Consider the following 57,671-nt stretch of genomic DNA (forward strand, 5'->3'; position numbering starts at 1 on the left):
CTGCGCGGTACTGGGGGAGACCCTCACACTCACCGTCGGCGTAGACGTGACGCTCCCGTTCCTCCCCGGCGGCAGCCTAGAGATCCCAGTGGAATCGAGCGCAACCTTCCCGCGCGGACGCTTCGAGGGCGTGCAATGAACAAGCTCAGGGCACTGCAGCGACTGGTTGCACGTTCCGAACGCGGATCGATCACCCCGCTCGCCATCATCTACGCCGTGATCGCCCTCGCGGCAGCACTCCTACTCTTCGCCGCGGCCGATCTCTACCTCGAACGCAAACAGCTCTACACCCACGCGGATGCCGCGGCGCTCGCGGCAGCCAATACTTTCGAACTCAGCGAGGTAGCTGCCGAAGACGGGACTCCGCGCATCCAACTCGATCAGGCCGAAGCAACCGAGGCCGCCGAAGCCTATCTCGCGGCTCACGGCTCGAGCGAACTTATGCTTGTCAATGTAACTGTGGACGAAGATCGAGTGACCATATATGTTGAAGGGCGGTGGCAAGCCCAAATTGGTGGAATGTTCTTCCCGGTGAGCGTGCCACTCGGGGTCGAAGTTTCGGCCCAAGCGTTGTTCCAGTGAGGTGCGCTGCACCTATCGGTGCGGCGTGACGACTTCCCAAGCTGGAAGTCCCGAACAATGGGGTTCGGGGTTTCCATACCCTTTTGGAGGTCAGCCCGAGACCCCTCGTTTTTCCGTGCGTAGCGACTCCCCGCCCGCATAGCGTCGAAGCATGAACTCGACACATACATCACCGACAGACATTGCACCGACAGATCTTGCGCTGAAGCAAGACGCACCGAAGCAAGACACACCGAAGCAAGACGCACAGCAGCGGGTCGCAACGAAGCGGGCCGCCGCCACGTTCGTGATCACCGTGCTGGGCGTGATCACGCTCGTGTGCGGAAGCTTCCTTCTCAGCAACCAAGAAATTCCCGACTGGTTCCTCATCGCCGGGCGCTGGATACCCGCGATCATTGCCATCATCGTGATCCTCACCTTCCGGCTACGCGGTGGCATCATTCACTGGACCAAGATCCGCCCCGCAGGATTCTGGCGAACAGTACTCGCAACACTCGCGAGCACGGCTGCCCTGGTCGCCACCTATCTGGGGATGGCCGCAGTCTTTGGTGCGGTCAGCGGGATTGAACTGCTCCCGTGGCCCGCAATCGGCCAGGCACTGCTGCTCACCGTCCCGATGGCGCTGGTATTTGTCCTGAGCACTATCGGTGAAGAAGCGGCCTGGCGCGGATTCCTGCAGACGGCACTTGAGCGCTGGGGATTCTGGCGAATGGCGTGCACGATCTCCGGAGTGTGGGTGCTCTTCCACGTGCCAATCCACGGCACCATGGCGCTGCAGGGCGTAATGAGCCCAGATATCGCGATCAGCAGCACCCTGGGGCTCTTTGGGTTTGGCATCTTCCTCAGCGCCATCACCGTCCGTTTCGAAAGCGTTTGGCCCGCAGCCTTCGCACACGCCGTGCCGTTCTCGGTGCTGAACCTGCTTGAGAGTCCAGATTCCCTGACACCGGTCCTCCTCTACGGCATCACCTTTGCCACGGTGATTGCGTTGGCAGCGGTGGGCGCAGCATTCACACTGCGCCGTCGCAAGCCGGGTACCCTAGAACGATCATGATCAACCTCGATATCGCCGATGCCATCGCTAATCTGCGGTCCACCTTTCACGACATCAGCCAGGTGCTCGACCCCGACGGGCTGGAAGCATCCATCGCCGAGCTCGAACAGCAGGCCTCCCAGCCTGACCTGTGGGACGACCCCGAGAGCGCGCAAAAGGTGACCAGCGCCCTCTCGCACGCCCAAGCCGATCTCAAGCGCATCCGCGAAATCGAACAGCGACTCGACGATCTCGAAGTGCTCGTGGAACTCGCCAAGGAAGCCGACGACGAGGATACGGCGGCAGAGGCACACCGGGAGCTCGAGGCGATCGACAAGGTAGTGAGCGACCTCGAGGTGCAGACCCTGCTGGATGGCGAATTCGATCCGCGTCCGGCGGTCATGACCATCCGCGCCGGAGCCGGCGGGGTGGATGCGGCCGACTTCGCCGAAATGCTGCTGCGCATGTACGTGCGCTGGGCCGAAGCCCACGAGTATAAGACCACGGTGCTTGACACCTCCTACGCCGAGCAGGCGGGAATCAAATCGGCCACGATCGAGATCGACTCGCCCTATGCCTTCGGCACCCTCTCGGTTGAGGCAGGTACGCACCGACTGGTGCGCATGAGCCCCTTCAACTCGGCTGGATCGCGCGAAACCAGCTTCGCGGCGGTGGAAGTTGTGCCGCTCTTTGAACAGACCGAGCACATCGACATCCCCGAGAACGACATTCGCGTGGATGTCTACCGCTCATCGGGCCCCGGCGGACAGTCGGTGAACACCACCGACTCGGCCGTGCGCATCACCCACCTGCCGACCGGCATTGTGGTTTCCTGCCAGAACGAAAAGTCGCAGATCCAAAACCGCGCCGCGGCGATGCGCGTGCTGCAGTCGCGACTACTGCTCCTCCAGAAGGAACAAGAAGAGGCGCAGAAGAAGGAACTCGCCGGCAACATCACCGCATCCTGGGGCGACCAGATGCGCTCGTATGTGCTCGCACCGTACAAGATGGTCAAGGACCTCCGTTCGGGATTCGAAAGCGGAAACCCCGACAAGGTATTCGACGGCGGAATTGACGAATTTATTGCAGCCGGTATCCGCTGGCGCAAAACTGAACAGCAGAGCGGTTAGAGAATATCCACATTGTTACCCCGCCAAAGGTGGGGTAACTGCTAACATCCGGGGCATATAACCCCGGCGTTGCGATCCTGTTCGCCGGGCCGTAAAGCGAGTTCTTCAGGAGTTAAGCCAATGACGGCGAAAACGAGAACTGCGGCCAAGAAGGAAACCTTCGGGTCGCGTAACGCATTTATTCTCGCGGCGATCGGTTCTGCGGTCGGCCTCGGAAATATTTGGCGATTCCCCTATGTGGCCTATGAAAACGGCGGGGGAGCGTTCATCATCCCGTACCTGGTCGCACTGCTGTGCGCCGGTATCCCGCTGCTCTTCCTCGACTATGTAATCGGTCAGCGCTACGGCGGCTCCTCGCCACTGTCCCTGGCGCGAATTCAACGATGGATGGAATCCCTCGGTTGGTGGCAGGTGCTGGTCTGTGTGATCATCGGCATCTACTACGCGGTGATCGTCGCGTGGTCGGCGATGTTCCTCATCTTCTCGTTCACGAAATCCTGGGGCGACGACGCGAACGCGTTCTTCTTCGGCGACTTCCTGCAGCTCTCCGACACCGTCGCGGTGGGCTTCGACTTTGTGCCGAACGTGTTCTGGCCGCAGCTGCTCGTGTGGGTAGGCGTGCTCGTCGTGATGCTGCTCGGTGTTCGCAAGGGTATCGCCGGCGCCAACTTCATCTTCATGCCGCTTTTGGTCGTAATGTTCCTCGCGATGGTCGTGGTCTCGCTCTTCCTTCCCGGTTCGCTTGACGGCCTGAACGCCTTCTTCACCCCGGACTGGGGAGCACTGCTGGTCCCAAGCGTGTGGGCTGCGGCAGTCGGACAGATCTTCTTCTCGCTGTCAGTGGGCTTCGGCATCATGATTACCTACGCTTCCTACCTGCGGAAGAAGACCGACCTCACCGGTTCGGGTCTCGTGGTTGCCTTCTCAAACTCGAGCTTCGAAATCCTCGCCGGTATCGGTGTCTTCGCGGCGCTCGGGTTCATGGCAAACGCGGCTGGCACCGGCATCAACGATGTGGTGGATGCAGGGATCGGCCTCGCTTTCGTGGCATTCCCGACCATTATTTCCCAGGCCCCGCTGGGCGAAGTGATTGGAGTGCTCTTCTTTGGCTCACTGCTCTTCGCGGGCTTTACCTCGATGATTTCGATCATCGAGGTAGTTATCGCGGGTGTCCGGGACAAGCTCGGCATCAAGCGTTGGGTTGCGGTGACCGTGGTCGTGGTGCCGATGGCAATCATTTCGCTGCTGCTTTTCCCAACCAGCTCCGGCCTGTATGTCCTCGACGTGTTGGATGCCTTCGTCAACCAGTTCGGTATCCTCGCCGGCGCGCTGGTGATGGTGATTGCGGTGTCGTGGATCGCGCGCAAACTGCCGATGTTCTCGCGGCACCTCACACGACTTTCTTCCTTCCCGGCTCGCAAGATCTGGATGGTGCTCATCGGCGGGATCGTGCCTCTCGCACTGATCGGGATGCTCGCATCCGAACTGATTGCGAAAACGCAAGAGGTCTACGGTGGCTACCCGCCGGAGTTCGTGCTGCTCTACGGCTGGGGAATGTCGGGCCTGCTGATCGTGGGCGCCATTCTGCTGAGTCTGCTGCCGTGGACCGCTCGTGTGCAGCCGGTGTTTGACGACGCTAAGTACGACCGCGAAATCGACGGCATCCTCGCCGGGGACCTCACCGAAACCGAGGACGGATCGGTCGAAATCATCTCCGCATCGAACGCAAAGGAGCAGAACCGATGACCCCCATTGCAATCACCATGATGGCGATTTCGCTCGTGACGGTCTGGGGCGGCCTTGTAGTCGTGACCATCAACCTCATGAAGCGAGGCACGGACCGCGACTAATCGCATCCTGTGAATCTTGGCGGGCGGCACGCACTGGGCGTGGCGCCCGCCAATTTCGTGCGCCGGGACGTACCGTTGGCGTGCCATGATCAGATTTGACCACGTCTCCAAGGTATTCCGCGGGCAAACCGACCCCGCGCTGGACAGCGTGACCTTCGAAATTCTCCGCGGGGAGTTCGTGTTCTTGGTCGGCCCATCCGGGTCGGGTAAGTCGACAGTGCTGCGGCACATCCTGCTCGAGGATTCCCCGACGAAGGGGCAAGTGCACGTGCTTGGCCAGGATCTCGCCAAGATTTCCAACCGTAAGGTCCCGTACTACCGACGCAATGTGGGCATGGTGTTTCAAGACTTCCGTCTGCTGGCAAATAAGACCGTGTATGAGAACGTCGCCTACGCGCAGAAGGTGCTTGGGAAGTCCCGCGGACACATTCGCCAGGCGGTGCCTGATGTGCTGAAGACCGTGGGGCTGCAGGGCAAAGAGGACCGCTTACCGCACGAACTCTCCGGTGGTGAGCAGCAGCGCGTGGCGATTGCCCGCGCCGTGGTGAACAAACCCGCGATTCTGCTCGCCGATGAGCCGACCGGTAACCTCGACCCTTCGACATCGCGCGAAATCATGCGGGTGCTGCGCCGGATTAATAAGAACGGCACCGCCGTGGTGATGGCCACGCACGATGTTTCGATCGTGGATGAGGCCCGCCAGCGAGTCATCGAACTCAAGGACGGCGAACTGATCCGTGATGAGGCCGGGGGCGTCTACACGCCCGAGGTGGTCAAGTACGAGGAACCGGAAGCTCCCGAAATCGCATCCGAAGCTCCGCGCGGGAAGACCATTGCGGCTGCCATGGCGGAACGTGTCGCCGCGCCGGATCGTCGCCCGAGCGGCCGTAATGAGGACATCGATAGTCCTACGACGAGATTGCCCGACGCTGAGGAAGACGATGGCGCCGACTTTGCAGACGGCGCGGATCTCCAGGACGGGGGTGCTCGCTAATGTTCGGTTTTGTTCTCGGTGAAATGTGGCAGGGCCTGCGCCGCAACACCTCGATGGTGATTTCCGTGATCCTGGTCACCTTCGTGTCGCTCACCTTCGTGGGTGCGGCGCTGCTGTTGCAGTTCCAGATTCAATCGATGAAGACGTACTGGTACGACCGTGCGCAGGTTGCGGTTGATTTCTGTACCGATATTTCGACCTCGCCAGACTGTTCGGCAGGCGTTGCCACGCAGGACCAGATTGACGCGGTGGAGGCCGAACTCACCGGCCCCGCGCTGACGCCCTACATCAACGACTATTACTTCGAGTCGCAAGAGGATGCGTACGACCGCTTCGTCGAGCAGTTCAAGGATGACCCGATGGTCTCCTTCGTGAAGCCCGAGCAGCTCAACCAGGCCTTCTGGGTGAACCTCGTAGACCCTGCAGATTCTGAGATTGTGGTGCAGACGGTATCGGGCATGGCCGGCGTTGAGTCGGTGACTGACCAGCGCCAGTACCTCGATTCGATTTTTGCGGTGCTCAACGGGGCCAGCCTTGCGGCATTCACGATCGCCTTGGTCATGCTCGTGGCCGCGGTGCTGCTGGTGGCCACGACGATTCGCCTCTCGGCGTTCTCGCGTCGTCGCGAACTGCGAATTATGCGTCTCGTCGGTGCCTCAAACGGATTCATTCAAGCGCCATTCATCCTTGAGGGTGTGTTCGCGGGCTTGATCGGTTCGCTGCTCGCCTCGGGTGCGGTGATCGGCGGTACCCACTGGTTCGTGCAGGGCTATCTCGCCCCGCGGATGCCCGGAGTGCAGATGGTCGGGATCTGGCCGGAGGCGGTGATCACCGCGGGGGTCTTGCTGGTGCTCGGTGTCTTGCTCGCGGCAATCTCCTCGGGCATCTCGATTCGCCGCTACTTGCGCGTCTAGCAATCGCAGGTTTGGATGCGGTGGGCGGCCGAGTCGCCAACCGCACGGGATGCGCGGCTCGCGTCGAGCGCGCTAAGCTAGAACGCTGACCTGTATCTGCGGGTCGGCAGGCACGGTTGCCGGAAGGAGGAAGCCCATGCCGAAGGAAAAAGGCCAGAAGGTCATTGCCCGAAACAAGAAGGCGTACCACGATTACACGATCGAGGACACCTACGAGGCCGGGATGGTGCTTCACGGCACCGAGGTAAAAGCGCTGCGCGAGGGACGCGCATCCCTCATCGACGGCTACGCCTATGTGGACCGCGGCGAGATGTGGGTGGACAACATCTACATCCCCGAATACTTCCAGGGCACCTGGAATAACCACACGCCGCGCCGGAAGCGCAAGCTCCTGCTGCACAAGGAGCAGATTCGCAAGATCGCCTCGAAGACACGCGAAGGCGGCTACACGATCGTGCCGCTGTCGCTGTACTTCTCGGATGGTCGCGCGAAGCTCGAAATTGGCGTCGCCAAGGGTAAACGCGAGTACGACAAGCGCCAGGCCCTGCGTGAGCGCCAAGACAAGCGTGAAGCCGATCGCGCCATCGCCGCCCGCAAATACGTCGGCGAATAGCATCCGTCGCTCGCTGAGTAGGCGTAGCCGTATCGAAGCGCCCCACGCACACCCGGTCATTGAGTGCGCCGCGTAGCGGCGTGTAGCGAAATGACCCCGCGTTCACGCTCCCCGCAAAGATCCGAACCCGCTACGCAACTCTCCGCGCAGCACGATCCGCAAACCGGTCCAGCTCATCCAAAATCCCCGGTGACAGGTAGACCCGCCCGCGCCCGCGGTGAACACTCGCGGAAGCAATCAGCACTTCGGCGTCAACGAGCAAATCCAGATTCCGTTGCACGTTCGAGGTGGTGATCACGAGTGCTTCGGCAACCATATTCGCGGTAAACACCGGCTGTCGGATCGAGTAATCGTGCAACTCCCAAATCCTGGAGTCGCTTCGTGCGGTGATGGCTGCACGCTGCTGGTCGCGGATGTCATTGATATTGGTGACCAGTAGTCGCGCGTTTGCGACGGCCGAGTCGGTCGCGAGCACGGTTGCCTGAAGTAATGGCAGTGGGTTGCCGTGTTCGTACTCAATGAGTGCCGAAAAGTAGTGATCGGTATCCATCAGGAAACCCGAGGAGATCGGCACGGCAACGTGTCGCGTGGCACCTCGGGCGCGCAGCATCGCTTGGATGAGGGCGCGGCCGGTGCGCCCGTTACCGTCTCGGAAGGGGTGAATGGCCTCAAACTGCCCGTGCGCGAGGATCGTGTGTGCCAGCACCGGTATGTCCGTCCTGGCAACGAATTCGCTCCAGTCATTGAGGAGTTGCGGGAGCATTGCTGCGGGTGGGGCGACATACTCCGCACCGTGCGGAGAGACACTGCTCGAACCGATCCAGATTGGCTCTTGCCGCAGTTCGCCCGGGGAGAGATCGGGGGAATCCGCGAGTAGCCCCGCCTGGATGCGTTTGGCCAGGTCGACATCGATTTGTCCGGGATTGCGAATTGCGTCGAGAATCACCGTGCCGCCGGCCGCGATGAGTTTCGCATTCCGATTCTCGGATTCGCCGATTTCAGCGGAAACAACCTGCCGGGCCTTAGCGCTCACGTTTTCGATTTGGGAGCTGGAGAGCGACTCGGAGCGGATGAGCAGCGCGGTGACGGGGGAGAGTTGGGCTCCAAATTCGGCGTCGAAGTCGCGCAGCAGCATGGTTGATCGCTCGAGGTCTGCAGCGATCGCCCCCGGGAGCTGGACATCCAAGGTCGCGATCGACGGCGGTATGGATGCGGAATACGGCTCCCCGAAATGAGGCACCTTGGACTGGTCGGCCCACTTGCCAGGGTTGGGTCGCCAAGTCTCGGTAACTGTCGTGGTGCTTGGCCACTTCATGACATCCCCCAATGAGGTGACGTAGCGCTGCTAGCTAATAACGAGCATCCGATACATTATTATTTCACTACCTAACTAATAATAGAACGCGCATGTGTTCTTGGCTAACGGGGAGTACAGCTTCATGACAAGCTTCACCACGGACGGCGCCGCATCACGTGGGGTCGATGTCGGCGGCTGAGCGCATACTGGACCGTAATGGCGCACCGCACATACGAGTCATGCCGATAGACTCCATCACGACAGGAGGTGTAATTCATGGAGGACATCACCCTCAAGCTCGAAGGGCAAGAAATTGACGCACGAGCGCTGCAGGAAGGGCTAGGAGCACTGCTCGATATGCTCAAGTCGGTGGGCGAGGAAGGGGACTCCGCTCCTGTCCTATCGGGCCTAGAGATTGGTAGTGCAATCGCCACGCTCAGCGCAGAGCAGGCTCAAGTGAACGTGATTAATGACGGGCTAGACGCGCTACAAGCAGGGGGGAGCCTCCCTGACGCATGGAACGAAAGAACGCTTGAAGGCGTTCGGGTATTGCATAAGACGCTTCAGCGCCAAGGCGTCTCTGGTGTATCTCTATCTACTGACACGAGCACGGTCGCTATTGACACCAACCTTATTAAGACTCTCGATGAAATCGCGGAAGGTTACCGTCAGGTACTCGGTACCATCACCGGTCGGTTGTATAGATACTCGAACCGTAATACGCCCGAAGCATCCATCGAGGACGAAAATACTGGGCGGGCTGTGAAGCTCTCCTTGCCATCCGAACTGTCCGAACTTGCGATCTCCTTACTTGACAAGCGCGTCACCGCGCGAGGTTTTATTCGTGTCAATCCGTGGACAAACCGCTACGTGAGCATGAGTGTTCGAGGGCTTGCGATGCGCTCGTCAAACGTGGGATCCGTCACGAGTCTGGAAGGTGCTCGTGGGCTACTAAAAGGCCTGACCCCGGATGGACTCGATTCGGTTGAGATCATACGACGACAGCGAGATGAGATTGCGTAATCTTCCGCTGGTCGTCGTTGATTCCAGTTGCTTCCTTGCTTACTTACTCGATGAAGACCGTGGTGAAAACCGCGCTGATCGTGCGACGTATCTTTTCGCCGGTCATAATCGGGACCACATCGTAATCATGCCTGCGATAGCCCGCTTGGAGACTTTCGGGAAGGTACAAAAAGGTCCAAATGGTGCTGACGGCAATAACCGTGAGCGGATGGAGTCGAACCTTGCTGCGGCCCGAAACTGGCTCGATAATGCTGAGTTCCTCATCGGCATGTTTGACGATGTGGTAGCAGACCGGGCGATTGATCTAATGCCAGAGTTCGGGCTTAAGGGGATGGACGCTAGTATTTTGGCACTGGCGATGATTCATGGGGCAACAAAGCTCTATACGTTTGATCGCGACCTACTGAGAGTGGGCGTGTCTGTGCCTGGACTCTCCGTAGAGTGGCCCCCGATGCCTAGTCAGCCGACGCTGATTCCCTAAATTCGTCCGTGAGTTCACGGCGTCGAGTTAGTTCGGCGTGTTGACCGTCGGCGGTGACCTCGAACCCTTTACTAGGGGAACAACCAATTACTGGATGCTCTGTCTTGTCATCGATGTTGAAGAGGAAACGAAAGAACCCCGTTGGGGCGCTGCACTGGCCTACTTTTGCCGCGTGCGCGCCCCAACGGGGCCCAAAGTGGAGATGCGGGGAATTGAACCCCGGTCCACGACTGAGATTCTGCGGATTCTCCGGGTGCAGTTTGCCGAGCGTGTTACTTGGTTCCGGCCATGGGGGCAAACACCTTGACCGACACAAACCCAGTCACAGTAAAAGTCCCGCGGAGCCCTGTGACGCGGCTACGCAGCAAGTGTTCAAAATGACGCTAGGAACCAGACCGAACACAGATCTGGGCTAACGGACTCGGGCTCGCTACTAGGCAGCGAGGGCGAAGTCAGTGCGCTTGTTATTGGCACTTATAGTTTGCGGAGGGCGTTAACGAGATAACCCCGCGTCCTCGACCCGCTTCACGCAGTTTCACAAGCCATGTCGAAACCGATCATCCCCGTGACTGCTGAAACTTCTCAGCGCTATTGAGTTGTACCAGGTGTAACCCTGGGGGATACAACTATATTCCAGAATCTTCTCCTTGTCTTGTAGTGCTGCGGTACGACCTCAGAAGGATTCAGCGAGGCACGAGGCTTTCTCCACGTTTATCGCCGTATTCTTTGTTTATGACTTGGAATCAAGGCGACGACCAGGATCGTGAGAACAACGGCGAAGCGCCGAATCCTTCGTGGAGTACCGACGGCTGGCAGCAGCCCAAACAGCAGCAGTCTAATTCCGGGTCGCGCCCCGATGGTGATGGTGCCGAGGGATGGCCGTCCGGCGATCAGCAGGCTGCAGGCGGCTGGCAGCAGGATGCGCCGCAAGCGAACTTCGGCCCGCCACCAGCCGCGCAGAACGCGGGTTGGCAGGCGCCCGAGCAGGGCCAGTGGCAGCAGCCCAACTTTGGCCCGCCCCAAGGCCAAGCTCCGCAGGGTCAAACCCCGCAAGACCAGGGTTCACAGGGGAATGCTCCGCAGAATTCTGGCTGGCAGCCGCCGGCTGAGCAGCCAAACCGGTGGCAGGGCCAGCAACCGAACTTTGACGCCCCGCAAGACAACGCCGGCGCCCTTGGTGGTTATCAGGCCGCGGGTGGTTACCAGGCTGGGGGAGACGACCGGGGCCGCCAGCCCGAGCCGGAGTGGACCGGCGGTTACTCAAACTTCAACCCGGCACAGGACGAGAACGAGGACGCTCAGGCATCTGTTGGCGATCAGCCATTGGGTGAGCAAACCGGCAGCGAACAGCCCGGTCACGAGCAGTTCACACAGGCCCAGCACGGTGCCGAACAACCAAGTGACGATGGGCGTGCCCCTGAAGGTCACGATTCCGGCCAGCAGGAAGCAGGCCAGGTAGGCGCAGGCCAACCGGCCCCCGAGCAGCCCGCTCACCCCGAGAGCGAATGGGACTCTTACGGTCCGCCGACTGAACTTCTTGACACCTCTTCTACCAACGCGCAGGCCGAATCTGGCGAGGCTTCCGGTCAGGAAACCGAAGCCCAGAACGCAACCGACGCACAGCCTGCCGAAGACCAGGCCTCTCGCGAGGGGCAGCCAACTTCAGCATTCGGGGCATGGCCACAAACTCCGTCGGAGAACGCGGACAACCAGCCCACCGAGGCGTACGGCCAGAGCGCGTTCAGCGAGCCGGGTCAGGGGCAGCAGGCTCACGGGCAGCAAGGCGCAGAGTCAGGCGACGAGGAAGAAAACGCTGGCGAGGGTTCAGGTGCCGGTTGGGGCACAGCCGCAGCAGCGGGTGCAGCCGGGCTTGCCGGTGCGGGCGCCTGGGCGGCAGCGAACCAGCCCTGGCAAGGGAACGACCAGAATCCCTCAGCTGGCCAGAACCAGTGGGGCCAGCAGGGTGACGCCCCGCAGGATGCCAGCCACTGGGGCCAGTCGACGGATGCCTCGCAAGGCCAGGCTCCGCAGGGTGAAAACCAGTGGGGTCAGCAGCCCGAGAATCAGTGGGGTCAGCAAGACCAGCAGTTCGAGGGTCAGCAGCACCAAGGCCAGGAATTCCCCAACGAGCAGTTCTCGGGCCAGGATGCTCAGACCGCGGCTTGGCCGCAGGCGCAGCAGGGTGATCAGGCACCGGTCTTCGGTGCCCCGCCAGCTGCATTCCCTGGCGACCAGAACATCCCCTTCGACCAATCCCAGCAGGGCCCAGGCGGTCCAGGTGGACCCGGTGGCCCTGGTGGTCCCGGAGGTGAAGGCCCCGGCGGCCCGGGCGGATTCGTCCCGGCAAGCGCCGAAGGTGACAAGGGCAAGCCCTGGTACAAGAAAAAGGGCATCCTGATTGGTGGAATCGTGGCGCTGGTGGTCATCATTGTCGCGGCCATCGCGATTCCAATGATCATCCACCAGCGGAACGTCGACCGCGGTGACAACCTTGCCGCAACCTTCAACAACGCGCTCGAGGAATACAACGCGAACTGGAACGAGGAGAACCTTGCGGCAGTGTCCGCGGTGAACCTCACCGACCCAATCAGCGCGGCGAACCGAACCTGGTACGACCTGAACACCGAGAACCGTGAGGCACTCGACCAAGCCTGTGCCGACATCCAGCCCGCACTCGACAAGCGCTCGGAACTTGCGGACACCACGGTGCCGGAGCTGCCGCAGGAAGACGCGGCTGAAGCATCCGAGGCGTACCAGCAGGCGCAGAAGGATGCGGAAGCCGTCGCCGCCCAACGTGAATCGGCCGAAGAATTCCTTTCTGGTAGCGAGACTTCGCTCGGTGAAATGAACGAGTTCTGCCAGAACTACGGTGCCTACGCGGACCTCTACGACACCTTCGAGGAGAACCTCTCGGGAGTCATGGAAGACGCCTACACTGTCCCGAACGGTGACCGCATCGAGACTTCGGATGGTGCGGTGTACTACCTCTGCGAGTCGTCCGACGGTTGCGCGGACCTGTACAACAGCGACACCCGTGAACAGTTCGCAGCCGCTATGGAAACCACTTACGTGGGCTACTACCAGGGCCTGGCGGATCTGTACGCGGACCAGTGCTTCATGAGCGCATTCGCGGACGTCTGCGCCGTGGGTGCGACCGAATACCAGAAGGCGGCGGATGCTTACCAGGCGATCGTTGACCACCTTCGGAACACCGAACCCACGGTCGAGGTTGGCCAGACGCTCTACCCAGAGCTCGACACGCTCGGCCCGGCAGCGACGGATGCTGAGACGGCCGCCGACAAGGCCCTCCTCACCGAGTGGCAGAAGGTTGAGCCCAGCGCCTACTCGATGGCAACCACGGGTACCTCGCTCGGCAACATGTTCTCGGAGAAGATCTCGTCCATTCAGGATCTCGCAGTGACCGCTCTCGGCAGCTAAGACTGAGTAGCACCGAATAGCCGAAGGCCCGGTTCCACAAAGATTTGTAGAACCGGGCCATTGGTTTGTCTGAGCATCTTGTCGTGATCCTGCACAATGGCTTCGACTATCTGCTTGACTACTTCTCGGCTCGCGAGGACAAGGCCAAAGCTGCCGAGCTCGAGGCGGCTGCGCGCTAGGCTGCCGAGCTCGAGGCTGCTGCGCGCTAGCATCGAAGCATGCAGCGGAAGATCTTCGTCCTCAACGGCCCAAACCTCAACACGCTCGGTACTCGCAAGCCCGAGATCTACGGCGCGGAAACGCTCGCGGATGTTGAGGCTCGGGTGCGTCGTCGCGCCCAGGCGCTTGGCCTGGAGATCGAGTTCTTCCAGTCCAACCACGAGGGCGAGATTGTGGAGAAGATTCAGCAGGCACGCACGCAGGCGGCCGGGATTGTGATCAACCCGGCCGCCTACACGCACACCTCCGTCGCCATCCACGACGCCCTCGAATACGCCGAGCGCCCCACGGTTGAGGTGCACATCTCCAACGTGCACGCCCGTGAACCTTTCCGCCACCACTCCTACGTCTCGCCCATCGCAAACGTAGTGATCGCAGGCGCCGGCACTCTCGGCTACGAGCTCGCCCTCGAGTGGCTCGCCAACCACCTCAACCCCACCCACTCGGCCTAGCCCGCGCTCTCGGCCACACACCGCGCTCGCCGCGCCCCGCCACCTCTCGGCCGACCGCCATGGTCAAAATTGTGCATGGCTGGAGGGGGACACGCCGTTGCATCGACCGTAAAACCCGAAATTGCCGTCTCTAGCGGGCAGGGCGTGCACAATTTTGGACACACATCCGAGAAGGCTCGGCCCGGAGCAACCGCAAGACTTCAGGGATAGGAAACTGCGCGCCAAGATATCCACAATTTCCGCCCCGATCACAGTTACCCACAGCCGAACTGCATTTGCACTGCTGTATTAGGCGCAAGGTGCGAGCATCGCCGTGTGTCAGCTCTTATCGACGTGTTCTCTCGCTATCACGGTGTCCTCCGTCGGCAGGATTTCCAAACCGAGGGGATCAGCGAAGCGGAGGTGCGTCGGCTCAAACGCAGCGGTTTCCTCCTGAACATAAGGCAGGGCTGGTACAAGTGCTCGCAAGTTCCGGTGGATCCGATCATCGAAGCATCGGTGAAACATAGGTGCGCGTACTCGGGCTCACCGGCCCTTGCTCTTCACGGGGCATGGAACCTCAACGAAGAGCGGGCGTACCTAAGAGCCGCACGGCAGGAACACCGCCACGACATCGGCAAAGTGATCGTGCTCCCGCAGGCGAATGACCGCTATGTTCCAGTGTCAGCTGCGGTCGACCCGATCCCGCAGGCATTTGAAGTGGCGCTCACCCGGCTGCCAGAACCGCAGTTCATTGTGGTGGCCGATTCCCTTGCGAACCGGAAGCTGCTGTCCGTCAACGACATGCAGGAGATCGCGGCTCGATATCCGAAGGACATCCAGGCACGTACCGCACGAGTCAACCACCTTGCCGATTCCGGCAGCGAGTCACAGATGCGGCTGTGGCTAGAGTCACAAAACCTGTCGTTTGTGCAGCAATACGAATGGGCTGAACGCCGGTACTCGGACTTTCTAGTTGGCCGACGGCTCATCATCGAAATCGACAGCCTGCAACACCATGGGTCAATTGAAGCGCAGCAGAACGATTACTTCCGCGACCAGTACCTCATCGCACAGGGGTATCTCGTCTTCAGACTCACCTATACCGACATAGTGAGGAACTGGAGTGTGGTGAGTCGGCGCTTGAAGGCCATTATCGCGCGTGGCGACCATCTGATCCCGCCCCACTGGGGTTATTAGGGATGCGCATGGTCAAAATTGTGCACGCGCTGGGGTGATATCCGCGTAATTACGGGCCTAAACCCGCGGGCGACGGCGTGTCACCGGCAGCGCGTGCACAATTTTGGACAGTGCGGGGGATGCAGGGAGGAGGGGCTGCAGGGAGCGGAGGGGATGCAGTAAGGAGAGGGGATACCTAGGCGGACTAAGCCCCTAGAACAACCGCTCCGAGGCCAGGCGGGCACCCTCCGCGAGGGACTCCAGCTTCGCCCAGGCGATGTCCGGGTGCACGCGGCCGCCGAGGCCGCAGTCGGTCGAGGCGATCACGTTTTCAGCACCGACCACCGACGCAAACTGCGAGATGCGGTCCGCCACAAGCTCAGGATGCTCAACCACGTTGGTCGAGTGCGAGACGAGTCCCGGCACAATCAGCTTGCCTTCCGGCAGCGCTACGTCCTGCCACACCTTCCACTCGTGCGCGTGGCGCACGTTCGCGGCCTCGAAGGAGTATGACCCAGCGTTGACCTCAAGCATCTGGCGAACGAGGTGCTTGAATTCGATGTCGGTGGTGTGCGGGCCGTGCCAGGATCCCCAGCAGAGGTGGAAGCGCACCTTGTCTTCCGGCAGGCCCTCGAGCGCGTGGTTCAGGGCGTCAATGCGCACCTGGGTGAAGGCGAGGTAGTCCTCAACCGCGGGCTCGGGCACAACCTGGTCCCAGGACTCGGCGATCGAAGGGTCATCGATCTGCACCACAAACCCGGCGTCGACGATCGCGCGGTACTCATCACGAAGTGCCTCGGCGCAGGCCCAAACAACTTCTTCATCCGAACCGTAGAACTCGTTCGGCAGTCGCGCAGCCGACCCGGGGGAGAGCGCCGCAACGAATCCTTCGTTCGAGGCACCGAGTTCGCCCAACGCAGCACGCAGGCCGGCGGTGTCGGCGGCCACGGCATCCTGTCCGATGTACTTGATCTCGCCGGTGATCGAGGGCTGGGGAACTGCCTTGCGACCAGCCAGTACGCCATTGACGGGGTTGTGGTAGGCATCCTTGAACTTGGCGCGGTCGCGACGGTGCGCGAAGGAGGCGAGTCGCACCTTGCCGGGTTCCGAGAGGATGACTTCTTCTTCGGCAGACCAGCGGTCTTCGTCGCCGGGGGTGAGGCCCGAGAGGCGGCTGAACGAGTAGTTCCACCACCCGCCGTAGTCGACCGATTGGGTCATGATGTGCCCGTATTCACCGTCGTTGAGCACGTCGATGCCGATGTCGGCCTGTCGCTTGACGACGCCCACGACCTCTTCGTGCAGGATGCTCGTGAACTCATCCCAGCCGATGGCACCGTCCTGGTGAAGTCGGTTGGTCTCGAGCAGGCGCTCGGTGCGGGGGAGCGACCCGACGTGGGTCGTTTGAATTCGGTCGCGATTCTGCTGCGTCATGGTGTCCCTTCAGAAGTTTGTTCTGTTGACGTTACTCCTTGGCCGAGCCGGATGCTGGCTCACCGTCAAGGGACGTCACAGCACAGACGATATTGCGCTGGTCTTGCTCTTCCCAGTCGGACCCGCGGGGTGCGAAGGCGACGGATCCCCATTCGGTGGATGCTGCGGCCGCCTGGCCCGTGTAGTCAAAGAATGCGTCCGGGCAGGTTTCGTCGACCAGGGTTTGGATGGTTTCGTCACCCGGGTAGTCGGCCACTTCGATTGGATGCACGGCGGTGACTTCGAAGAGGTGCGGTTGGTCGCATGGCACGATGAAAGCCGCGGTCTGGTCTTGGTCGGGGTTTAAGCATTGGCCGACTTCGGTGTGGAAGATGGCGATGGGCTCGGCCTCGTCGGCTGGAGCCGCGCATCCGCTGAGGAGCGCAAGGCCCGGCAGCAATGCCAGCGCGAGCAGAGATTTCTTCATTCGCTAAGGATATCCGCGACAATGAGCCGCATAACACACAAAATTGCCGGTTGTTCGGCATTAACACGGGCAAGGAGTAGGCTATCGCAGTGTCAACTTCCTTGCAGTCTCAATCAAATCGGTGGCCCGCTTTTATCGTGACGATTGCCGTTGCAATCCTCACGATTCTCGACACGGCGAAGGTCAACGTCACGATTGCTCCGATTGAGGAGACGCTCGGGGCGAGTTCCGCGCAGGCACAGCTGATTGTGGCCGGTTACGTGCTGGCGTTCGGCATCATGCTCGTCCCGGCAGGGCGCTTGGGTGATATCTGGAACCGCAAGGCGATGTTCATCACTGGCCTGATCGTGTTCGCGGGCGCGAGCCTGTATTGCATGCTGGCACCAGACTCGACACAGCTGGTGATCGCGCGAATCATCCAGGGTAGTGCCGCCGGTATTTTGATGCCGCAGGTGATTGGGCTCATCCAGAACCTGTTCCAGGGGCACGAGCGGGGTCAGGCCTTCGGTATTTTCGGTGCCTCGATCGGTATCGGTACCGCATTCGGCCCGACGATCGGTGGCGTGTTCATCAATACGCTCGGCAGCGAGCTCGGCTGGCGGTGGACCTTCGGGATGAACGTGCCGCTGGCGCTCATCGTGCTACCGTTTGCGATCTGGTTGCTTCCCGGTCAGCAGAAGCACAAGCAGGGGAGCCACCTGGATCTACCCGGTGTGGTGTTGCTCGCATCCACCGTGTTGTTTGTGATGCTGCCGTTCGTGCTCACGAGCGGGACTGCGTCGGATGATCCGGCGCGCTGGTGGTTCCTGCTGGTGGCGGCAGTCACGGCCGCGGCATTTGTGTGGTGGGAGAACCGCTACGTCGCTGCTGGCAAGAGCCCGGTGATCGACTTCGCGCTGTTCAAACTGTCTTCGTACCGAAACGGTGTGTTCATCACGACCTTCTACTTCGCGGTGATGCCGCCGATGTTCTTCGTGATGACGCTCTACAACCAGCAGGGTCTCGGGCACTCGGCCGTCGTGGTCGGGATGATCACGATTCCGTTCGCCCTGATGTCGGCACTCGTGGCGGCGATCACGGGGCGCTTCACCTATCAGCATGCCGCGGGGATGGTGTTCTGGGGCCTGGTGATCTTCCTCGGGGCGATGCTCGCGCTGGCCGGTATCGCGTTGTGGGTCGCGCCCGAGCACAACCCGATTTGGATGGCCGTGGCGCTCGGCGTGGGCGGTATTGGTCCCGGTATGGTCATGTCGGCGAACCAGATGCGTACCTTGAGCCGGGTTCCGGTGGAGTCGGCCGGTGTGGGCGGTTCGTTCATGCAGGTTGGTCAGCGCCTTGGCAACGCGATGGGTATTGCGATCGCAACGTCGATTTTCTTCGCGGTTATCGCGATGCTGCCAATGCCCGGCGGCAAGCCCGACTACAGCGATCCGCTGACGCTCGTAACCTATCAGGACGCCTTCTTCGCGGCCTCGGCGTACATCATCGGCGTCCTGATCCTCGCGCTCATCTTCGCCTTCCTCGACCTGCGCTCCGACCGCGCCGACAAAGCAGAGGCAAAAACCGGTCAGTGAGTGCGGCCCGCAGGGCCGTGTATCGAACTGACCCCAAGATCAACTCGCGAGCAGCGCTACCTACTCATCCCCAAGCCCACAGCTGTGCACAATCCCAATCCCACGAAAGATCGCCCGCAGCTGAGCCCCTGTGTCCGGATCAGCACGCCCGGCGATCAGCGGGAAGTCACTGAGATCACGCTCACCTCTAATTTCATCGGTTCCACTCGTCCACCCTTCCTGCGCGAGGGCGATCCCACCGTAGAACCAGGCGAGCAGCAGGTCGTGCGCGTCGCGCGGGTTGATGGATGCATCCGCAGTGAGCTCGAGGATCGTCTCGCTGAGTCGAAACGAATTCGGGCCAAGAATGGGTTGGGTGCGCAATAGCGACATGGTGCCAGGGATGGCGGTGAGCTGCAGGCCCCGCTGTGCCAGTTCTAGGAGCGCGCAGTAACGGCAGTCGATGGTCAGGAGCTCTTCCGGCCGGACCATGCCGAGCCGTTGATCGCCGAGGTCGTGCCAGAGCTGTGAGAGCGAAGCGAAGTAGGTGTACATCGCGTTGGGTGCGATGCCCACTCCGGCGGCAATGGCGCGCAGCGAGACGCCTTCTACCGTGCCTTTTTCGCGTAGTAATCGGTCGGCCGCGTCCAGGATGCGCGCTCGGCTGATGTCGCCACGGGGGCCGCGCTTGGTTGGCTGGGTGGATGCGGGCTGTGGCACGAGGGGTTCCTATCGAAACGACGGGGATGCGTAAGGGCCGCTCCAGTCTATGAGCGGCCCTTACGCCAACGCTTTCGTGAGGAACTTATTCCTGGCAGATCGTGGTGATCTGATCGCCGGCGTTCGTGAGGTCGGTGATGTGCTGGTCGAGCTTGTCGTAGAGCTCGAGCGAGGCGGTTTCAACCTCATCGACGGTCGCTTCGTATTCTTCCGAGCCGGGCTCGAGTTCGTTGAGTTCGACGAACTGCTGGAAGTCGGCCTCTTCGAGGGTGGTGCCGAAGGATTCGACTTCGGTGGTGAACGCTGCGAGTGCGTCGCTAACTTCCTTGTTGCTTACGGCATCCGTCGCGGTTGAGAGCGCCTCGTTGATCGGGTCGAATACCTCACCAAAGTCGACGTCCTCGCCGCTGATTGCGTTCTGCACTGCGGTGTCGAGCCCGGGGCCGAGCGCGGCGTTGGTCTCGGCGAGGGCAACGTTGGTCTGCAGGCAGGCCTGAGCGACGCTCTGGCCGCCAGCGCAAGCGGTGAGTGATAGTGCGAGCAGTGATGCGGCAAGACCGAAACCGACGCGAAGGAAAGGACGAGCGCTCATGTGAATTATGTCTCCCTGATGTGAGCTCCTGCGGTGATTTGTACAGTGTACATAAGGGGAGTGTTAATGAGCTTTCTTTCGGCGGAAGTTGGGGATGAGCATGCGGATGGGCAGCTTCTTCTGCCGACTGCAGTCCGGTTAGTCCGGCGCCGGATAGGTTCACGTGAAGGACAACAACTCGACCTTTCTGTAATCTGCGGCGTCGATTACGGGGTAGTCCCGATCGCCGAGTGAATCGCGAAGCGATTCGTATCGAGGCGACTGCCGTGCAATCGGTCAGTAACATGTAAAGGCCGGTCAGCGTGTTTTCTTCGTCCGTTCGAACGAAGCGAAAAAATGCACTTCTTCCCGGCACCGCAATACGACAGGTAAGAACCGGGAAATCAATGGCGAAGTACAGCGTTAATCAGCTTCCAGTGAGCACTCTCTTAGCTCAGGTACAGAGCGATCAAATCGCCATTCCGGAACTCCAGAGGCCGTTCGTCTGGGACAGCATCAAGGTTCGCGACCTGATGGATTCGCTGTACCGAGGGTTTCCAGTTGGTTATCTCATTACTTGGCAGTCGGTTGGTGCTCACCTCAAAGGCGGCCAGACTGCAGCCCACCAACAGATTTTGATTGACGGTCAGCAGCGAATTACTGCGCTTAGGGCCGCCGTTGCAGGGCTGCCTGTTATCAACAAGCGCTACCAGAAGAAGCGAATCACTATCGCGTTCAACCCGGTCACGGAAGAGTTTGCGACGGCGACCCCAGTAATTCGTAAGAATCCTCAATGGATCTCGGATATTAGTGAAGTGTTTCGCAGCGCTGCGGCGTTCCGCTTCGTCGGCAACTACGTCTCGGAGAATCCCGACGTCGATCAGGACACTGCTGCCGAGAACATCGGCAAGCTGGCAGAGATTAAGAATGCCCAGATCGGTGTCATCGCGCTCAGTGATGACCTCGACGTTGAGACCGTTTCGGAGATCTTCATTCGAATCAATTCCAAGGGCGTCCCGCTTTCGAGCGCCGACTTCGCGATGAGCAAGATTGCGACGTACGGCGATCGCGGTCGGAATCTTCGAAAGCTCATCGACTACTTCTCGCATCTCTCAGTTGCTCCTCACGCGTTCTCCGACATTGCGGAGAACGACACTGAGTTCGCGGCGTCGCCATACTTGCAGCAGATTGCTTGGTTGAAGGACGAGAGTGAGGATCTCTATGACCCGAGCTACAGCGACTTGATTCGTGTTGCTGGGTTGGTCGGCTTCAGTCGAGGCAAGGCATCGTCAATCGTCAGTGAACTGTCTGGGCGTGACCCTGAAACACGGAAGGTTGACGAAGCAAGGATCCCCGTTGCTTACGACAACCTTGAAAAGGCGCTCGGCGAAATTACTTCGAAGTATCAATTCGAGAATTTCATTATGACGATCAAGTCGGCGGGATTCATTTCGCCGAAGCTCATCAACTCGAAGAACGCCTTGAACTTCGCTTACGCCCTCTACCTCCGGATGCGTCAGGATCCGAGCCTTAGCGAGGGCGAGCGCAAACGAATCACCCGGCGTTGGTTTGTAATGTCGATGCTGACAGGCCGCCACTCGGGCAGTTTTGAATCAGTGTGGGAACAAGACATGCGCCGAATATCCCAGCACGGTGCAGCTGAGTATCTACAGCAGATCGAAGAGACTGAGCTCACGGATGCGTTCTGGGAAGCCCGTCTGCCAGCAGACCTTGAGACCACGAGCACCAATAGTCCATACTTCCAAAGTTTCCTCGCTTCCCAAATTGCAAGTGGCGCTCGGGGATTCCTATCGAAGAGCATCACCGTGGCGACCATGCAGCAGCACTCCGGCGATATTCACCACATTGTTCCGAAGAACTACCTCGTGAAATCAGGCCTCACGGATCGCACCGAGTACAACCAGGTCGCCAATTACGCGATTACCGAGACAGCAATCAATATTGCGATCAAGGATGCACCGCCCGAGGTCTACCTCGATCGCGTGGAGCAGCAGTCAGAGACGGGAATCCTCGACTTGGGTGAGATCAATAGCCAAAGCGATCTGGCGAGGAACCTTGAGGAGAATGCTCTTCCGCCCACTTTGAGGGATGTCACCGCGGAGAACTACTTTGATTTCCTTGCCGAGCGCCGTCGACTGATGTCGCAGGCGATCCGTCGCTTCTACCGCGGTCTGTGAGCGTCCCCGCTACTCTTTCAACACGGTCGAAAAGGGTGGCATGCAGCGAATGAATTCCCGCAATGCTTGAGGTTATCTACACCGCTGGAAAGGTCTTTGATGGCCTGCAATCCAGCCGCGAAGCGACCGAGATATACCTGAGTACCGGTGATACCACCGCCATCGATTCACGTCACGACCTTGCGCTCCTGCAGGACCTCAAAGAACTCGCAGAAGTGGTCATCGAGCATGCCCCGAAACCCGTAGACGCCAACTTTGTCATCAAGCTCAACTCCACGATGACGCGTAGCGCATCGCTTGACCCGGGCGTACTTCGAAGTAGCGATGACCATATCGGCGTCAGCACCGACTTCGGTCGACACGAGCCACAGGCTGTCACTCTCGAGCACCTCAACGACCTCGTGAGGAGCGCAACCTCGGGACACGACGCTGTCCGAAATGCCGCGACGCTGTTCCTCACAATCGCAAAAGCTCAGCCCTTCAAGGACGGCAACAAACGCTCCGCAATCTTCGCCGCAAATGCCGTACTGCTGAGCCAAGGAGGTGGGGCATCGATTTCAGTGAACAAGACGACGCGATAGCCCACGAGTTCAACGTCAAACTAGCCCGGTCATATAAGTTCGACGAGGACGATGCCCCCATTCAAGCTCTCATTGACGGAGTCACCTGCCCTGGCTCGTGGATTCGTGCCTGACCTAACGAGCCGCTCTTTCGGCCATAGGCTCTTTTACCCTCTGATCTATAAAGGGTCGTTGTGTCCTTTGGTGTGACACCACGTATGTCGAGGGAGCTCTTGAATCCGGTGAAGGCTGTCACGGCCAAAATGTCGGACTTTAATAGTGCTGTCCACCGATAAGGGGCAAATCCGAGTAGTCCGATGCGTTGACGTAGTCGATTATCCATCGATCTCCGTGCTCTATGGTCATGTTGAAATCAGCGGAATCGAATTGTTCGAGGTAACTGGTTTTCGTTTCTTCGCTCTCGAACAAGGAGAGGATCGCAGTGTCCCCATTACCATAGGTGCAAAGTTGGGAAACTTCAGCCCCGATGGTACCCGCAAAATACTGCCATTCTTCCGCCGAGGGACTCGCCTCAGAGCAATTACCACCGGCGTCCTCAAAAGCGGCTTCGAGTTGTGCCATTGAATTAATGCTGGGTGCTGAACTGCAGGAGGTTAGAAAGCCTCCGATAGTGACTGCGGCTGCTGCAAGTAGAAGTGAACGTTTCATAGACGCAAGCTTAATTGTTGAATTTGCCTGATCAAATCCCGTCGGGCTAGCGGATCTCCGGTCTGTGAGGAATTGATTCCTCTAGGCGCGCGACCGTAGTCGTTCCAGTCGCTTCACCATAAATTTTGATAGCGGAGACGGATATGGAGTCCTCACGATCATCACGAATTCCTCGGCCATCGGACAAGTTTAGGAAATGCCGGTCATTCGTCGTCCGTAGGTAGCCTGCAGCGTAGAGCCAGTCGTTGGCGTGCTCTTGCCTTCGGCGTCGCCAAAGCACTGGTCAGCCACAGCCAGGCGCTTCTTGACCGTCGGCTAGATGAAGTACTTACCTACTCGACTGAAGTGAGAAGTCCGCTCGAGTGCTCAATAAACTTCAAAGATGACGAAAACCGATATCGTGGACTAACCCCAAAATTTCACCAGAATAGAGCCGATCACGTGACACTTTCGCATCTCGATTCGCGACGCCCTCAGCTGCAATTGGCGCCTGGCGAGGTGGTGATCGTCCGGGATGAGGAATGGCTCGTCACCAACACCGAGCAGACAACTTCGGGCACGCTCGTACGCTGCATCGGTCTCTCTGAGCTCGTGAGGGATACCCCGGCCGCGTTCTATTCCGAACTCGACAAGATCGAGGTGCTCGACTCGAGCCAAGCGAAAGTCGTCGCCGACGCATCCTCACAGTACCGAGACGCACGCCTATGGCTCGAAGCCACGCTAAGACGCCAGCCAATCCCGACGCTCGACCCTCGCCTGACGGTCTCGACGCAAATGCTCGCGACACCGCTGAACTATCAGCTCACCGCGGTCAAGCGCGCGCTCGATCCCGAGAAGCTCCGGCCACGGCTCCTGATTGCGGATGCAGTGGGTCTCGGTAAGACGATCGAGATCGGCATGATCCTCAGCGAGCTGGTCCGACGTGGACAGGGGGAGCGGATCCTCATCGTCACGCCGCGGCACGTGCTCGAGCAGATGCAACGCGAGATGTGGACACGTTTCGCGCTGCCGTTCGTGCGCCTCGACTCGGTCGGGCTGCAACGTGTCCGCCAACAGCTCCCCGCTACGCGTAACCCGTTCAGCTACTTCAAGCGCGCGATCATCTCGATCGACACCCTCAAGCAAGACCAGTACCGCGCACACCTCCAGAAGTTCCACTGGGATGCGGTTGTCATCGACGAATCTCACAACATCACCGGCGCAACCCTCAACAACCGCCTCGCGCGCACCCTCGCGCCGAACACGCACGCGCTGATCCTCGCGTCCGCAACGCCACACAACGGTAAAGCCGAGTCGTTCGCCGAGCTAATCCGCCTGCTCGAACCAAGTGCGGTCGCCGCCGACAACACTTTCGATGAGGATGCGGTCAAGCGACTCGTGCTCCGCCGTCACCGTCACAGTCCCGAGGTGCAGAGCGAGGTCGGCGCCGACTGGGCCGAGCGCAAGGAACCCCAGAACCTCCTCATCGAGGCCACGCCGTCAGAGAATAACCTCGCCGATCACCTCGCGCACGTCTGGCTCAATCCGAACATCCAGAGCCCATACTCCGGCAAGAACAAGGGCCTCTTCCCTTGGACCCTCGCGAAGGCGTTCCTCTCTTCTCCCGTCGCCTTCCGTGACACCGTTCGCGACCGCATGAAACGGCTGAACCCAGACAACCCTGAGCAGGCCCGTGAACTCAAAGCCCTGCAAGAACTCGACGATCTCGTCGCACCCATCCTCGAAGAGGGCTCGGCAAAGCTCACCGAACTGATCCGCTATCTGAAACAAATTGGCGTCGGCAAGAGGAAGCAAGAGCGCGCAGTCGTGTTCTCCGAGCGCGTCGCGACCCTCCACTGGCTCCGCGAAGCCCTCAAACAGGAATTCAACTTCGGCGACGACGAGATCCGCGTCCTCCACGGCCAGCTCACTGACGTCGAACAGCAAGAGGTGGTTGAAGAATTCAAGCAGGCTTCCTCGAAGCTGCGAGTGCTCGTCACCGGCGATGTCGCGAGTGAGGGCGTGAACCTTCACGCGCAGTGCCACGAACTCATCCACTTCGATATCCCGTGGAGCCTCATCCGCATCGAGCAGCGCAACGGCCGTATCGACCGGTTCGGTCAACGCACCCCGCCGCAGATCACTACGCTCCTGCTCGACTTCGACAACGACGAGTTCGCGGGCGACGTGCGGGTGCTCAGCCGCCTGATCGATCGTGAGCACGAGGCCCACAAGGCACTTGGCGACACGGCCTCACTCATGGGCAAGTACGACACCGACAGCGAAGAAGAAGAGATCCGTAAGGTGCTCGCCGGTGCGAAGGCCTTCGACGAGGTCGTTCGCTCGCCGGAAGATGTGCTCGCGGGCGACGACGGGGTGGATGCATTCCTCGCCACGCTGTTCTCCACCGGCAGTGAAGACCCGGCCGAAGTAGAAACCGCGACTAACGACGAGACCATCCCGCCTACTGGCCTGTTCTCCGACACCGCCGACTTCTTGCGCACCGGTCTCGCCACGGCATACACGGTGCCCGGCGCAACGATCGCGAACAACGGCGTGGGCTTCGAAGACAAGCCGCAGCAGCGCACGCTTTCGGTTACCCCGCCGCGCGATCTCACGCAGCGGCTTCGGGTGCTCCCGCAGTCGTATCTGCAGGAGCGCAAGGTCACCGAGAAATTCACCGTGACGACTTCGCAGGACATGGCGCTCGCTTCCCTCGAGCAGGCGCAGAACTCGCCGACTTCGATTTCCTCCTGGCCGGCCGAGCACTATCTCGGGCCGCTGCACCCGTTGCTCGATTGGGTCGCCGACAAGACCCTGTCGAAGCTTGGGCGCAACGAGGTCTTCGCGGTCCGCGGCGATGTCATGGCGCCGACGGTCTATCTGCTCGCGACGGTCGCCGACCGCCAGGCGCGCACGATCTCGAGCATGCACCTCACGCAGACGCACGCGGGGGAGAGTCGCTTCTTCAGCGGTTCCTACGCGGATGCGCACTCGGCTCTCGCTTCGCTCGGTGTCTCGGCGGATGCGAGCCTCGTGAACCCGGGTCCGGTCGCAGTCGACGAGCTACAGGGTCTTATCGCGCCAGCCGTCGAACAATCGCTCGCGTACGCGGACAGCCTGCTCGGCGCGATCGGTTCGTCGGTGGAACAGCGAGTCGAAGGCTGGCTCGAGCGCCTCGACCAATGGCAGCAAAATGCGAAGCAACTAGCCCAACGACAAGAGCTCACCCAACGCCGCGACGCCATCACCGACGAAGAACAGCTCGCCGAAGCAATGCGCCCCCACCACATGTCGGTGCGACCCCTCCTCGTCGTAGTTCCAACTGAGTACCCCACAGGAGAGGACGCATAGTGGCTTCTGACGCAATGATCATCGGCGAGAGCTGGATCAGCGAGCACTTCTTCACGACTGACAGCAAGAAGGAATCCTTCAATGCCGAGGTCCAAAAACGCCACCGCCTCTGGAAGGACTTCGAAGACACCGGTCAGACTTCGGCCCGGAGTCGCCTGCGCACGGCTCGCGGCGACCTTGTCGCAGCCCTGAGCGAGCTCGCCACCCGCACGGCCGACGGCGAGCAGTGGCTCCCGAGTGAACACACCGCCCAGGCGCTCGATGAACTCCTCTACACCCCGCTCACCACTGCGCTCGGAGCAGGGGAGGGATTCCTCACCGAGCGCCGCGATGGTCCGGTGCGCTGGTTCCATGAAGACGGCATTGCTACTTCAGAACTCGCGATCATCGAGGCGGCCCCCGCCGACTCGATCGACGACCTCCTGCGGAAGGGCCAGGACGAAACCCAGCACGCACTTGTCACGCCCTACGTCCCGGAGGACGACGAGCTGCATCCTCTCAACGGTGTCCCGCGCTTACTCTCCCGTGTATTCCAAGTGGATGAAGTGCCTTACGCCCTCGTGTTCGCTGGTCAGTGGGTGCTGATCACCGATCGCGAGCGTTGGCCGGAGGGCCGTTATCTTGCGATCGATCTGCAGATCGTGCTCGAGCGCAACGACCAGAAGCAGCTCGGCGAAATGGACCGTACAACGGCGTGCCTCGCCTTCGAAAGCTTCGTCTCCAACGGTGTCGACAACTCGGGGACCCCGTGGTGGACCGAAGTGATCGACGCCTCGAAGAAGCACGCGGTGGGCGTCTCTCAAGACCTCCGTGATGGCGTCCGTGAGTCCATTGAAATCATCGCGAATGAGGTGGTCTCGCGCCGCAAGCAGCAGGGCTTGCCACCGCTTCCGCAAGACCAAGCGCAACCCCTGGCCGTGCAGTCCCTCCGGTATCTCTATCGCATTCTCTTCCTGCTCTACGCCGAGGCGTCTCCCGAGCTCGAGGTCCTGCCGGTGGGTTCGCCCGAGTATGGCGAGGGCTACAGCATCGACCGCCTGCGGGATCTCGCGCTCGTCGAACTCGAGAGCGAAAAGGCGAAGGCATCGACGCACCTTTATGAGTCGCTCGATGTCCTCTTCCGCCTCGTCGATCAGGGCCACGGTGAGGATGCACGGCAACCGGCAGCGGGGGAGGAACACCTTGTCGAGGGACTCACCTTCCACAGTCTGCGCGCCGACCTCTTCGCCCCAGCGGCCATCGCGCACATCAGCGACGTGAAGCTCGGCAACCAGGCACTCATCGAGGTCCTCAGCCGCCTGTTGCTTTCGCGTGCCGAGAACGGTCGTGACCGCGGTTTCATCAGTTACGCCGACCTCGGTATCAACCAGCTCGGCGCGGTGTATGAGGGTCTTATGTCCTACACCGGTTTCTTCGCGGAGGAAGATCTCTACGAGGTAGCGAAGAACGGTGACTCGAGCAAGGGGTCCTGGGTTGTTCCCACCTCGCGCGCTGATCACCTCGACGATCGCGACTTCGTGATGGAACAAGACGCGATCACCGGCGCCGAACGCAAGGTTGTCCACCGTGCGGGCACTTTCGTGTACCGGCTTTCGGGCCGCGCACGCCAGCAGTCGGCGTCCTATTACACACCCGAGGTGCTCACGAAGTTCACGGTCTCGCAGGCGCTCGAAGAGCTGCTCGACCAGAACGACACGGTCACGCCTGCCGACGAGATTCTCGAGCTCACGGTTTGCGAGCCCGCACTCGGCTCCGGAGCGTTCGCGATCGAGGCGACGAGACAGCTCGCCGCTGAGTATCTCAAGCGCAAGCAGCGTGAAACCGGCATCACGATTGACCCCGAGGAATACCCTCAAGAGCTGCAACGCGTGAAAGCGCACATCGCGCTGCACCAGGTCTACGGCGTCGACCTCAACTCAACGGCTGTTGAGCTCGCCGAGATCTCATTATGGCTCGACACGATGCTGCAGGGGTTGGACGCACCGTGGTTCGGTCTTCATTTGCGCCGCGGTAACTCGCTCATCGGTGCTCGCCACGCTGTCTATAGCGCTGACCAGATCAAAAGGCGTGCTTGGCTTAAGACTGAACCCGCCGAGATCCCCACGACAACAACCGTCGAGGACTTGGCCGACTTCACGTTCGCCACACAGATAAGCGGCAAGATATTCCACTTCCTACTTCCTGCCGCAGGATGGGGAGCGGCTGCCGACAACAGGGAAGTAAAGGAATTGTCGCCCACAGGGGCGAAAGCATTACGTGACTGGAGTCGTCGCATCACCGTACAGCTCGATAAAAGACAAATCGAGCGACTACAAAATTTGTCGCTGCGTGTTGAACGCATGTGGCAATTTGTGATCCGCCGGTTCGAGATTGCCGAGCGTGAAGCGCGTCGCTCGGTGCAGGTGTTCGGCCAGGTCGACGTGTCGTCGCGTGAGCATGTAGTCAAACGTGAAGAGATCCAACGCAAACTCCAGGACGCTGATGGGGCGTATCAGCGGTTGCGATTGGTGATGGATGCCTGGTGCGCGCTCTGGTTCTGGCCTGTACCCATTGCTGAACGCGATGCGATGCCGCCTGACATGAATGAATGGATGGATGCACTGCAAGCTATCTTGGGCGTGCATACTGAGACGAAAGCCTCATCGGCCAAGTTTGGCCAGACCGAGCTCGATATGCCCACAAAATGGGATGCACTTGGCGATAGTGAATCGAATGATCTTGCGTTTGCTAATGTTTCTTCCATCGCCGATGTCATTCGCGACCACCCCTGGATATCTGTGGTGAAGAATGTTGCAGATGCACAGGGGTTCTTTCACTGGAGTCTCGATTTCGCGTCGGTGATGGCTAAGAATGGTGGATTCGACCTGCAAGTTGGGAATCCGCCTTGGGTTCGTCCGCGAACTGACCTTGAAGCGCTCTATGCGGAAGCTGATCCATGGTGGCAACTAAACCCCAAAGCAACACAAGCCGTAAAGGCGATCAAGCGGCGTGAAGCACTAAGCATAGTGGGCATGCCGGAACTGGTTATGGACGGTGCAAGTGAAGTATTGTCTACGTCTGCATTCATTGGCAGCGCGAGTGAGTACGCGCAGTTGACTGGCCTGCAACCGGACTACTATCGATGTTTCATGGTGAATACGTGGAGACATAGTTCGTCTCGAGGCATCTCTTCTTTATTGCATCCTGATACGCACTTTACTGACGCGCGCGGAGGTGCTTTTAGGGCGTCGACATATCCGCGTATTCGAAGGCATTGGCAATTTGTCAACGAATTACAGTTGTTTCGGGAAATTTTGCATTTGGTGAGTTTTGGTGTGCATGTCTATGGTGCGCCGAGAGATCCCTATTTCCTACATGCGGTTAACCTTTATCACCCAGACACTGTTGAGAGTTCCCTCGTTCATGATGGTAGTGGAGCTAAGCCTGGCATTAAGGATCCAAGTGGAAATTGGGATCTGCGGCCACATCGGAGCAGGATAGAATATGTAAACCATCGAGTTCTAAAGTCATGGCGTGACTTCTTGGGCGATCGAAATATTCCAGTCTCGGAGACCTCGATGGTTTACATCATTAACACTAATATGCAAAGTGTTGTTGAAAAGCTTGTGGACCAGGCGCGGCTGCTGGACCAAAATTTCGAGTGGAGCGCTGGGTGGCACGAGACAATTGATCGCCGGAATGGTCGGTTCGACGTGGAATGGGGGCTGGCATCTTCGTGGAGCGATGTAATACTGCAGGGCGTTCATATCCACATTGCTAATTCATTCTACAAATCGCCCAACAAAACCATGAAACATCACCAAGATTGGACGCCTATTGATCTTTCGATTCTTGCGGATGATGCTCTTCCTGTAACGTCGTACAAGCCCAACGTGAATAGGGAATACAGAGAGAAATACACGCATTGGGGTGCGAAGAGTGCACTCGACTTCTATAGGTTTGCCTGGCGGAATATGGCGTCTAATACCGGTGAGAGAACACTTGTGGGCACAATTATTCCCCCCGGTGCTGCGCATATTAATGCGGTTTCGGCTATCGGATTCACTGCGGAGGAGTCGATGGGTCAGTTGTTGTTAGTGGCTGGTGTGATGAGTTCATTGGTTGCGGACGCGCAAATTAGGCTGGTTCCTAAGTCCACTATTACCGCTAAAACTATATCGAGACTAGCTATACCAAAATTCGGGACTTTGGAAGCGGATGTTCAATGGCGGATGGGGAGGCTTGTTTCGCTGACCAACGAGTTTGAATCTATCCACACGTTTAACTCAGTCGCGTGCGAGTGGGCTCTCACCCCTTGGTGGGCTGATGCAAAGAAATTACAAGACGTCCCTGTTGGAGAATGGGATCGAAGTGTGCCTTTGCGAATTGACGCAGAAAGACGCCAGGCGCTTGTGGAGATTGACGTAATCGTTGCGTTGTGTTGCGGATTGACAGTCGATGACTTGTCCACGATATATCGGACGCAATTTCCCGTATTGGTTGGTCATGATAAAACGAAGTATGTTTATGACTTGTATGGGCGTGAAATTCCCGGAGAGCTAGCGCGCGAGTGGCATAGACGTGGGAATGATATCGAGGAGGAGGAGCTGCTTGTTCCGAACACAGAGGGTAATTTGACGCAGTACGTCCTCCCATTCCGAACCCTCGACCGCGAAGCTGAGATGCGGGAGGCGTATGCCTACTTCGAGAAGAAACTGCAGGAGTCGGCATGACCGCGTTATTGCCATCGCTGCAGGCGGGTCGCTTCCAACAGAGTGTGAGCGACTACCTGCAGACCACGTTTGCGCTCACCGATAAGGAAGTGCTCGACGCGCTTGACAGCTTCCTCGCTGATGAGCACACGGGGATCTTTCGGGGCCCCTATTTGCGCACGCGCATGCCGTTCAAACCCGCGACGCGAAAGCCCACCGAAGTGCTCGAATGGTACGGGGCACCGTATCCGCCGCACGGGCACCAAATGGCTGCGTTCGAGCGACTCGCGCAAGGGAAGCCGACGCTGGTTACGACCGGTACCGGTTCGGGTAAGACCGAGGCGTTCCTCTTCCCAATCCTCGATCACGTGCTGCGGGCGAAACGCAACGGTATCGCCGGGACTAAGGCGCTCATCCTCTACCCGATGAACGCGCTGGCGAATGACCAGGCGCGACGCATCGCGAGCCTCATCACCACCGATCCGGAACTCGCCGGTGTTTCGGCGGCAATCTACACGGGTGAAGATGGGCCGAAGCGGCGACAGGTGAGCCCTGCAGGGCTCATCACCGATCGCGAAACGATTCAAGCACAGGCACCAGACATCCTCCTCACCAACTACAAGATGCTTGACCAGCTGCTCCTGCGCTCAAAAGACCAAACCATCTGGGAACAGAGCGCCACGAGCCTGCGCTTCCTCGTGCTCGACGAGTTCCACACCTATGACGGTGCCCAAGGCACCGATGTCGCCATGCTGCTCCGTCGACTCGGGATGACCCTCAAGCGCCATTGGCCGACAAACCCAGAACGCCGCGAAGCGCTTGGCATCAACGGCGCCGCAGCAGCCGCACCGCTCGGGCTGACGGTACCGGTCGCAACATCGGCAACACTCGGCGGCGAAGACTCGACCACCATGATCGACTTCGCGAACACCGTCTTCGGCGGTGGCTTCGATGCGGACAGCGCCGTCGGGGAGACCCGGTACAGCGTTGAAGATTGGGCCGAGCGAGCATCCGAGACCACGCTTGGCGGGGCACCGCGTCGCTTTGTCGGTATCGATGTCGAACCGATCGACTTGCGAGCGCTCGGGGCAGCGGCGAACAACACCGGCTCGGGGGCACTCGATATCGCCCGGGCGGTGATTGCGGAACTGTACGAGTCGGGTCACGACTTTGCCAGCGCATCCGCCGAGCAACTGCACGATGCCCTGCGAACGCATCCCGACGTACGGAACCTCATCGAGGCGACCCAGACGCCGACGGCGCTGGGCGACCTCGTGCAGGAACTTTTCTCGACGGCGCGCGAGATCGACGAGGCTGCCTCGGAAGCTGCGATCAATGCGATCATCGCGGCGCTCAGTCAGGTGCGCATGGCGGTGGGATTTGCGGCGCCCTCGGTCGACGTGAACGCGTGGATTCGTGCACTCACGCGTATCGACCGCGTGGCCGGGCCGACGGCGGTTTTCCGTTGGTCGGACGACGGGCAGATCTTCCTCGAAGATAATGACGACGCGTATTCGGACGAAGGGCGTGAATCCGAACCCGCAATCTACTGCCGGCACTGTGGCCGTAGCGGCTGGGGTGTCGCGATTCGCACCACCGGGGAACAGCGCGACCTTGAGGCGAAGGGCACGAACCCGCGCGAAGTCGCCGTGAAAAAGCTCGGAAGCTTCCGCGCCCTCATCTACGCGCCCGCCGAGGCCGACAAACTCGAGCGCTTCGACGAACCCACGCCCGGGTTCGGCTGGTGGGACGTCAACAACCGGCGCGTGCACGCGACCCTGCCGGAAACCGACGGGGACTCGGCCGACACGAAGATTCTCCCGGTGCAGTGGTTCGACGGGGAAGACGCCGACCGCGATTCGAACAATGAAATCTGCCCCTCCTGCGGTCGCCCCGACGGCATCCGCTTCATGGGATCGGCCGTCGCGACGCTACTCTCCGTCGTGACTACGGCACTCTTTGGTGACGCACAGCTCGACGGCGCCGAAAAGAAGGCTCTCGTCTTTACCGACAGCGTGCAGGACGCCGCGCACCGGGCCGGTTTCGTACAGAACCGTGCCCACACCTTCGGACTGCGCAACGCGATCCGCCGCGCGATCGGTGATCGCACCCACACCCTCGAAGAGCTTTCGGGCGAACTGTTGGCGAGGGCAGAAACCGCCAATGAACGGTACCGGCTCCTCAGCCCGGAACTGGCCGAACGCGAAAACTTCCGAGAGTTCTGGGAGACCGAAGATCCTTCGAAGATCAAGGTTGCAACCCGCCGCCGCGTGAAGACGCGCTTGGCCTTCGACCTCGCGCTCGAATTCGGGTTGCAATCCACCTTTGCGCGCACGCTCGAGCAGACCGCCTCGGTCACCGCGGAGGTCGACACCGGCCCGGCGGTGGTTCTCGAGCGCATCGCCCGCGAGGCAATCGAGGGCTTCCAATTCGATGCTGCCCTTGAGCAATCGGACGTTATCCCCGGCGACACTCTCATCGCCTGGGCGCGCGGCGTGCTCGAGCAAATGCGTGAGCGCGGAGCCATCGAACACCAATGGCTCGGGCAGTACGTCAAAGACAACGGCCTGCGGTGGAAGATCTGGGGCGGCCGTCCCAAGGCCGAAGGCATGCCGGCGTTCCCGAAGGGGCGCTCGGCACCCGCTTTTCCGCGCATCGGTCCGAATCCGAAGACGGCCAAGGGCGAGTACCTCCTTGACGATCTCAATTCCTCGCAGGGCTGGTACGCGCGTTGGACCGCACGCATCCTCGGCGTCTCCACCCACGCCGGCGCGCAACTCGTGCAGCGGCTGCTGAAGTCCATCGCCGACGGCTCACTCGTAAAAGAGCACGCGATCACCCGCACCGGCGGGACCGCCTACGGGATTGAACCCGAGCGCATCCTCGTGAGCCCCGCATCCAACGACCAACGACACGCTGGCGAGACCATGCTGCGCTGTGACAGCTGCAAGGCACTCACCCCGGCCAGCCCCACCACCGTCGCACAACTCGAAGGGCGGCCCTGCCCGGGGTTGCGCTGCTCGGGCACGCTCGAGCGGCTGCCGCTCACCGAATCAAACTACTACCGGCACCTCTACGAAGACAGCGATATGCGGCGGGTGATCGCGCGCGAACACACGAGTTTGCTGCCCGACGACGTTCGCCTCACCTACGAGACTGCGTTCAAGAGCTCCGACGAATCGCCGGATGCGCCGAACGTGCTCGTCGCGACACCCACGCTGGAGATGGGTATCGACATCGGCGACCTGTCGACCGTGATGCTCGCCTCGCTCCCGCGCACCGTCGCGAACTACGTCCAGCGAGTCGGCCGTGCGGGGCGTTTGACCGGATCTGCCCTCGCGCTCGCCTTCGTGCCCGGCCGGCACGAGCAGCTCGCCTGGTATCAGGACCCGCTCGAGCTCATCAACGGCGAGGTGACCGCGCCTGCGACCTACCTCGATGCGGTGGGGATTCTGAAACGCCAGTTCCTCGCCTCGGTCTTTGACCACCTGGCGACGAACCCGAACGCCGAGCCGCTACGGCTCGCGAAGGATGTGCTGACTTCGACCGAGCCGGACAGCCCCCTCGGTGACGTGCTGGCGGAACTGCGGGCAAGTGGCGCCGAGCGCTTGGCACGGTTCCTCTCGACCTTTGATCACCCGGGCGGCTCGTATCTGCGAGAGTCGACGCGGGATGCGCTGGTCGCGTGGCTGCGACCGCGCGCCGACGGTTCGCTCCCGGTTGAGGAAGCGATCGCCACAGCCGCGAATAAGTATGTGACCGAACTCGAATCGGTGCGGCACCGGCTGCGGCGCGTGCAGGAGACACTCGTCGAGCTGCAACAGAAGCTCGTGGGCGTGCACGAAGACGAGGACGTCGAAGACGAGCGCAATGCTCGGGCGACCTGGCGGATGCTCGAAAAGATCCGTGACGAACGAGAGAACGACCACTGGGTCTCTGCCCTGGAACGCGCGGGGCTCCTGCCGAACTACACCCTGCTCGACGACCGGGTCACCCTAGACGTCGGTGTCAGTTGGGTCGATGCCGACACCCAGCAGTTCGAGAACACCGCGTTCGAATACTCGCGTGACGCGGGCAACGCCATCCGCGAATTCGCGCCCGGAGCGACCTTCTACGCCCAGGGGCTCGCGATCGAAATCGACAGCGTCGAAACCGGTGCCAATGCATCCGCCATTCACGATTGGGTGTGCTGCCCCGAGTGCGGGCACACGCGCGACCTCACCGAGCATCCGCTCGAGGGCTCGCTAGGCGTCTGCCCGCGCTGCGGCTCGGCAGGCTTCGCCGATATGGGGCAGCGGATGCCCGTGATCGAACTCGAATCGGTCTCGGCCCAGGTGCGGCGGGACGAATCGCTCATCAGCGACTCGAGCGAGGACCGCGTGCGGGCCTACTTCAACATGGTGCACCTCGCCGATATTGACGCGGCACAGCTCGACTCGGTGTGGTTCGACGAGGGCACCGGGCTCGGCGTGAAGTACGCGCGCGAAGTGACCATTCGCTCGATCAACCTCGGGAAGAGCACTGAGGCCGCTGCGGGCACGCCGCGACTGCTGGGCGGGTTTGAAATCGCCGCACCGATGTTCCGCATCTGCCGCGAATGCGGCCACCTCGACCAGAAACCCGACGAGAATTCCTGGCGTGAGCATAAGCCGTGGTGTTCGCACCGGAAGCATCGTGACGAAGACGCGGTGAGCGTGGCGCTGAGCCGCACGCTCGAGACGCAAGGGATGCTCATCCGCCTGCCCGAACACTTTGACACCGGGGATGAGCTGGTGCTGCCGAGCCTGATGGCCGCCGTGCACCTCGGGCTTCGGGAGGTCATTGGCGGTGATCCCTCGCACCTCGACATCATTTCGGTGAAGGATGTGCCGCACGGGGCCGGTGGGACTACTTCCTTCCCGGCGCTGCTCGTGCACGACCGGGTGCCGGGAGGGACGGGCTATCTTGCCGACCACTCGACGGTGGCTGGGCTCGAACAAATTCTCTTGGCGGCACTGGCCGTGGTTGAGAACTGTGTGTGCCAGACGCAGGGCCGGTCAGCGTGCCACCGCTGCCTGCTGCCGTTTGCACCTCCGGGTGCTTCGCGCAGTGTGTGGCGGAACACGGCCGAGCGGTCGCTTCGCGAAATGCTCGGGGTGCCGAGCGATAGGGACGAACCGGTGGTTGCCGCGAACTGGAAACCGGTGACCGAAGACCCGGGGAAGACCGAGGCGGGGTCTGCGCTCGAGCGGCGGTTCCGGAAGGCGTTCCTCGCCGGGGTCGAGACCCTCGGCGGGAACGTGCAGCAGCAGCCCGGGGTGCATGGCAACACGGTGTTGGTGACGCTCCCGCGGGGGCACCGCCGCACCCTGAAGCCCGAGGAGCACATGCGCGGTGCCCGGCCCGATTTCGTGCTGCGCACTGGCAACGCCGACGACGGGGCGCTCGCCATCTTCCTCGATGGCTACCGCTATCACGCGACGGAAGCGATAAACCGCCTCGCCGATGACCACGCCAAGCGGGCCGAGATCCGCAGCGATATCGACGTGCGCGTCATCTCGCTGACGTGGGAAGACGTCGAAGATTACTTGAACGGCACGCCAAACACCGTGCCGCAGTGGATCGCCGCGAACCCGCTCTACGCGCGGCTCGGGCCGGCGCTCGGGCTCAACGCCGGCGACCTCGAGCGGGTCACCGAAAACCCGATGCGTCGAATCTTTGACTGGATGCGTGACCCGCAGACCGCGCTCAACGCCTGGGATCGCATCCTGCCCGCCCTACCGACACTCCTACTGGGGATGGGGCAGACCGCTGCACTCGATGGTGTTGGACTCGATGGGGCGGCTGTTCGGGCGCTCGACGGTTCGCTGGAGGCGGGGAACCCCGGCAGTGCCCAGTGGCGTCAGGGCACGCTCGCGGTCGTCACTCGGGTGATGCAGGCTGTCGGGGGACGCCCGACTTACGAGACCGCAATCGTGCTTGATGATTCTTCGGATGCGCTGGCGCGGCCCGAGTTCCGAAGCGACTGGCGGTCGTTCCTGCACTGGTCGAATGTGCTCGGGGTTGACACTCGGAACACGACGATTCGGGTGCGCTCGCAGGTGGCCTCTGCGGCGCCGGTGTCGCGGGTCGACGTGCGCTTCCAAGAGGAGTGGATTGACGCGCTCGAATACGCGACTGCCGACGAAAAGGCACTGTTACAGCCGTTGCAAGAAGCCGGGTTCGTGCCGGCACCCGAAGTCGGTGAAGAACGCGGTGATGGGGTGACGCTTCCGGCACTGTGGGAAGCGGCGAAGGTTGCCCTCGTGATTGACCTCGACGAGGCTGAGGTCGCGTCGGTGCGCGCCGAGGGATACGACACGCTGGATGATGTGGCGGCGGTGCTCGCGCACTTCGCCGGTGCGAGCGAGGGGAATGAGGTCGACTGATGCCGATGATCATGTGGGTGAAGAATCAATCGAGCCCGGTTGATGGCAGCCTGAAAACGAAGATCTTCAACTTCCTCACGAAGCTCAGCGACTCGGACGAGACCCCCGGCCTGCACATTGAGCCGATTCAGAACTCGGTTGACCCGCGGGCTCGCACCGGGCGCATCGATCAGCAGTTCCGCGCTGTGCTGTTTCGACTGGAGTCGGTGGGACGCGAGACCACCTACGTGTTTGAGGGTGCGTATAACCACGACGAGGCAATCGAACGCGCGAAGACGCGCAAGCTGCAGGTGAACCCGGTCAACGGAGTGCCGGAGATCATTGAGCTCGAGGCTGCTGAAGTCGACGGCCACGGGGATGCGGTGCTCGCGAAGGCCGCAGAGATTGCGGCCGCTCAGGAGAAAGCAGCTGCGGCCACGGCTCGTGGGCTGGCGGTGACGCCGCTGCTGGTCAGCCGCGGATACACCGTCGATGGGCTCGTCACCGAAGTTGGGTTTACCGTCGCGGATGCCGAGCGGTTAATGGCCGCGGCCGATGAGGCGGAGCTGAGCCACATCGGTGAAGCGTTTGTGAACTCCTGGCAGCAGCTCGCGGTGGTTGCGATGCTGGAAGGGATTCCCCAGGAGCGCATCCTCGCCGAGATCGAGGGGCCGGTCGAACCTGAAGAGGGCGAGGTCTCGGCTCAGGAACCTTTAGCGGAAGACACCGCGGCCGAGTCTGCGGAAGTGGGTGCCGCATCCAAGTTTGCTGAAGCTTTGGGAGACGCAAAGAGGGAGGCGAGCGACGAAGCTGAGCAGATCATCCGCAGCTTCGAACACCCGGCGGCGAAGCAGCAGTTCCGGTACATCGAAGACCAGGATGAGCTGCAGCGAGTCATCGAGAGCGATGACTTCGGGCAGTGGATCGTGTTCCTGCACCCGGACCAGCAGCGTTATGTTGACCGCGATTACAACGGGCCGTTCCGTCTGACCGGTGGTGCCGGTACTGGGAAGACCGTCGTGCTGCTGCACCGCGCGCGGCGACTCGCGAAGGCGAATCCGGATGCGCGAATTGTGTTGACGACGTTCACACGCGCGTTGGCGAGGATGCTCGCGCGGGACCTCAAGCGCCTCGATGCCCACCTGCCGCTCGCCTCGAAGCTGGGGGAGCCGGGGATTTATATTGCTGGAATTGACCAGCTCGTCGCCGAGGTGCGGCGCCGGTGGCCGAAGCCCTTCGATGCTGCGGCGCTGCGGGTGATTGGTGACACCGTGGGAATGCGGAATCCGGACACTCGCTCGGACGACATGTGGGACAGGGCTGTTGGGCTGCACGGAGACGAGCTTGGCCCTGAGCTCGGTAGTCGCGCGTTTGCGGAGCGCGAGTACCTCAATGTTGTGTTGCGGAATCGGATTCTCGAGCGGGACGAGTATTTGACGGCATCGCGTGCTGGGATCGGTCAGCGGCTCGGGCGGAAGCAGCGGGTTGCGATGTGGAAGATCATCGAGCAGTTCCGGTTGAGCGAAAAGCTCGACCAGCGGGTTGCGTTCTATGAGCTTGCGGCAATTGGGGCTGCAATGTTGGAGGAAACCGGGCTGAAGCTCGTTGATCACTTGCTGGTCGACGAAGGACAGGACCTCACCGCACCTCGTTGGCAGTTCTTGCGGGCCCTGGCGGTTGAGGGGCCGAACGACATGTTCATCGCAGAGGATGCGCACCAGCGGATTTACGGGCAGCCGGTTCGAATGGGTGCGCTGGGCATTAACATTCGCGGCCGCTCGCGTCGACTGCGACTGAACTACCGGACGACACAAGAGACCCTGGACTTCGCGCTGAAGGCGCTGGCGGGGGAGACCTGGGAGACGGGCGAAGGTACGGCGGAGGACAACGAAGGGTACGTTTCGGCTCGACGTGGGCCGGAGCCGCGGTTGTTGGAGAGCGATTCAGGGGCGCCCCACTCAACGTTGATCGCACAGGTGATTGGGGACTGGATCGCGGAAGGCATTGATCCGCGGACCATTGCCGTGCTTGGGCGTACGAAGGACGAAGTCACTGCGATTGCTCGAGATCTGACGCGAAAGGGAATCCCTGCGAAGGGCGAGACTCCGGACTCTGTCGCGTCTGCCTCGTCGGTAGTGACGATGACGATGCATCAGTCGAAGGGGCAGGAGTTCTCGCGGGTCGTGTTGCACAACTTGTCGGACGGGGCCTTTCCGCGGCGAGCACGGCGTGGGGCGACCGAGGAAGAGCTACATGAGATTCGGCAGATGGATGCCGCGCTGTTGTATGTCGCGGCGACTCGGGCGCGGGATGAGCTTGTGGTGACGTATTCGGGGGAGCCGACAGGGTTGCTGGTGTAGTTACTGCCACTGGGAAGCGCAAATGGTTAGAAGCATGGTCATCAGAAATTACCCTTAGCGGAGGCGAGGACCTGACTTATGGTGTGGCCAACACACTCCCAACACTTGTGGAGAATGTAGCGCCTCATGCACGCGGGGTACGTATTAAGTGCGTGTACTGTTGAAACGTGGCTTATACGACGTTGGGAGCTCTCATTCGGTTGGCGAGGGAAGCCGCCCGGATGGACCAGGCCGAACTCGCCGCGCGCATGGGAGTTGGTCAGCAGGCTGTGAGTGGATGGGAGCGCGGAATCTCTCGCCCTCGCCGAAGTGTCCTGAAAGTGCTGTGTTCAATTCTTGACCTGTGCCTCGACGATGTGCTGGACGCGGGCCGTTACGAGCAAGCGCGAGATACGCCGAGCCAGAGTAGGCTGCTCAACCTGCCGTTCGAGAACCTATCACCGGAGGCGTTCGAGGCGTTCTGCCGCGATCTACTCCAGATGCGACACCCCAGACGTACAGCTGTGCGCAACGGATCTTCCGGTTTTAAGCAATTTGGCGTCGACGTCTACGTTGATGGAGAAGACGAGCGTATTGGCGTCCAGTGCAAGCGCCACCGGACCTTCGGCCCGAGTGATGTGAAGAAGGCGATCGAGGAAGTGCTCCCCGATGCTCAACTTAGCTCCGGGGTCATCGCCTTGAGCCGCCGATCTGCGACACCAGCCACTCGACTTGAACTGACTAAATATCCGGGTTGGAAACTCTGGGATGGCGAGACGCTATCCGGCTTCGTCCGTGGGCTTCAGGTGGCCGAAAAGCTCGCACTGATCGAGAGCTACTTTCCCGAGCTGCGCGAGTCTTTTCTTGGCATTTCTGAGCCCAGCCCGTGGCTTGAACCGGACCGATATGACACCGCACTCGCCGGTCGGCTCGGCGTCGATAGAAACTTCGCTCTGGTTGGCCGCACCGATGAGCTCCGGAAGTTAACTGCCCTCGCAGCCGATCATCGCGAAGTTGCGTTCGTCATAGGCCGCGGCGGCATCGGTAAGAGCCGCCTGCTTCGCGAGTTCGCCAGCGCTGACATTGGTCGGGCCGTTCGTTTCGTTGCTAGGGGCCGTATTGCCCCGAGTGCTTTCGAGCTACTTCCCGAGGGTGCGCCGGTCATAGTGGTGGACGATGCCACGGACGCGGAATACGACGTCGCGGCGCTGGTCGAAGGTGTTCGTCGCGCTCGCCCAGACGCGACCCTAGTTCTCGCGGCACGCCCGCGAGCCGTGCCTAAGCTTCGCGCTTCCCTTGACCTGCCGGAAGCACTCGCCGATGACGTCACAGTCAGCGTCGGTGATCTCTCAATTGAAGACGCCGAGTCGCTGGCTCGCGATGCCCTCGGCGACCATGCGACGGACTGGCGTGTCGAGTCGCTCGCACGGATCGGGTATGACTGCCCCTTTCTCATCGTCACTGGATCCCACTTGGTGCGCTCCGGTACGCTCGATGACTCCGACCTTGCTTCGCAAACTGTCCTCCGACGCGAAATCCTCGCTCGATTCACAGACCTCGTATTGAGCGGGGCTAACGCCGACGCTCGAACTGCCGTTCTGCAAGCGCTGGCGGCGATCCAGCCAGCGCCGTTAGAAGATGGTGATTTCATCCAGTGCCTTGTTGCAGCCAGCGGGCAATCGCATGCCGACCTCCTTGAGATCCTCGATGAATTGGAGGACCTTGGTCTTGTGCTCCGGCGGGGGAAAACTGCACGGGTCGTACCTGACCTCCTCGGAGACGCGACGCTGGAGCGTGCACTGGTCTCGCAATCCGGTCTTGACAAGCATTTTGCCCGACTAATTGCTGACCACGCTGGCGGGTCTGCCCTGACTCATGCCATCAATAACGTCAGCATTGTCGATTGGCACCGACGTGCGGATGGAGATTCGAACCTTGCTGACGTTTTATGGCACTCATTAGTGGAACATACCCGAGACCTTCCGAACTCGGCTCGCATCAACATCAGTAGGCGGGTTGCCGCAGTCGCCGCGATCTATCCGGATCGTGCCCTCGATTTCGCGGATACACTTCGTGCGAACCCAGCTCCCGATGAGGACGATGAGCTGAGCGGCATATGGGGAGAGGAGAGGAAAGTCACCAGTGACGACGTTGCTCGTTCGCTCGCGCCGCTCATAGCAAACGCCGGACACCGGACCGATTACCTTCCGAGGGCATTGCATAGCCTGCTCGATATTGGCCTTCGGGATGACCGTGGCGAAAACTCGAACCCCGAGCACGCTCTCCGACTTGCACGCGAACTTGGTGAGTTCCACCCGCGCCGCCCCGTCGCCTTCACTAAACGTTACGTCGAAGTCGTTGGCGATATCTTCCGTGCCGATGAGTACCCCGGACACCGCGATCAGATCTTGTCGCTGCTTAGCCCTGCCCTGGCTGATGAGGTCACAATTACTGAACCCAAAGGAATCAGTATCACGATCGCGCGCATGCCGGTCAGTCTTGAAGCCGTTGCCGACGTACGGTCTTCTGCGATCGCCATCGCCGAGGAAGCCCTCGCCCGTGATACTTGGACGGCCCGCGCTGCCATTGCGATCTTTGAGGAAGCCCTGCGATCGGGCGATCGGAACGAACCAGTGACGGACGAGTTCGCGGTAGTCGTAGGCATCCTTAGCAGATTACTCGGCGCACCGGATCAGTCCGCCGGGCTGCGCTTGTCTGCGTACCGGGCCCTGGGCTGGCACGCTAAATATGGTGTCGGCGAGCGGAAAGAGCTCGTACGTGATACTCGTAGGAGGCTGCATATCGACGATGACCTCTTATTCATCCGGTTAGTACGTGCCGGTTGGGCTTCGGGCGACGACTACGATACCGACGATACCGACGATGATGCGGCGGGGCGCTACCATCAGGCACGAGAGAAGTCGGAACGAGTCACGGAGGAACTCGTCGAGCGATGGACAACTCGGTACACGTCGGACGGGCTCGTGCAACGTCTCCAAGAAATCATCAAGGAAGAACGCACAGCAAGCGACGAACATTTCTTACCCGACCGGCTACTTACGAGGTTCTTTCAGAAGTCACCCGATGCTGCTCGTATTGTCGTAAACAGCCCTCCGTCAGAGACAGTTGACCAGGCTCTGATTCGTGCTGCATTACTCGTACTCCTTGGGAGGGGTGACACAAATGCAGAGCAAGCAGCACTCGATATGATTGACTCTGGGTCCGAACCTGCGAAGGTTGTCGCATCCGCAGTTATCAATGCCCCTGGAGCTTTTAATGAGGCCAGGACGAATGTCGTTCGCGCACTACTGGCCACTAACTATTCCGACGTGCACACCATTCTGCTGTCTGCGGCGCGATGGTTCGAGGCGGGGGATCGAGCACTCATCCTTGAAATGTTGAACGCGGTTCCTATTGAATTCGAACCGATCATCGCCGAGGAGGCGCTGGGGGCTCTTGACGGGCAGGGTGCCCCTTGGTTATCGCTCTCTCCGGCGGAACGAAGTCGGCTACTCAAGCGTCTCGAAGCCACCCCGCGACTTCCTGCATACGAGCTGGGCCGAGTGTTGAAGAAGCAACTCTCTGTGGATCCCTATGGAGCGGTCCGGTTCTTACAAAGGCGCGTCGAACGTCGAACCTCCGAAGGTCGCGAGTATGAGCCGTTTCCGGATATCAAGTCGATGGACCTGGGTTTCGCGTCGAATAGCCGTCGCCCGGCACTGATCGACGTGCTTATCGAATGGATCCTTGCCGACGACTCGTGGGAGCGGCACTTTTTCGGGGAACAGATCCTTGAATCGATGGCCAACGATTTCGACGCTCAGTTTCGGTCAGTGATCTTCAACCTAATCAGGTCGCGTGAGGAAAACAGGATTCGTCTTGCACGTAATCTCCTGAACGATGCACCTCAAGATTTTGTTATACGTGAACCTGAATTCGTGGCGGACGTGCTCGAAGTCGCAGGCGAACTGGAATCGGATTTGCGCATCCAAGTTTTCTTAGGCCTTCATGGCTCGGCGCAGTTTGGGATGCGCTCACGCACTATTGGGGTAGATGATCCGAATGAGATTGCTCTCTGTGACGGTGCTAACGTGATCGCCGACCGCTATTCCGAGGGATCCACTGTACGTGACTTCTATCTGGAGGTTGTGCAACGAGCGACTTGCCGGCTTGAGTCAAACCGCCAGAACGACCTAAGCCGCAACGACCCTCGCTCGTGGGGCTGAATGCCACTATGGAAGTTAGCATCGCGGGTGGACCGTTTCCGCGACACGGATGGAGCCGTAGCAGAGAGGCTAGTTGCTTAGGAGTAGTAATTGGTAACGCACTTGCGCCCGCGGGCGGCGCTAACTACGCGTCCTGATGCGCGATGAATCGCCCAACACCCCCACCCTTACGAAGCTTCTCATTAGCCTCCGGGATCTCGGCCTGCGAAATGAGATTCATTGGCGGGTTGAGCTGGCTCGCACGCATCAGCTCGTAGAACACCTGAAGGTCTTCCTTGCTGCCCGAATTCTGGCCGAGCTAAACCGAGGCGCTTGCCCCAGCCGTCAATTCCCGCACGCGGGGGAGAAGGTACTGCCCCTGTTCCACAACGTCGGTAATGCCCTCGTAGCCGCGAAGCGAGAGGGTGGTGAAGCCCATCCGGTAATACTGGGCCAGTGCCTGGGCGACTCTCTCGTAGCTCCCGACGAGTACCGCCGAAGAGCCGAACGCGCCGGTGGCCTGGGCGAGCCTGGTCCACAGCACCCTGTCGTGGAGTTCTTCTCGTTCACCGATTCGCAGGATGCGCTGCGAAGCGGCGGCATCGGAGACGTCGGCGGACTTTTCGACCGCTCCGCCGCTTCGGCCACCGGCTCGGTGAGCCACGGTCACATTCAGGATGCGGTGTGCCTTCTCCCACGCGAGGTCATCGGTGGGCGCGATGATGAGGCGGACATCGAGCATTAGGTCGAGCGGCTCGGTGCGACCTACCGAGGTGGCAAGTGCATCCAGCCGGGTCAACTGCTCTTGGATATCCGCGAAGGGCTCGGCGAAGAGACCGAAGGTATCGGCGTGCTCGACACCAATCCGATAGGCGGCCTCCGAAGAGCCGCCCACTGAGACAGGGATGGCGTCGCCTGAAGCTGCCTTGACGCGGGGAGAGTAGTCGCACAGCCGGTAGAACTCGCCCTCGTGATCGAAGTTCTCTTCCGCTGTCCAGGCGCGGCGCATCACCTCGATGAACTCGCCCATGCGGCGATAACGCGCATCCTTCGACGACAGATCGCCTTCGCGCGCGGTGTCCTGATCCCGCCCCGCAATGAGGTGCGCTTGGGTGCGGCCGCCGGCGATCTGATCGATGGTGGCGTAGGCCTTCGCGGCTGCGATGGGTTCGATCGTGGTTGGCCGCAACGCGATGATGGTCTGAAGGGTGCTCGTGTGCTGCGCGATGGTTGCGCCGAGTACGAACGGGTCGAGCGCGAACGAGGCATTGACCACGATGGTCTTCTCGAACGCCGAAGACTCGAGCAACTGCGCGCTGTGAATCGCCCGGTCGAGCTCGATGCGAGTGTACGAACAGGTCCTGCGCGAGTCTGCCACCCGCCCGGTGCTCCTCAACGCGGCCCGCGACGAGCCACGCCTCGGGTCATTCGCCCGCGGCGGCAAACTCGCCACCACCGTTCGTCGCAGCGAGAACGGCTGGATCGTCGACGGCCACAAAGCCTTTGTCACCGGCGCGAGCATCCTCGACTACCACCTGTTGCTCGTCTCAGAAGAAGATACCGGCCAGATCGGTCGGGTGATCGTGCCCGGCGGCAGCGCGGGCATCTCGCACACCAACGCCTGGGATGCCGTGGGGATGCGCGCATCCATCACCCACAACGTGAATTACTCGGGTGTGGAAGTACCGCTCGGCAACTTCGTGCCGCTGGACGCGGAACTCGCACCCAATCGAGCCCTCATCGAGGCGACATTCATGATCGGCTTGAGCGCGATCTATCTCGGAGTCGCGCGGTCCGCGCGCGACGAGCTCGTGCGTTTCCTGCATGACCGGGTGCCCGCCTCGCTCGGCGCTCCACTCGCTACGGTTGAGCGACTGCAGGATGCGGTGGGCGAGGTCACTGCGCACCTGCAGATTTCCGAGACCATCCTCTATGAAGGATCCGGCCGGATCGATCGCGGGGTGGACCCGAGCGACCCGCTCATCGCCTCGGTGAAGCTGCACTGCACGCGCGCCTCGGTCCGCGCGGTGGAACTGGCGGTGCAGGCCGCGGGTAGCCACGGCATCAGTGCGCAGGCACCGCTCGAGCGGCACCTGCGCGATGTGCTCTGCGCGCGACTGCACCCAACCCCGGACGACATGTTGCTGCGGAAGCTCGGGAACGCATCCCTCGCGACCGAGCACTGGTCGAGGTAGCTGCGCGCGAGCGTTAGTCCGCCGGAGTTGCGCTCGAGATCCCGAGCAGGCCGCGCAAGGTGGCCCGCTCGGGATAGCTCTCGCGGAAAAGGCCCCGCCGCTGAAGCTCCGGCACCACCAGCTCGACGAAATCCCGGAAGAGTTTGCGATCGCTCACCTGCAGGATGAACCCGTCGGCAGCTCCTGAGCGGAACCACTCCTCGAAGGTGTCCGCGAGCTGTTCCGGGGTGCCGACGAGAATGAGTCGGTAGCGTTCCGCGATCCGCTCGATGGCCTCGTTGAAACGATGACCCACTTCGAGACTGTGCTGCAGGTCGGTCGAGAGCCAGCTGCCCTCGTTTTTGTGTGCCCGTTTGACGTCCTCGGCGGTGACGAGTTCCGTGAGCTGTGGGGAAGTGACCGGGTCTTTGCCTGCGTCACGTTCGACGGCTCGAAGCACCCGGGCGATGAGTTCTCGATCGCGGTCGTGGAGCCGCAAAAACTCCTCGTACCGATCCTGAGCTTCTGTCTCCGTGGCACCGGTGATCGCGACGATCCCCGCCATAAATAGTGGGTCGGAAAGGTGCTTTGGCCGGTGGCTGCGGGCCGCCTCGGTGACGCGCGCACGGTGCGCGAGCGCGGCTTGCGTGTCTATCGGCAGGCTGAAGATGACATCCGCGGTTTCCGCACCGAGCCGCACTCCCGGTGCCGAATAGCCCGCCTGGAAGATGACCGGCTCACCCTGCAAAGAGCGGCCAATATTGAGCGGACCCTCCACATCGAAAAACTCCCCGTGATGCGCCACCTTGTGGACGGCGTGCGGGTCGAGAAACTGGCCGGTCGAGCGGTCGCGAGGGAATGCATCCTCATCGAAACTGCGCCAGAGCGCCTGCACGACCTGCACCGATTCTGCCGCGCGAGCGTAGCGGGTTTCGTGAGCTTGCTGCTCCGGCATCCCGAAATTGCGCGCGGCCTGCTCGCCGACGGAAGTGACGACGTGCCAGCCGGCACGGCCGCCTGAGATGTGATCGAGCGTCATCATGCTGCGGGCCAGGTTATAGGGGTGCTGGTAGGTCGTCGACACGGTGCCGACCAGGCCGATATTGCGCGTACCCGCCGCGAGGTAAGACAGTAGCGCGAGCGGCTCCATGCGGGTAATCGAGTGCGGGGCGCCGGCGAGGTTCGCGAACACCGAGTCAGAAAGAAAGACAAAATCGAACAGGCCCGCTTCGGCGATCGCCGAGACCTCTTGGTACCAGGATGCATTCACCGAGGCATCGGCGGGTTCGGCTGGGTTCAGCCAGGCCCGTTCGTCACCAATCGCTCCGGAACCGGTGGGCATCACCCCGAGGTGTAGCGTTCTCGACTTATCTTCCATGTTCCGTATTCTGGTGGAATGCCCGAAAACCTGCCAGAAGCAAGCGCACCCTCGAACTTTGACCTCACCGAGGAAATGTCACTGAACACCCTCCTGCAGGACCGGCTGGCGGCAAACCCCGACTCGATCTTCGCCGAACGACGCATCGACGGCGGAGCATTCACGCCGATCACGGTGCGCAAGCTCGACGAAGACGTCAGGGCGGCAGCGAAGGGCCTCGCCGCGCGCGGTCTTGCGGCGGGTGACACCGTCGGCATCATGTGTCGCACCCGCTACGAATGGACCGTGCTCGACCTCGCGGTGCTCTCGCTCGGCGGCGTGGTCGTGCCGATCTACCAGACCTCTTCGGAAGACCAGGTCCAGTGGATGGTCACCGACGCGAATATCCGCACCATCTTCGTTGAAGACGCCGAGATGCGAGCAGTGGTCGCGCCGCTGGTAGATTCCACCCCACTCGAGCACCTGCCGGTGATCGACGACGGCGCCCTCGAAGACCTCACCCGCGACGGGCAGAACGCGGGCATCGAGGATGCGACCATCGCGGAGCGTGCAGCCGCCGTGCGAAGCTCGGATCTTGCGACCCTGAGCTACACCTCCGGCACCACCGGCCGCCCCAAAGGCGTGGAACTGACGCACGCAAATCTGCTCGCACACGTCAAGAACGGCACCCTCGACAAGGGCCTCGGTCACGTCGTCACACCCGACGAAGACGGCACCCAGAAGCGCGTGCTGCTCTTCCTCCCGCTCGCGCACTCCTACGGCCGTTACGTGCAGTTCCTCGGGCTCACCTCCGCGTCGATTGTCGGCTACGCCCCCGACACCAAGAAGCTCATCGACGACATGCAGGAGTTCCGCCCGACCTGGTTCGTCGCAGTCCCTCGCGTGTTCGAGACGGTCTATAACGCGGCGGATGCGAAGGCCGGCACCGGTACCAAGCAGCGGCTCTTCCGCTGGGCGGTCAACGCCGTGCAGGCATACTCGATTGCCCTCGACCGCGAATCCGGGCCAACCGGCTGGCAGCGCTGGCGACGCGTGGTGGCGATCAAACTCGTGCTGGGCCGCATCCTTGACCTCATGGGCGGGCAGCTGCAATTCGCGATTTCGGGCGGAGCCGCACTCTCGAACCGGCACGCGCATTTCTTCCGCGGCCTCGGCATCGTGCTCATGGAAGGCTACGGCGCAACCGAAACCACGGCACCGGCGACCGTGAACCGGCCCGGGCTCATCAAACTTGGCAGCGCCGGGGCGCCGTATCCCGTCATCCGGCTGCGGATCACCGAGGACGGTGAAATCCTCATCGCTGGCGCGAGCGTCTTCCGCGGCTACCACAACAATCCCGAGGCGACGGCGGATGCGCTGGATGCCGATGGCTGGTTCCACACCGGCGACCTCGGTCACATTGACGCCGACGGGTACCTGCACATTTCGGGGCGGCGCAAGGAAATCATTGTGACGGCGGGCGGCAAGAATGTGCAGCCGGCCGTCCTCGAAAACGCGCTGCGATCGCATCCGCTCATCGACGAAGTCATGGTCGTGGGGGAGGGTAAGCCCTTCATCGGTGCGCTGATCGCGCTCGACCAGGGGATGCTCGGGGGCTGGCTGCGCAACCGCGGGCTGCCGGAGCTCTCACTCGAAGAAGCCCGGTCAAACCCGGAAGTGCGCGACGCGCTGCAGGCCGCGATTGACCTCGCGAACCGGAAGGTTTCCCGCGCCGAATCGATCCGGAAGTTCACCATTGTGCGCCGCGCGTTTTCAGAAGCCGAGGGTGAGATCTCGGCCTCAACGAAGGTGATTCGCCGGGTGGTGCTCGAGCACTTCCCGGAGGCGATGGCGGAACTGTATGGGGAAGGCTAAGTTGGGTTCACGGTCAAGGTGTCTTCGATCACTCGGTGAACGGATCTCGCAATAACTGTGGACAACTGCGCTGATTCGGATGCGTGAGGTTCTACGCTTGAACCCATGGCCGACTTTTTCGACGACCCTGATTTTGCTGAGCAAATGGCACGCCAAGGCATCCGGCACCAACCGGGGATGTCTGCGGAGCTCCTAGAACAATTGGCGCCACTGCTCAAAGCAGAGGGTGTCGACCTCGATGACCCCGATAATCCACCCAATCTCGAGACCCTCAATGCGGCGATGGCGGTCGCGGTCGAGCGCCACAACATGCACCTCCACACTCCGGTCGGCAGGCATCGCGATCTGGCACTGGCAATGCTGCGAGAGATCGCGGTCGCAATTGCCGAGGGGGATTCGGACACCGCAGTCGACCTCTTCGACTCGATTCAGCCGGAAGAAACCGACGTCCGGCCCGCCGCATCCCACGTGATTGGTGTGTCGCTGGGACTGTTGGACGAATGGTTTGCCGACCAGAGCATCCAACGAGACGTCTTGCGCGCGACCGTGCCGAAACTCTTCTCGAAGCCCTCACGAAACGTCGCCCGCGACCTGCTCTCGCTCGCGATCAAGGGGCGTGCGACCGGCTCGCTTGACCAGCTCATCCGCCGCAACGGTGGATTGGTGGTCACCGAAGCCGGGGCCCTTGCCGTCGCCGGGGCATTGATTGCACGCGCAAAGGGCGCTGGCGTGAGTGTGGCCGAGCTTGGTGGGCAGGTACTCACCGCGATCGAGCTGCCAGTTAACAGTGGTGGTCCGGCGTTTTTAACTGAGCCCGTTGCCGATATTGATTGGGAAGCTGTACAGCGAGAGCCACTCTTGCGAGGCCTGCGCGAGTGGCTTGACGGCGAGGACTTCCTGCCCAGCGAGGCCGATGGGGTACTGCAAACACTCGTGACTATTTTCAGTGCGATGCGGCGACACCATCGCCCAATCGAAAAGCCTGCGGATGTGGAAATGCTTTCAAAGCATCTCGATGAGTTCGTGGAGGGGTTCGGGCCGCTTGACGACATCGAACTCGCGATAGACACGCTGCTGCATTATCAGATGGCGAGGGCTGAGGCTGCAGCTGAGTGGGGGCAGATCCATGACGAACCCGACGGCACAGTCACTTTGGACATGGAACTAGGCGCCCTTACCAAGGACGCCGAAGAACACACCAACGCACTCCCTGACGAAGAGCGTATGAGTGCTTTCACTCGGACCCGCCTCTATTCGGCCACGCGCGAGTTCATCCATTGGGTGGGGGACCGCGGACAGTCGGTGACGTCGACCGGCGTGCTACGTCGCGCCGACATTGCGACGGTAGCGGGAATGCTCGGCATCGAAGCAGTTGGTGTCGCGAAGCTGCCGCCAGCAGGTGAAGCCGGGGGAGTGCGGCACGTGAAATCCATGCTTGATATCCCCGAGCTTGTGATCTGGTGGGATGCGCTCAAGGCCGGGCAGATCATCGAGGTGACGAAGACTCGCGTGCGGCTTGGGCGCCAAGGTCAGCGACTCCACGCGGGAGAACCCTGGACGACATCGGTCATGGACAGCATGATCGAGGGCGGCGTCGAAATGGGTGTGGCGAACTTCTGTATTGATGAAGGGTTCGACAGCGGCTACGGCAAAGATGGCTCGGCGAGAGTGATGTTCCTTATCGCTGCTACGCATGGAGCGATTCGACATGCACCATCGATAGACACCAGCGAAATAGACCCGGAGACGTTCGAACGAATCGACCACACAAAACAGTTGTTCGGGCCGCTGTGTTCATTAGGAATCTTTGAGCAGAATGGCAAGGATGTGGCCGTACCGGTCGCCTGGGGTGGCCCGGTAGCCCGCGGCCTCTTGCAAGGGGTAACACGCGACTATGTCGAATAGGCGCGGAATACCGCGAGGGACTCCTCGTGAAGCACACCGTTGGTCGCCAGCGCCGACCCGTGCCATGGGCCGGGCTCGCCATCGATCGAGGTGAACTGCCCGCCGGCCTCTTCGATGATCGGCACGAGCGCCGCCATGTCGTAGGGCTGCAGATCGATCTCACAGGCGACGTCGAAGGAACCCTCGGCGATGAGCATGTATGGCCAGAAGTCGCCGATCGCACGCGAGCGCCACATCCGCTCGTTGAACTCGACTATCGGCGCGAGCTGGTCGGCCTGCAGCCAATACTGCATCGATCCGTAGCTGAATTGACCATCTTCCAGACGGTTTACCCCCGAGACGTGGATGCGGCGGTCGGTCGCGGTGTCCGAATCGGCAAGATCGTCATCAAGGTATGCACCGTGGCCGGTCGCGCCCCACCAGCGGCGGTTCAGTGCCGGCGCCGAAACCACTCCGACTTCGGGCCGGCCGTCGATGACGAGTGCGATCAGCGTCGCCCAGATCGGCACCCCGCGCATGAAGTTTGCGGTGCCGTCGATCGGGTCGATGATCCACTGGCGACGCGACTTCCCCTCGGTGCCGAACTCTTCGCCGAACACCGAGTCGCTCGGGCGCTCCTCGGCGAGCTTCGCCCGCAGCACCTGTTCGACCGCGCGGTCACCGTCGGTGACGTGCGTGCGGTCCTCCTTCACGTACACCCCGAGGTCACGCCGACGGAAGTAATCCATCGAAATCTCGTCAGCGATATCGGCGAGCTGCCGCGCGAGACGCAGATCGGCGGTAATGGGGTGCAGAAGTTCATAGGCCATACCCTCAGTATCGCCTGAGAGGCGGCAATAAAATCACCCACGCTCCGGAATGCTCACAAACGGTCTTGCGTTACCGTCGAGGTGCTTCGGAAAACCGGGGTATCCGCGAACTACCTATAACCGCAATAGCAATCTGCAACAGCGAGGAGAACCGTTGACGACGATTACCACTGCGACCGAGCGATTCGAGATCCTTGACCCCCACGACGCCCGGCTCGAGCCGGTCTTCACCGAGCTCGTGCGCGACTATCACGAGCGTTATGGCGATATTGAGGGACATGACGCTCACGCCGAGGTATACGACGGCACCGCCGACACCTTCCTGGCCGAAAACCGCGGCGCATTTGTCGCGCTGCTTGATGGTGACACGGTCATCGCGACCGGCGGCATCCGTCGCCTCGACGACGCCACGGCAGAATTCAAAAAGATCTGGTCGCATCCCGAACGACGCGGCCAAGGGCTCGCGAGCCGGATGCTCGAAAAGCTCGAAGCGACCTCTCGCGATCTTGGGTACGAAAAGGTCTACCTCATGACCGGTCCCCGCCAGCCCGAAGCCGACCGTCTCTACCAGCGCTGCGGCTACACCCCGCACTTCGAACCCGGGGCATTCACCGTGCATCCATACGTGAAGGCACTCGTGCCGGATGCCGACGCAAATGAACTGCCGGCAGCAGTGACCACGGAGATTTTCGACTTCGAAGGTGTCACGTCGCAGCAGTAGTGGGCAAACCCATTGCCGTTGTCGCTAAGTATTGCCGCTGTACTGGCCATGGTTGCGGATAGCGGCAATGGGATGTGGTGGACCCATTGCCGTTATCGCTAGGCATTGCCGTTGTACTGGCCATGGTTGCGGATAGCGGCAATGGGACCCCCGGGCCACACCACATGAGTTGCGCGCGCATACGCCGCAGCGACGCTGTTGTCGAGAAACTTGACGTGATTTTACGTATATGACGGCGCATGTAATTTCTCGACGGAATGTGACGTCACACAGTGGCGGTGCCATTCGTGTCGGTTCAAGAATTGCCTCACCGCTTAGGCAGGACGAATCCGACACGACAGGTCCAAGGAGGCACCGTGACTACCGCCGACACGACAACTGGCACGACGACGCGAGTCGAGACCGTGCATCCGCGCGACCCCCGCGTACAGCCGGTGCTCGAAGACCTCGTTCACGAATACAGCACCCGCTACAGCGACATCGAAGGTCACGACGCCCGCAGCGAGGTGTACTCGAACCTCGAGGTCTATACCGCTGAACAGCAGGGGACGTTCGTGCTGCTGCTCGACGGCGAGATTGCACTCGCCGCCGGTGCCGGCAAGCGGCTTGATGACGACACCATCGAGTTCAAGAAGATCTGGACCAACCCTGAACGTCGCGGCGAGGGCCTCGGCTCGCGACTGCTCGCTGCGCTGGAAGACGCCGCCCGCGAGCTCGGCTACCGGAAGGTTTTCCTCACCACTGGCCCGCGGCAGCCCGAAGCCGACCGCCTCTACGAGCGCAATGGCTACACCGCCCACTTCACTCCGGGTGCCTACACCGTGCATCCGTACACCAAGGCGCTTGTGCCGGAGGCCGACGGTACGACGCTGCCTGCCGGACTCGAAAAGATTGGCGTCGACTTCAACGAGCTGGTCGGCGGGAAGCCGAAAGTTGCTGAAGCTCAAGCGACGCATGACTTCGAACCGACAAGCGTGAACACAGACATTCGCGGTACGGGCGCGGGCGAGAGTGGAGTGGGCCCCGGAAGCGGGAAAGTCGCTCAGGATGCGCGGCCGGCTCGTCGGATCATCCGTCGTCGAAACTATGGGCGTTGGATTTTCGCTACGATCGCGCTCTTCCTCGTCGCGCAGTTCGTGGTGTCCATGTTCAAGAACCCGAACTGGCACTGGGATGTCTTCGCGCAGTATGTCTTTTCAAAAGCCATCGTCGACGGCGTGGTCCTCACCCTCGCGCTCACCGCGATTGCGGCAGTGATCGGGTTTGTGCTCGGCGCGGTACTGGCCGTGATGAAGATGTCAGACTCACCGATCCTGCAGAGCCTCGCCAGCGGCTATATCTGGTTCTTCCGCGCCGTGCCGCTCGTGGTGCAGCTCGTGGTTTGGTACAACCTTGGGTACCTCTGGCCCACCCTCGGGTTCGGCACACCCTTCACCACCGACTTCTGGCTCTACGAGTTCAACACCGTCACGCTGATCTCCGCCTTCACCGCCGCGATCCTTGGTCTCTCGCTGCACGAAGCCGCTTACTCGGCCGAAATCATCCGCGGCGGACTGCTGGCCGTCGACCAGGGACAGCTGGAAGCGTCCCGCGCGCTCGGCTTGCCGCGCGCCACACGCTTCTTCCGGATCGTGCTGCCACAGGCCCTGCGCTCGATCGTCCCGAACGCCTTCAACTCGGTAATCGGGCTCGTCAAGGGCACCTCGGTCGTGTTCATTGTGGCGCTGCCGGAACTCTTCTACACCGCCCAGGTCATCTACAACCGCAACCAGATGGTGATCCCGCTGCTGCTGGTGACCGTGGCCTGGTACGCCGTGATCACCACCGCCCTCAATATCGTGCAGTTCTACATCGAGCGGCACTACGCGAAGGGGCACGAACGCGAGCTGCCGCCGACGCCCTTCCAGCGCATCCAACGCTGGTTCGGCGCCCGCCGACCGAACCCGGTGCCGGTGCCCACTGGCGCAGGCAGCGCATCCGCCCCGGCCAGCCGAGCCAGCGCATCCAGCCCCGTCACCGGAACCCGATAGGAGCCCGACATGACCAACATTCTTACCCGCGGTCGCGTCGAGATCCGCGATGTGCATAAGTCCTACGGCGACGTTGAGGTGCTGCACGGCATCGATCTCACGGTCGAACCAGGCGAAGTCGTGGTGCTCCTCGGGCCGTCCGGTTCAGGAAAATCCACGCTGCTGCGCACGATCAACTACCTCGAAACTATCAACTCCGGCGAGATCACGATCGACGGCGAATTCATCGGGTACGCCGAACGTGGGGATGCGCTGTTGGAGCTTCCCGAGCGCGAGATCCTCAACCGACGCCTGCGCATCGGCATGGTGTTCCAACAGTTCAATCTGTTCCCGCACCTCACCGCGCTTGAAAACGTCACTATTCCGGTCACCTCACGTCGGCTGGCCACGAAGGCGGATGCGCAGGCTCGCGCCCTCGAGCTTCTCGAACGAGTCGGCCTCGGTCACCTCGCGGATCGCTATCCGCGACAACTTTCGGGAGGTCAGCAGCAGCGGGTCGCCATCGCCCGCGCGCTCATGCTCGACCCGGACGTGATGCTCTTCGACGAGCCCACGTCCGCGCTGGACCCGGAACTCGTGGGGGAGGTGCTGCAGGTGATCCGCCAGCTCGCCGAGCAGGGGCGCACGCTCATCGTCGTCACCCACGAGATCTCCTTCGCCCGCGAAGTCGCCGACCGCGTCGTATTCATGTCGGACGGACGAATCGTTGAGCAAGGCCCGCCGGAACAGGTGCTCAGCAACCCAACCCACGAGCGCACGCGCGAATTCCTGCGTCGCTTCCTCTAATTTTCACCACCACTCACTTGGAGAACCAGTCACTATGACCACCCTAAAATCCCTCGCCAAACCATTCGCGAAAGCGCTGCCACTGCTGGCTGCCGCGGGCCTCGTGCTGACCGGATGCGCAAACCCCACCTCGGTCGCGGGCACCGAAACCGCGAATCCCTCCGGCTTCGACCTGACCTCCACGAATGTCGACTCGCGAGTGCACATTGACGAGGTCGCCGAAGCTGTGGAGGCACTCGAGGCCAGCGGCTTTGAGCCAATCAACGAGGGCCAGCTCACCGTCGCGATCAACTCCTATGTCGCGCCCCTCGCCTTCGCCGCCGAAGACGACCCGAACCTCGTAATCGGTAGCGAAGCTGACTTCGCGCAACTTGTCGCGGACGGGCTGGGGCTGGAACTCAATGTCGAATCGGTGGCCTGGGCCGACTGGCCGCTTGGAGTGCAGTCGGGCAAGTACGACGTGGTGATCTCGAACGTCACCGTCACCGAAGAACGCAAGGACCTCTTCGACTTCGCCACCTACCGTGAGGACGTGCTCGGCTTCGCGGTAACCGCCGACAGCCCGATCGAATCCATCACCGAGGCGAAGGACGTCGCGGGCCTGAAGATCGTGGTCGGCTCGGGCACGAACCAGGAAGCCATCCTGCAGCAGTGGGATGAAGAGAACGTCGCCAACGGACTCGACCCGGTCGAATTCGTCTACTTTGATGACAACGCCGCAGCCCAGCTCGCACTGAGCTCGGGCCGAGTGGATGCGCTCCTCTCACCCAACGCGGTGCTCGCCTTCGCCGCCGCACAGACCGGGGAGACCCAGGTCGTCGGCACCCTCAACGGTGGCTGGCCGGAGAGCGCCAACATCGGTGTCGCCACGGCCAAGGACAACGGGCTAATCGAACCGGTACAGCTCGTGCTCGCCTCCGCAATCGAAAGTGGCGCCTACCAGGAGGTCATCGACCGCTGGGCACTGCAGGATGAAGCGATCGAAGAATCGCTCGTGAACCCGCCGGGACTACCGCGCGATTAGTCCGCTGCCGCTTCTGGCGCCGCGGTGTCCTCCGGGTCCATTGACCCGAGGAGCCGCCGAAGCGAGGCGACGCGGCTCGCGCCCACCGCATCCAACCGGCCATCGGCAACGGCCTCATCGAGCTCGCAATCCGGCGCATCCGCCCGGTGCGTGCATCCGCGCGGGCACTCCGCAACCACCTCGGCAATGCCAGGGAAGGCCTTGAACACCGAATCCGAATCCACGTGCCCCAGGCCAAAGGAACGCACCCCGGGGGTGTCGATGATCCAACCGTCGGAACCGGATGCATCTTCTACCCGCAAGGCGATCGAGGAAGACGAGGTGTGCCGACCACGCCCGGTGACCACATTGACGTGGCCGGTCGCGCGCCCCGCCTTCGGCACCAAAGCGTTCACGAGCGTGGACTTGCCCACCCCAGAATGCCCAACCATCACGGTGACGTGATCGGTGAGCATCCTGCGAAACTCGGGATCGGGTTCTTCGCCGAGAGCCGATTCAAAGACCGGGACCTCGAGGGATGCGACCAGTTCGCGAATCGGCGCCGAGGAGGCCAGGTCGGTCTTTGTGATCATCACGATCGGCTCGATACCGGCGTCATAGGCGGCAACCAGGTAGCGGTCGATCAGCCGCGGCCGGGGCTCGGGCTGAGCCGCTGCCACCACGACACAGAGCTGGTCGGCG

The 57,671-nt window shown here is 61.2% G+C and carries 40 protein-coding genes and 1 other RNA gene (2 of these 41 cut by a window edge); 29 read left to right on the plus strand and 12 right to left on the minus strand.

Annotated features, from left to right (window positions below):
- The 9 genes from F8O05_RS06400 to smpB form a co-directional block, all read left to right on the plus strand.
- Window positions 1–139 carry the 3' end of a TadE/TadG family type IV pilus assembly protein gene (locus tag F8O05_RS06400; protein ID WP_158051929.1) on the plus strand. 344 nt of this gene lie to the left of the window's left edge, so 139 of the gene's 483 nt are visible here — the last part of the coding sequence; its start codon lies off the left edge, out of view; its stop codon occupies window positions 137–139.
- The gene (locus tag F8O05_RS06405; protein WP_158051930.1) at window positions 136–582 is read left to right on the plus strand and encodes a pilus assembly protein TadG-related protein; all 447 of its coding nucleotides are present in this window, start codon (window positions 136–138) and stop codon (window positions 580–582) included. The genes F8O05_RS06400 and F8O05_RS06405 overlap by 4 nt, the downstream gene beginning before the upstream one ends.
- Window positions 583–733: 151 nt before the next feature.
- The gene (locus F8O05_RS06410) at window positions 734–1,636 is read left to right on the plus strand and encodes a CPBP family intramembrane glutamic endopeptidase (RefSeq protein ID WP_158051931.1); all 903 of its coding nucleotides are present in this window, start codon (window positions 734–736) and stop codon (window positions 1,634–1,636) included.
- Window positions 1,633–2,745, plus strand: a complete 1,113-nt coding sequence (prfB, locus tag F8O05_RS06415; protein ID WP_158051932.1) for a peptide chain release factor 2 — start codon at window positions 1,633–1,635, stop codon at window positions 2,743–2,745. The genes F8O05_RS06410 and prfB overlap by 4 nt, the downstream gene beginning before the upstream one ends.
- Window positions 2,746–2,865: 120 nt before the next feature.
- Window positions 2,866–4,491 (plus strand): sodium-dependent transporter, encoded by a 1,626-nt coding sequence (locus F8O05_RS06420; protein WP_158051933.1) that lies wholly within the window; start codon window positions 2,866–2,868, stop codon window positions 4,489–4,491.
- Window positions 4,488–4,595, plus strand: coding sequence for a methionine/alanine import family NSS transporter small subunit (locus tag F8O05_RS06425; RefSeq protein ID WP_158051934.1), 108 nt, complete (start codon window positions 4,488–4,490; stop codon window positions 4,593–4,595). The genes F8O05_RS06420 and F8O05_RS06425 overlap by 4 nt, the downstream gene beginning before the upstream one ends.
- An 85-nt stretch (window positions 4,596–4,680) precedes the next feature.
- A complete protein-coding gene (ftsE, locus tag F8O05_RS06430; protein WP_158051935.1) occupies window positions 4,681–5,589 on the plus strand; it encodes a cell division ATP-binding protein FtsE in 909 nt (302 codons plus the stop codon).
- Window positions 5,589–6,503: a permease-like cell division protein FtsX gene (ftsX, locus tag F8O05_RS06435; protein ID WP_158051936.1), complete on the plus strand. Its 915-nt coding sequence runs from the start codon at window positions 5,589–5,591 to the stop codon at window positions 6,501–6,503. The genes ftsE and ftsX overlap by 1 nt, the downstream gene beginning before the upstream one ends.
- A gap of 136 nt (window positions 6,504–6,639) precedes the next feature.
- A complete protein-coding gene (gene smpB, locus F8O05_RS06440) occupies window positions 6,640–7,116 on the plus strand; it encodes an SsrA-binding protein SmpB (protein ID WP_158051937.1) in 477 nt (158 codons plus the stop codon).
- Between the two features lie 130 nt (window positions 7,117–7,246).
- On the opposite strand, the gene F8O05_RS06445 is transcribed toward smpB, so the two are convergent.
- Entirely contained in the window at window positions 7,247–8,431 is a 1,185-nt protein-coding gene (locus F8O05_RS06445; protein ID WP_158051938.1) for a Fic family protein, read from the minus strand.
- 258 nt (window positions 8,432–8,689) lie between these two features.
- On the opposite strand from F8O05_RS06445, the gene F8O05_RS06450 reads away from it, so the two are divergent.
- Together F8O05_RS06450 and F8O05_RS06455 are read left to right on the plus strand one after the other, a co-directional pair.
- Window positions 8,690–9,436, plus strand: a complete 747-nt coding sequence (locus F8O05_RS06450; protein WP_158051939.1) for a hypothetical protein — start codon at window positions 8,690–8,692, stop codon at window positions 9,434–9,436.
- Window positions 9,429–9,917, plus strand: coding sequence for a type II toxin-antitoxin system VapC family toxin (locus tag F8O05_RS06455; protein WP_192497059.1), 489 nt, complete (start codon window positions 9,429–9,431; stop codon window positions 9,915–9,917). The genes F8O05_RS06450 and F8O05_RS06455 overlap by 8 nt, the downstream gene beginning before the upstream one ends.
- Window positions 9,918–10,111: 194 nt before the next feature.
- Here F8O05_RS06455 and ssrA read toward each other — a convergent pair.
- Window positions 10,112–10,482, minus strand: a transfer-messenger RNA (tmRNA) gene (gene ssrA / locus F8O05_RS06460).
- 167 nt (window positions 10,483–10,649) lie between these two features.
- Here ssrA and F8O05_RS06465 point away from each other — a divergent pair.
- The 3 genes from F8O05_RS06465 to F8O05_RS06475 all read left to right on the plus strand — a co-directional run bounded on the left by F8O05_RS06465 (window position 10,650) and on the right by F8O05_RS06475 (window position 15,205).
- Window positions 10,650–13,355 carry a hypothetical protein gene (locus F8O05_RS06465; RefSeq protein WP_158051941.1) on the plus strand — a complete coding sequence of 902 codons (2,706 nt, stop codon included), beginning with the start codon at window positions 10,650–10,652 and terminating at the stop codon, window positions 13,353–13,355.
- Between the two features lie 218 nt (window positions 13,356–13,573).
- Window positions 13,574–14,026, plus strand: coding sequence for a type II 3-dehydroquinate dehydratase (aroQ, locus tag F8O05_RS06470; RefSeq protein ID WP_158051942.1), 453 nt, complete (start codon window positions 13,574–13,576; stop codon window positions 14,024–14,026).
- A 315-nt stretch (window positions 14,027–14,341) separates the two neighbouring features.
- The gene (locus tag F8O05_RS06475; protein WP_158051943.1) at window positions 14,342–15,205 is read left to right on the plus strand and encodes a type IV toxin-antitoxin system AbiEi family antitoxin domain-containing protein; all 864 of its coding nucleotides are present in this window, start codon (window positions 14,342–14,344) and stop codon (window positions 15,203–15,205) included.
- A 192-nt stretch (window positions 15,206–15,397) separates the two neighbouring features.
- Here F8O05_RS06475 and F8O05_RS06480 read toward each other — a convergent pair whose 3' ends face one another.
- Complete coding sequence (locus tag F8O05_RS06480; RefSeq protein WP_158051944.1) at window positions 15,398–16,618, minus strand: cobalamin-independent methionine synthase II family protein; 1,221 nt, start codon at window positions 16,616–16,618, stop codon at window positions 15,398–15,400.
- A gap of 31 nt (window positions 16,619–16,649) precedes the next feature.
- Window positions 16,650–17,084, minus strand: a complete 435-nt coding sequence (locus F8O05_RS06485; RefSeq protein ID WP_158051945.1) for a septum formation family protein — start codon at window positions 17,082–17,084, stop codon at window positions 16,650–16,652.
- A gap of 137 nt (window positions 17,085–17,221) precedes the next feature.
- On the opposite strand from F8O05_RS06485, the gene F8O05_RS06490 reads away from it, so the two are divergent.
- Window positions 17,222–18,658: an MFS transporter gene (locus F8O05_RS06490; protein WP_192497060.1), complete on the plus strand. Its 1,437-nt coding sequence runs from the start codon at window positions 17,222–17,224 to the stop codon at window positions 18,656–18,658.
- Window positions 18,659–18,718: 60 nt separating this feature from the next.
- Here the strand turns inward: F8O05_RS06490 and F8O05_RS06495 are convergent, their stop codons facing one another.
- A complete protein-coding gene (locus tag F8O05_RS06495; protein ID WP_158051947.1) occupies window positions 18,719–19,357 on the minus strand; it encodes a TetR/AcrR family transcriptional regulator in 639 nt (212 codons plus the stop codon).
- An 85-nt stretch (window positions 19,358–19,442) separates the two neighbouring features.
- A complete protein-coding gene (locus F8O05_RS06500; RefSeq protein ID WP_158051948.1) occupies window positions 19,443–19,949 on the minus strand; it encodes a hypothetical protein in 507 nt (168 codons plus the stop codon).
- Window positions 19,950–20,365: 416 nt separating this feature from the next.
- Here F8O05_RS06500 and F8O05_RS06505 point away from each other — a divergent pair, with 416 nt between their 5' ends.
- Both F8O05_RS06505 and F8O05_RS06510 read left to right on the plus strand, forming a co-directional pair.
- Window positions 20,366–22,126: a GmrSD restriction endonuclease domain-containing protein gene (locus F8O05_RS06505; protein ID WP_225735778.1), complete on the plus strand. Its 1,761-nt coding sequence runs from the start codon at window positions 20,366–20,368 to the stop codon at window positions 22,124–22,126.
- 62 nt (window positions 22,127–22,188) lie between these two features.
- Window positions 22,189–22,707 carry a Fic family protein gene (locus F8O05_RS06510; protein WP_158051950.1) on the plus strand — a complete coding sequence of 173 codons (519 nt, stop codon included), beginning with the start codon at window positions 22,189–22,191 and terminating at the stop codon, window positions 22,705–22,707.
- A 252-nt stretch (window positions 22,708–22,959) separates the two neighbouring features.
- Here the strand turns inward: F8O05_RS06510 and F8O05_RS06515 are convergent, their stop codons facing one another.
- Window positions 22,960–23,268, minus strand: a complete 309-nt coding sequence (locus F8O05_RS06515; RefSeq protein WP_158051951.1) for a hypothetical protein — start codon at window positions 23,266–23,268, stop codon at window positions 22,960–22,962.
- Between the two features lie 528 nt (window positions 23,269–23,796).
- On the opposite strand from F8O05_RS06515, the gene F8O05_RS06520 reads away from it, so the two are divergent.
- The 5 genes from F8O05_RS06520 to F8O05_RS06540 all read left to right on the plus strand — a co-directional run bounded on the left by F8O05_RS06520 (window position 23,797) and on the right by F8O05_RS06540 (window position 44,330).
- A complete protein-coding gene (locus tag F8O05_RS06520; protein WP_225735779.1) occupies window positions 23,797–26,688 on the plus strand; it encodes a helicase-related protein in 2,892 nt (963 codons plus the stop codon).
- On the plus strand, window positions 26,688–31,400 hold the full coding sequence (locus F8O05_RS06525; RefSeq protein WP_225735780.1) for an Eco57I restriction-modification methylase domain-containing protein: 4,713 nt from the start codon (window positions 26,688–26,690) through the stop codon (window positions 31,398–31,400). Before F8O05_RS06520 ends, F8O05_RS06525 begins: the two co-directional genes overlap by 1 nt.
- Window positions 31,397–37,786, plus strand: a complete 6,390-nt coding sequence (locus F8O05_RS06530; RefSeq protein ID WP_158051953.1) for a DEAD/DEAH box helicase — start codon at window positions 31,397–31,399, stop codon at window positions 37,784–37,786. The genes F8O05_RS06525 and F8O05_RS06530 overlap by 4 nt, the downstream gene beginning before the upstream one ends.
- A 17-nt stretch (window positions 37,787–37,803) precedes the next feature.
- Entirely contained in the window at window positions 37,804–40,125 is a 2,322-nt protein-coding gene (locus F8O05_RS06535) for a 3'-5' exonuclease (RefSeq protein WP_192497061.1), read from the plus strand.
- A 167-nt stretch (window positions 40,126–40,292) separates the two neighbouring features.
- Entirely contained in the window at window positions 40,293–44,330 is a 4,038-nt protein-coding gene (locus F8O05_RS06540; RefSeq protein ID WP_158051955.1) for a helix-turn-helix domain-containing protein, read from the plus strand.
- A gap of 124 nt (window positions 44,331–44,454) precedes the next feature.
- On the opposite strand, the gene F8O05_RS14760 is transcribed toward F8O05_RS06540, so the two are convergent.
- Together F8O05_RS14760 and F8O05_RS06545 are read right to left on the minus strand one after the other, a co-directional pair.
- Entirely contained in the window at window positions 44,455–44,592 is a 138-nt protein-coding gene (locus tag F8O05_RS14760; RefSeq protein WP_192497062.1) for a hypothetical protein, read from the minus strand.
- 36 nt (window positions 44,593–44,628) lie between these two features.
- A complete protein-coding gene (locus tag F8O05_RS06545; protein WP_192497063.1) occupies window positions 44,629–45,687 on the minus strand; it encodes an LLM class flavin-dependent oxidoreductase in 1,059 nt (352 codons plus the stop codon).
- On the opposite strand from F8O05_RS06545, the gene F8O05_RS06550 reads away from it, so the two are divergent.
- Complete coding sequence (locus F8O05_RS06550; RefSeq protein ID WP_192497064.1) at window positions 45,656–46,504, plus strand: acyl-CoA dehydrogenase family protein; 849 nt, start codon at window positions 45,656–45,658, stop codon at window positions 46,502–46,504. The genes F8O05_RS06545 and F8O05_RS06550 overlap by 32 nt on opposite strands.
- A gap of 13 nt (window positions 46,505–46,517) precedes the next feature.
- Here the strand turns inward: F8O05_RS06550 and F8O05_RS06555 are convergent, their stop codons facing one another.
- Window positions 46,518–47,861, minus strand: coding sequence for an NtaA/DmoA family FMN-dependent monooxygenase (locus tag F8O05_RS06555; protein WP_158051958.1), 1,344 nt, complete (start codon window positions 47,859–47,861; stop codon window positions 46,518–46,520).
- 18 nt (window positions 47,862–47,879) lie between these two features.
- Between F8O05_RS06555 and F8O05_RS06560 the strand changes: the two genes are divergently transcribed.
- Window positions 47,880–49,715: an AMP-dependent synthetase/ligase gene (locus tag F8O05_RS06560; protein ID WP_158051959.1), complete on the plus strand. Its 1,836-nt coding sequence runs from the start codon at window positions 47,880–47,882 to the stop codon at window positions 49,713–49,715.
- 105 nt (window positions 49,716–49,820) lie between these two features.
- The gene (locus F8O05_RS06565; RefSeq protein ID WP_158051960.1) at window positions 49,821–51,620 is read left to right on the plus strand and encodes a hypothetical protein; all 1,800 of its coding nucleotides are present in this window, start codon (window positions 49,821–49,823) and stop codon (window positions 51,618–51,620) included.
- Here the strand turns inward: F8O05_RS06565 and F8O05_RS06570 are convergent.
- Complete coding sequence (locus F8O05_RS06570; RefSeq protein WP_158051961.1) at window positions 51,608–52,429, minus strand: inositol monophosphatase family protein; 822 nt, start codon at window positions 52,427–52,429, stop codon at window positions 51,608–51,610. The genes F8O05_RS06565 and F8O05_RS06570 overlap by 13 nt on opposite strands.
- A gap of 154 nt (window positions 52,430–52,583) precedes the next feature.
- Here F8O05_RS06570 and F8O05_RS06575 point away from each other — a divergent pair, with 154 nt between their 5' ends.
- The 4 genes from F8O05_RS06575 to F8O05_RS06590 all read left to right on the plus strand — a co-directional run bounded on the left by F8O05_RS06575 (window position 52,584) and on the right by F8O05_RS06590 (window position 56,990).
- Entirely contained in the window at window positions 52,584–53,150 is a 567-nt protein-coding gene (locus F8O05_RS06575) for a GNAT family N-acetyltransferase (protein WP_192497065.1), read from the plus strand.
- 356 nt (window positions 53,151–53,506) lie between these two features.
- Window positions 53,507–55,180 carry an ABC transporter permease subunit gene (locus F8O05_RS06580; protein WP_192497066.1) on the plus strand — a complete coding sequence of 558 codons (1,674 nt, stop codon included), beginning with the start codon at window positions 53,507–53,509 and terminating at the stop codon, window positions 55,178–55,180.
- 9 nt (window positions 55,181–55,189) lie between these two features.
- Window positions 55,190–55,966 carry an amino acid ABC transporter ATP-binding protein gene (locus F8O05_RS06585; protein WP_158051964.1) on the plus strand — a complete coding sequence of 259 codons (777 nt, stop codon included), beginning with the start codon at window positions 55,190–55,192 and terminating at the stop codon, window positions 55,964–55,966.
- Between the two features lie 34 nt (window positions 55,967–56,000).
- On the plus strand, window positions 56,001–56,990 hold the full coding sequence (locus tag F8O05_RS06590; RefSeq protein ID WP_158051965.1) for an ABC transporter substrate-binding protein: 990 nt from the start codon (window positions 56,001–56,003) through the stop codon (window positions 56,988–56,990).
- On the opposite strand, the gene rsgA is transcribed toward F8O05_RS06590, so the two are convergent.
- A protein-coding gene (gene rsgA / locus F8O05_RS06595; protein ID WP_158051966.1) for a ribosome small subunit-dependent GTPase A crosses the window boundary here: on the minus strand, window positions 56,987–57,671 show its 3' portion. 395 nt of this gene lie beyond the right edge of the window; the window shows 685 of its 1,080 coding nt (coding positions 396–1,080); its start codon lies beyond the right edge, outside the window; it ends in the stop codon at window positions 56,987–56,989. The two genes, F8O05_RS06590 and rsgA, sit on opposite strands and share 4 nt — an antisense overlap.

Origin of the sequence: Gulosibacter chungangensis (genome assembly GCF_008831155.1) — a bacterium.
GTDB classification, from domain to species: Bacteria; Actinomycetota; Actinomycetes; order Actinomycetales; family Microbacteriaceae; genus Gulosibacter; species Gulosibacter chungangensis.

Bases quoted from the DNA above. Each gene is read 5' to 3' on its own strand.
- F8O05_RS06405 (WP_158051930.1), top strand. From the start codon at position 136: ATGAACAAGCTCAGGGCACTGCAGCGACTGGTTGCACGTTCCGAACGC.
- F8O05_RS06410 (WP_158051931.1), top strand. From the start codon at position 734: ATGAACTCGACACATACATCACCGACAGACATTGCACCGACAGATCTT.
- prfB (WP_158051932.1), top strand. From the start codon at position 1,633: ATGATCAACCTCGATATCGCCGATGCCATCGCTAATCTGCGGTCCACC.
- F8O05_RS06420 (WP_158051933.1), top strand. From the start codon at position 2,866: ATGACGGCGAAAACGAGAACTGCGGCCAAGAAGGAAACCTTCGGGTCG.
- F8O05_RS06425 (WP_158051934.1), top strand. From the start codon at position 4,488: ATGACCCCCATTGCAATCACCATGATGGCGATTTCGCTCGTGACGGTC.
- ftsE (WP_158051935.1), top strand. From the start codon at position 4,681: ATGATCAGATTTGACCACGTCTCCAAGGTATTCCGCGGGCAAACCGAC.
- ftsX (WP_158051936.1), top strand. From the start codon at position 5,589: ATGTTCGGTTTTGTTCTCGGTGAAATGTGGCAGGGCCTGCGCCGCAAC.
- smpB (WP_158051937.1), top strand. From the start codon at position 6,640: ATGCCGAAGGAAAAAGGCCAGAAGGTCATTGCCCGAAACAAGAAGGCG.
- F8O05_RS06445 (WP_158051938.1), bottom strand. From the start codon at position 8,431: ATGAAGTGGCCAAGCACCACGACAGTTACCGAGACTTGGCGACCCAAC.
- F8O05_RS06450 (WP_158051939.1), top strand. From the start codon at position 8,690: ATGGAGGACATCACCCTCAAGCTCGAAGGGCAAGAAATTGACGCACGA.
- F8O05_RS06465 (WP_158051941.1), top strand. From the start codon at position 10,650: ATGACTTGGAATCAAGGCGACGACCAGGATCGTGAGAACAACGGCGAA.
- aroQ (WP_158051942.1), top strand. From the start codon at position 13,574: ATGCAGCGGAAGATCTTCGTCCTCAACGGCCCAAACCTCAACACGCTC.
- F8O05_RS06480 (WP_158051944.1), bottom strand. From the start codon at position 16,618: ATGACGCAGCAGAATCGCGACCGAATTCAAACGACCCACGTCGGGTCG.
- F8O05_RS06485 (WP_158051945.1), bottom strand. From the start codon at position 17,084: ATGAAGAAATCTCTGCTCGCGCTGGCATTGCTGCCGGGCCTTGCGCTC.
- F8O05_RS06500 (WP_158051948.1), bottom strand. From the start codon at position 19,949: ATGAGCGCTCGTCCTTTCCTTCGCGTCGGTTTCGGTCTTGCCGCATCA.
- F8O05_RS06510 (WP_158051950.1), top strand. From the start codon at position 22,189: ATGCTTGAGGTTATCTACACCGCTGGAAAGGTCTTTGATGGCCTGCAA.
- F8O05_RS06515 (WP_158051951.1), bottom strand. From the start codon at position 23,268: ATGGCACAACTCGAAGCCGCTTTTGAGGACGCCGGTGGTAATTGCTCT.
- F8O05_RS06530 (WP_158051953.1), top strand. From the start codon at position 31,397: ATGACCGCGTTATTGCCATCGCTGCAGGCGGGTCGCTTCCAACAGAGT.
- F8O05_RS06555 (WP_158051958.1), bottom strand. From the start codon at position 47,861: ATGGAAGATAAGTCGAGAACGCTACACCTCGGGGTGATGCCCACCGGT.
- F8O05_RS06560 (WP_158051959.1), top strand. From the start codon at position 47,880: ATGCCCGAAAACCTGCCAGAAGCAAGCGCACCCTCGAACTTTGACCTC.
- F8O05_RS06565 (WP_158051960.1), top strand. From the start codon at position 49,821: ATGGCCGACTTTTTCGACGACCCTGATTTTGCTGAGCAAATGGCACGC.
- F8O05_RS06570 (WP_158051961.1), bottom strand. From the start codon at position 52,429: ATGGCCTATGAACTTCTGCACCCCATTACCGCCGATCTGCGTCTCGCG.
- F8O05_RS06585 (WP_158051964.1), top strand. From the start codon at position 55,190: ATGACCAACATTCTTACCCGCGGTCGCGTCGAGATCCGCGATGTGCAT.
- F8O05_RS06590 (WP_158051965.1), top strand. From the start codon at position 56,001: ATGACCACCCTAAAATCCCTCGCCAAACCATTCGCGAAAGCGCTGCCA.